Source organism: Gordonia amicalis NBRC 100051 = JCM 11271 (assembly GCF_000332995.1).
Classification (GTDB): Bacteria; Actinomycetota; Actinomycetes; order Mycobacteriales; family Mycobacteriaceae; genus Gordonia; species Gordonia amicalis.
The window spans coordinates 1-41,880 of record NZ_BANS01000012.1 but is presented as its reverse complement, the minus strand read 5'-3'; the positions used below and the strand labels follow the sequence as shown (position 1 = coordinate 41,880).

The 41,880-nt window shown below is 67.7% G+C and carries 40 protein-coding genes, 1 tRNA gene and 2 pseudogenes; 18 read left to right on the top strand and 25 right to left on the bottom strand.

Going from position 1 to position 41,880, the window contains the following annotated elements:
* Positions 1-535: DUF222 domain-containing protein (locus GOAMI_RS05780; RefSeq protein WP_006435476.1), on the bottom strand; the 535-nt coding region annotated here is incomplete at its 3' end.
* Between the two features lie 293 nt (positions 536-828).
* Here GOAMI_RS05780 and GOAMI_RS05775 point away from each other — a divergent pair.
* From GOAMI_RS05775 to GOAMI_RS05760, 4 genes and pseudogenes are all read left to right on the top strand, one after another.
* Positions 829-1,341, top strand: a complete 513-nt coding sequence (locus tag GOAMI_RS05775) for a GbsR/MarR family transcriptional regulator (RefSeq protein WP_006435475.1) — start codon at positions 829-831, stop codon at positions 1,339-1,341.
* A pseudogene (locus GOAMI_RS05770) lies at positions 1,338-2,320 on the top strand (ATP-binding cassette domain-containing protein). Before GOAMI_RS05775 ends, GOAMI_RS05770 begins: the two are co-directional and overlap by 4 nt.
* Complete coding sequence (locus GOAMI_RS05765) at positions 2,320-3,123, top strand: ABC transporter permease (protein ID WP_006435473.1); 804 nt, start codon at positions 2,320-2,322, stop codon at positions 3,121-3,123. Before GOAMI_RS05770 ends, GOAMI_RS05765 begins: the two are co-directional and overlap by 1 nt.
* A 22-nt stretch (positions 3,124-3,145) precedes the next feature.
* Positions 3,146-3,772, top strand: a complete 627-nt coding sequence (locus GOAMI_RS05760; protein WP_006435472.1) for a GyrI-like domain-containing protein — start codon at positions 3,146-3,148, stop codon at positions 3,770-3,772.
* Positions 3,773-3,805: 33 nt separating this feature from the next.
* Here the strand turns inward: GOAMI_RS05760 and GOAMI_RS05755 are convergent, their stop codons facing one another.
* Positions 3,806-4,687, bottom strand: a complete 882-nt coding sequence (locus GOAMI_RS05755; protein ID WP_006435471.1) for a helix-turn-helix domain-containing protein — start codon at positions 4,685-4,687, stop codon at positions 3,806-3,808.
* 166 nt (positions 4,688-4,853) lie between these two features.
* Here GOAMI_RS05755 and GOAMI_RS05750 point away from each other — a divergent pair, with 166 nt between their 5' ends.
* Complete coding sequence (locus GOAMI_RS05750; RefSeq protein WP_006435470.1) at positions 4,854-5,708, top strand: SDR family NAD(P)-dependent oxidoreductase; 855 nt, start codon at positions 4,854-4,856, stop codon at positions 5,706-5,708.
* 84 nt (positions 5,709-5,792) lie between these two features.
* Here the strand turns inward: GOAMI_RS05750 and GOAMI_RS05745 are convergent, their stop codons facing one another.
* On the bottom strand, positions 5,793-6,212 hold the full coding sequence (locus GOAMI_RS05745) for a DUF7715 family protein (RefSeq protein ID WP_006435469.1): 420 nt from the start codon (positions 6,210-6,212) through the stop codon (positions 5,793-5,795).
* Positions 6,213-6,486: 274 nt separating this feature from the next.
* Between GOAMI_RS05745 and poxB the strand changes: the two genes are divergently transcribed.
* On the top strand, positions 6,487-8,223 hold the full coding sequence (poxB, locus tag GOAMI_RS05740) for a ubiquinone-dependent pyruvate dehydrogenase (RefSeq protein ID WP_006435468.1): 1,737 nt from the start codon (positions 6,487-6,489) through the stop codon (positions 8,221-8,223).
* A 5-nt stretch (positions 8,224-8,228) separates the two neighbouring features.
* Here poxB and GOAMI_RS05735 read toward each other — a convergent pair whose 3' ends face one another.
* Complete coding sequence (locus GOAMI_RS05735; protein ID WP_006435467.1) at positions 8,229-8,870, bottom strand: MBL fold metallo-hydrolase; 642 nt, start codon at positions 8,868-8,870, stop codon at positions 8,229-8,231.
* A 139-nt stretch (positions 8,871-9,009) separates the two neighbouring features.
* On the opposite strand from GOAMI_RS05735, the gene GOAMI_RS05730 reads away from it, so the two are divergent.
* The 4 genes from GOAMI_RS05730 (at position 9,010) to GOAMI_RS05715 (ending at position 12,053) form a co-directional block, all read left to right on the top strand.
* Positions 9,010-9,417 (top strand): DEAD/DEAH box helicase family protein, encoded by a 408-nt coding sequence (locus GOAMI_RS05730; RefSeq protein WP_006435466.1) that lies wholly within the window; start codon positions 9,010-9,012, stop codon positions 9,415-9,417.
* Positions 9,418-9,498: 81 nt separating this feature from the next.
* The gene (locus GOAMI_RS05725) at positions 9,499-10,551 is read left to right on the top strand and encodes a fused (3R)-hydroxyacyl-ACP dehydratase subunits HadA/HadB (RefSeq protein WP_006435465.1); all 1,053 of its coding nucleotides are present in this window, start codon (positions 9,499-9,501) and stop codon (positions 10,549-10,551) included.
* A gap of 25 nt (positions 10,552-10,576) precedes the next feature.
* A complete protein-coding gene (locus GOAMI_RS05720) occupies positions 10,577-10,975 on the top strand; it encodes an ArsR/SmtB family transcription factor (protein WP_006435464.1) in 399 nt (132 codons plus the stop codon).
* 199 nt (positions 10,976-11,174) lie between these two features.
* Positions 11,175-12,053, top strand: a complete 879-nt coding sequence (locus GOAMI_RS05715) for a cation diffusion facilitator family transporter (protein WP_006435462.1) — start codon at positions 11,175-11,177, stop codon at positions 12,051-12,053.
* A gap of 116 nt (positions 12,054-12,169) precedes the next feature.
* On the opposite strand, the gene GOAMI_RS05710 is transcribed toward GOAMI_RS05715, so the two are convergent.
* The 3 genes and pseudogenes from GOAMI_RS05710 to GOAMI_RS05700 form a co-directional block, all read right to left on the bottom strand.
* Positions 12,170-12,592, bottom strand: a complete 423-nt coding sequence (locus tag GOAMI_RS05710) for a nitroreductase family deazaflavin-dependent oxidoreductase (RefSeq protein WP_006435460.1) — start codon at positions 12,590-12,592, stop codon at positions 12,170-12,172.
* 28 nt (positions 12,593-12,620) lie between these two features.
* Entirely contained in the window at positions 12,621-14,096 is a 1,476-nt protein-coding gene (locus GOAMI_RS05705; RefSeq protein WP_006435458.1) for a hypothetical protein, read from the bottom strand.
* A gap of 376 nt (positions 14,097-14,472) precedes the next feature.
* Positions 14,473-15,440, bottom strand: a pseudogene (locus tag GOAMI_RS05700) (NtaA/DmoA family FMN-dependent monooxygenase); the annotation flags it as partial.
* A 400-nt stretch (positions 15,441-15,840) separates the two neighbouring features.
* Between GOAMI_RS05700 and GOAMI_RS05695 the strand changes: the two are divergent.
* The 8 genes from GOAMI_RS05695 to GOAMI_RS05660 all read left to right on the top strand — a co-directional run bounded on the left by GOAMI_RS05695 (position 15,841) and on the right by GOAMI_RS05660 (position 23,079).
* Positions 15,841-16,419: a recombinase family protein gene (locus tag GOAMI_RS05695; RefSeq protein ID WP_006435452.1), complete on the top strand. Its 579-nt coding sequence runs from the start codon at positions 15,841-15,843 to the stop codon at positions 16,417-16,419.
* The gene (locus tag GOAMI_RS05690) at positions 16,416-16,718 is read left to right on the top strand and encodes a hypothetical protein (protein ID WP_006435451.1); all 303 of its coding nucleotides are present in this window, start codon (positions 16,416-16,418) and stop codon (positions 16,716-16,718) included. Before GOAMI_RS05695 ends, GOAMI_RS05690 begins: the two co-directional genes overlap by 4 nt.
* A gap of 132 nt (positions 16,719-16,850) precedes the next feature.
* Entirely contained in the window at positions 16,851-17,939 is a 1,089-nt protein-coding gene (locus GOAMI_RS05685) for an ATP-binding protein (RefSeq protein ID WP_006435450.1), read from the top strand.
* A 309-nt stretch (positions 17,940-18,248) separates the two neighbouring features.
* Positions 18,249-18,677 (top strand): chorismate mutase family protein, encoded by a 429-nt coding sequence (locus GOAMI_RS05680; RefSeq protein WP_006435449.1) that lies wholly within the window; start codon positions 18,249-18,251, stop codon positions 18,675-18,677.
* 1 nt (position 18,678) lies between these two features.
* Positions 18,679-20,799 (top strand): aminodeoxychorismate synthase component I, encoded by a 2,121-nt coding sequence (gene pabB / locus GOAMI_RS05675; RefSeq protein ID WP_006435448.1) that lies wholly within the window; start codon positions 18,679-18,681, stop codon positions 20,797-20,799.
* Positions 20,796-21,677: a prephenate dehydrogenase/arogenate dehydrogenase family protein gene (locus tag GOAMI_RS05670; RefSeq protein ID WP_006435447.1), complete on the top strand. Its 882-nt coding sequence runs from the start codon at positions 20,796-20,798 to the stop codon at positions 21,675-21,677. Before pabB ends, GOAMI_RS05670 begins: the two co-directional genes overlap by 4 nt.
* On the top strand, positions 21,674-22,621 hold the full coding sequence (locus GOAMI_RS05665) for a diiron oxygenase (protein ID WP_006435446.1): 948 nt from the start codon (positions 21,674-21,676) through the stop codon (positions 22,619-22,621). Before GOAMI_RS05670 ends, GOAMI_RS05665 begins: the two co-directional genes overlap by 4 nt.
* Positions 22,622-22,695: 74 nt before the next feature.
* Positions 22,696-23,079, top strand: coding sequence for a VOC family protein (locus tag GOAMI_RS05660; protein WP_006435445.1), 384 nt, complete (start codon positions 22,696-22,698; stop codon positions 23,077-23,079).
* 43 nt (positions 23,080-23,122) lie between these two features.
* Here the strand turns inward: GOAMI_RS05660 and GOAMI_RS05655 are convergent.
* From GOAMI_RS05655 to GOAMI_RS05570, 18 genes are all read right to left on the bottom strand, one after another.
* A tRNA-Pro gene (locus tag GOAMI_RS05655) sits at positions 23,123-23,196 on the bottom strand.
* 150 nt (positions 23,197-23,346) lie between these two features.
* Positions 23,347-23,610 carry a GlsB/YeaQ/YmgE family stress response membrane protein gene (locus GOAMI_RS05650; RefSeq protein ID WP_006435444.1) on the bottom strand — a complete coding sequence of 88 codons (264 nt, stop codon included), beginning with the start codon at positions 23,608-23,610 and terminating at the stop codon, positions 23,347-23,349.
* 135 nt (positions 23,611-23,745) lie between these two features.
* Positions 23,746-25,185 (bottom strand): ribosome biogenesis GTPase Der, encoded by a 1,440-nt coding sequence (gene der, locus GOAMI_RS05645; protein ID WP_006435443.1) that lies wholly within the window; start codon positions 25,183-25,185, stop codon positions 23,746-23,748.
* A complete protein-coding gene (gene cmk / locus GOAMI_RS05640) occupies positions 25,182-25,877 on the bottom strand; it encodes a (d)CMP kinase (RefSeq protein WP_006435442.1) in 696 nt (231 codons plus the stop codon). Before cmk ends, der begins: the two co-directional genes overlap by 4 nt.
* Positions 25,874-26,809, bottom strand: a complete 936-nt coding sequence (locus GOAMI_RS05635) for a pseudouridine synthase (RefSeq protein WP_006435441.1) — start codon at positions 26,807-26,809, stop codon at positions 25,874-25,876. Before GOAMI_RS05635 ends, cmk begins: the two co-directional genes overlap by 4 nt.
* A gap of 37 nt (positions 26,810-26,846) precedes the next feature.
* Positions 26,847-27,638 carry an SMC-Scp complex subunit ScpB gene (gene scpB, locus GOAMI_RS05630; RefSeq protein ID WP_006435440.1) on the bottom strand — a complete coding sequence of 264 codons (792 nt, stop codon included), beginning with the start codon at positions 27,636-27,638 and terminating at the stop codon, positions 26,847-26,849.
* Entirely contained in the window at positions 27,635-28,567 is a 933-nt protein-coding gene (locus tag GOAMI_RS05625; RefSeq protein WP_006435439.1) for a segregation and condensation protein A, read from the bottom strand. The genes scpB and GOAMI_RS05625 overlap by 4 nt, the downstream gene beginning before the upstream one ends.
* Complete coding sequence (locus tag GOAMI_RS05620) at positions 28,564-29,505, bottom strand: ParA family protein (protein ID WP_006435438.1); 942 nt, start codon at positions 29,503-29,505, stop codon at positions 28,564-28,566. The genes GOAMI_RS05625 and GOAMI_RS05620 overlap by 4 nt, the downstream gene beginning before the upstream one ends.
* A 170-nt stretch (positions 29,506-29,675) precedes the next feature.
* Entirely contained in the window at positions 29,676-30,593 is a 918-nt protein-coding gene (gene xerD / locus GOAMI_RS05615; RefSeq protein WP_006435437.1) for a site-specific tyrosine recombinase XerD, read from the bottom strand.
* A gap of 22 nt (positions 30,594-30,615) precedes the next feature.
* Positions 30,616-31,239, bottom strand: a complete 624-nt coding sequence (locus GOAMI_RS05610) for an NUDIX domain-containing protein (RefSeq protein WP_006435436.1) — start codon at positions 31,237-31,239, stop codon at positions 30,616-30,618.
* A 5-nt stretch (positions 31,240-31,244) separates the two neighbouring features.
* On the bottom strand, positions 31,245-33,029 hold the full coding sequence (gene pyrG / locus GOAMI_RS05605; RefSeq protein WP_081598195.1) for a CTP synthase: 1,785 nt from the start codon (positions 33,027-33,029) through the stop codon (positions 31,245-31,247).
* 151 nt (positions 33,030-33,180) lie between these two features.
* Complete coding sequence (locus tag GOAMI_RS05600; RefSeq protein ID WP_006435434.1) at positions 33,181-34,116, bottom strand: copper transporter; 936 nt, start codon at positions 34,114-34,116, stop codon at positions 33,181-33,183.
* A gap of 3 nt (positions 34,117-34,119) precedes the next feature.
* Entirely contained in the window at positions 34,120-35,307 is a 1,188-nt protein-coding gene (steA, locus tag GOAMI_RS05595) for a putative cytokinetic ring protein SteA (protein ID WP_040004588.1), read from the bottom strand.
* Positions 35,308-35,408: 101 nt separating this feature from the next.
* Entirely contained in the window at positions 35,409-37,163 is a 1,755-nt protein-coding gene (gene recN / locus GOAMI_RS05590) for a DNA repair protein RecN (RefSeq protein WP_006435432.1), read from the bottom strand.
* 2 nt (positions 37,164-37,165) lie between these two features.
* Positions 37,166-38,185, bottom strand: coding sequence for an NAD kinase (locus GOAMI_RS05585; RefSeq protein ID WP_006435431.1), 1,020 nt, complete (start codon positions 38,183-38,185; stop codon positions 37,166-37,168).
* Between the two features lie 79 nt (positions 38,186-38,264).
* On the bottom strand, positions 38,265-39,125 hold the full coding sequence (locus GOAMI_RS05580) for a TlyA family RNA methyltransferase (RefSeq protein WP_006435430.1): 861 nt from the start codon (positions 39,123-39,125) through the stop codon (positions 38,265-38,267).
* A 25-nt stretch (positions 39,126-39,150) separates the two neighbouring features.
* A complete protein-coding gene (locus GOAMI_RS05575; RefSeq protein ID WP_006435429.1) occupies positions 39,151-39,483 on the bottom strand; it encodes a hypothetical protein in 333 nt (110 codons plus the stop codon).
* Positions 39,484-39,494: 11 nt separating this feature from the next.
* The gene (locus GOAMI_RS05570; protein ID WP_051995371.1) at positions 39,495-41,759 is read right to left on the bottom strand and encodes an HAD-IIA family hydrolase; all 2,265 of its coding nucleotides are present in this window, start codon (positions 41,757-41,759) and stop codon (positions 39,495-39,497) included.
* Positions 41,760-41,880 lie beyond the last annotated feature (121 nt).

Sequence of the window (41,880 nt, the reverse complement as noted above, 5' to 3'; positions counted from 1 at the left end):
GGCGTTCCCGGACCGCGTCGGGGTCGTGACGGAAGACCAGGCGATCAACCATGTCGCGCAGTCGCACCGTGGTCCACGCGCCCTTGCGGCTGCGCAGGATGCGTTCGATCTCGGTGTCGAGGTCGGCCATGATCGTGTCGTCGGAGATCAGGTCGGTGCGGGAGACGACGGTCTGGATCAACTGGCGTGAGAGGATGCCGTCGCGCAGGGTGGTCAACACCTTCGGCAGCCGCTCGCGCAGCGCGAGTGCTTCGCCGACCCACCGATCAGCCTGGTAGCGCGTGATGGCGTCTTCGCGGCACACCCGGGTCACCATCTCGGTGTAACGGTCGATGAAAAACCCACCAGTGCCGTTGACGACGAGCTGGTCGTAGACGATGGCGATCGACTGGTAACGAGACCAGGCCAGGTAGGCCTCGCCGTGGCGGACCGACCGTATCCGTTCCATATGGGTTGCGGTGTCGGATAACTCGGGGTGGGCAGGATCGACCCCGGCGAGAAACTCGGCCGGTAGATCGGTCCACTCACCTGACACGCTGCCCCCACAACGTCTACAGCCCAACCTGGATGGCTGAATCTGTTACCAACCAAGGTAGAACACCCCACCGACAAGAACAGATACTCATCCACAGACGGATGACTAAGGGGTTGTGCAGCAATGGGTTACGCGGGAATCGGTCCTTCCACTCCCAGACCTCATCTCGACGTTGCGACCTCGATCGAAGTCGCAACGTCGAAATGAAGTCTCGACCCAGACCGATTCCTCAGAACAATCCGACCAGATGACACACATTTGTGTTATCTCAGCATGCGCGCATACTGTGACGCATGGCACTCGACGCGCAACTGACTTTCGCCGATCACATGGCGCGATTCTGCGCGCGTCGCTACAGTTACCCGCCGATGGTCGGACGCGTCCTCGGTTATCTGGCGGTGTGCGATTCGCCTGCCCCGACGATCGCCGAGCTGAGCGACGCCCTGCTCGCGAGCCGCTCGGCGATCACCAATGCCATCGCCACGCTGGAATCCGTGGGCCAGGTGATGCGGACGCGAACCGCCGGGGAACGGATGGACCGCATCTCGATCGACATCACCTCGGCACGTGGCCTCGGCATGGACAATGCCGAATACGAAGAACTGGGGGCACTCGCACGAGAGGGACTCGACGTCCTTCGCGACGCACCTCCGGAGCGTCGCGCGGTCCTCAGCGAGATCGCGGCGTTCACCGAGTTCCTCACCAATCGGATCCCGGCGTTGTACGCCGAGTGGCAGAAGGAACGCGAGGTGTTGATCGCGGCCGGCGAGATCCCCGCTCCTCCGTCAGAAAGGCCGAGCGCATGACCCCCAGCCGCACCGCAGGCGCCGAGATCTGCATCCGCGACTCACGAAAAGCTATGGCGAGCAAAAGGTTCTGGATGGTATCGACCTGACCGTCCCGGCCGGGTCGGTGACCGCGCTGCTCGGCCCCAACGGTTCGGGCAAGACGACCACGGTGAGCATCGCCTCGACGCTGTTCCCGGCCGATTCCGGCACCGTGACCATCGACGGCCACGACACCGTGGCAGCGGCCCGCGCAGTCCGCTCGATGATCGGCGTCACCGGCCAGTATGTCGCCATCGACGACCTGTTCAGCGGCCGCGAGAATCTGACCCTGATGGCCGACCTCCGCCACCTCGGACGCGCCGCTGGTCGACGTCGTGCGGACGATCTGCTCGAGCAGTTCGATCTCGTGGGCGCTGCGGACCGTGCGGTGTCGACCTATTCCGGCGGTATGCGTCGCCGCCTCGACCTGGCGATGACGCTCGTCTCCACACCGCGCGTCATCTTCCTCGACGAGCCGACGACCGGACTCGACCCGCGCAGCCGACGGGTGCTGTGGGACATCATCACCGGCCTCGCCGCCGACGGGGTCACGATCTTCCTCACCACCCAGTACCTCGAGGAGGCCGACCAGCTCGCCGACCGCATCGCGGTGCTCGACCACGGTCACATCGTCGCCGAGGGCACCGCGGCCGAACTGAAGAAGCGGGTGCACGATTCCGAGGTGCGCCTCACGTTCGCCGACGACGACGCCTTCGACTCCGCCCGGCGGCTACTCCCCTCCGCCCGTCCGATCGTCGAGTCCCGTCGGCTCGACATCGCCACCGACGACACCGTGTCCACCATCCGCACGACGCTCAACCTCCTCGACGCCGCCGACGTCGAGGTGGCCGACGTCCACGTCCACACCGCAACCCTCGACGACGTGTTCTTCGCCCTCACCGGGTCGGCACCGGCAGAAGCCGTCGAGAACGACAGCAACACCTCGGGAGCCGCGTGATGACCGCGTTGACCTACACCGTGACCGACTCGCGGGTCATGCTGCGCCGCAATCTCCGACGGCTCGTCAAGTACCCGTCGTTGACCATCATGCTGGTCGGCCTGCCGGTCGTGTTCCTGCTGCTGTTCGTCTTCGTCTTCGGCGGCCAGCTCGGTGCCGGGATGACCACATCCACCGGAGCCACCGGCCGCGCCGCGTACCTCGACTACGTCGTCCCCGGCATCATCCTCGTCACAATCGCGTCCGCGGTGCAGGGATCGGCGATCGTGGTCGCGATGGACATGACATCGGGGATCATCAACCGGTTCCGCACCATGGACATCGGACGATCCTCCGTGCTCGTCGGGCATGTCCTCGCCAGCCTCATCCAGGCCTTGTTCAGCATCGCGATCGTACTCGCGGTGGCGATCGCCCTCGGCTTCCGCCCCACCGTGGACCCCCTCGGATGGCTTGGCGCACTGGGTATCACGGTCATGTTCTCGGTCGCCCTGATCTGGCTGGCGATCTACCTGGGCCTCGCCGCGGACACCGTGGAGACCGCCAGCAACTCGCCGATGTTCCTGACGATCATGCCGTTTCTCAGCACCGGTTTCGTTCCCGCCGAGTCCCTGCCCGTCGGGGTCAGGCAATTCGCCGAGTACCAGCCGTTCACCCCGGTCATCGAGGTCCTCCGTGGAGCTCTCACCGCCGCAACGGTTCCCACCGGCAGCGTGATCGCGGCAATTGCCTGGAGCCTGGGCATCGGCGCGGTATCCTACGGACTCGCCCTGCGCACCTATGAACGGCGAGCCATCACCTCCTAGCCGACAACCGGAGCGGAACCCTGTGAGCGACAAGGTCGACTTCAAGAAGACACTCGACTGCTATCAGGCCAGACGCGGCGAGTTCCGCATCCTCGAAGTCCCCTCCATGCGATACCTGATGATCGACGGCCAGGGCGACCCCAACGACTCCTCCGACTTCGCCGCTGCGATCGAGACCCTGTATCCGGTCGCCTACAAGCTCAAGTTCGCCAGCAGCCGCGGACTCGGTCGCGACTATGTGGTGCCGCCCCTGGAAGGCCGGTGGTGGGCCGAGGACATGGAGGTGTTCACCGGGGCGCGCGACAAGACCAGGTGGAGCTGGACACTCATGATCATGGTTCCGCCGTGGCTGCCCGACGACATGATCGCCTCGGTGATCGAGACGGTCGGCACGAAGAAGCCACCGCCCCGGCTCGACGACCTTCGCACCGCGACCCTCGACGAGGGACTCTGCGTGCAGACCCTGCACCTCGGTTCCTTCGACGACGAGGCACCCGTCCTGAACCGCATGCACGAGGAGTTCATCCCCTCCAATGACCTGCGCATGAGTGGGCACCACCATGAGATCTACTTCAGCGACTTCCGCAAGGTGGCACCGACGAAACTCCGCACGATCCTGCGTCAGCCGGTCGAGAGGACTCACCGGTAGGGATGCCGGCCGACGCCGCCGCACGAGTTCCCTTCAGCTGTCCGACGATTCGGACTCAGGTTCCCGAACCGGCTGACTCCAGCTCGCCAGGATCGAGATCGCCTCGCGGGACGCCGATCCCGGCTCCGTCGTGTAGAGATACAGGGCCTGCTCGTTGTCCCCGGGCAGCACGAAGGTCTCGTACTCGACAGTGAGTTCGCCGACGACGGGGTGCACGAGCCGCTTGGACCCGAAGGTCCGCTGGTGGACCTGATGCTCCGACCACCACTGCCGGAACTCCGGACTGGCCACCGACAGCTCCCCGACCAGTTCGATGACGTCGCGGTCCTCCGGGGATCGCCCGGCCTCGAGTCGCAGACTCTCGACGGCGTTGCGGGCCTGCGCTTCCCAGTCGACGAAGAGGTCGCGCGCATCATCGGAGAGCAGCATCCAGCGCGCGTAGTTCCGCTCGCGGCCCGGCATGCGTTCGAAGTCGGCGAACAACGCACGAGTCATCCGGTTCGCGGCCAGGACCTCGGTCCGACGGCCCAGAACCAGCGCGGGATGCGCGTGGAGCGAATCCAGGAGTTGACGCAATCCGGGTCGCACCCGCTGCACCGCCGACCGCGAACGTGCGACCACCCGCGGCGTCCGAGCCGCCGAGACGAGGTCGTGCAGATGGGTGCGTCCCACGTCATCGAGCCCGAGGGCACGCGAGATCGCCTCGATGACCTGTGTCGACGGCACGATGCGCCGACCTTGTTCCAACCGCGTGTAATAGTCGGTGGACACCCCGGCCAGCAGCGCCACCTCTTCGCGTCGCAGGCCCTTGACGCGGCGAACCCGCCCATCGTCGGCGAGTCCGGCCTCCTGCGGATCGCGTGCCGCCCGAGCGCGCCGGAGGAAATCCGCGAGTTCTCGATTCAGATCGGCCATGACCACCATCATGCGCGCCCGACGCGGTCCGTACCTGGGTCTTACAGTCCTAGGTTGCCCGGTCCTGGGTGCGGGACGGTCAGTTATGGCGTCCCGCAGGGCCTTTCGATGCGCGAATCTGGTGTCACCGGTTCGGGAGTCGGGCCGGATCCCACAGGAGGCAATCATGAACCACCCCACCGATCGTCCGGCAACCTGGTTCGTCACCGGCGCTTCGCGCGGTCTCGGCCTGGAACTGGTCATCCAGCTGTTGCGGCGCGGCGACAACGTCGCGGCCACCACCCGATCTGCAGGTCGTCTGACCGAAGCACTGGCCGATGTCGACACGAGTCGCCTGCTCCCACTGGAGGTGTCGCTCGCCGACGAGGCCGACGTCAAGGCCGCGGTCGCGGCGACCGAGGGTCGGTTCGGCGGAATCGACGTGGTGGTCAACAACGCCGGCTACGGCTTCCTCGCCGCGGTCGAGGAGGTCACCGACACCGAGGCCCGCGAGATGTTCGACGTCCAGATCTTCGGGGTCTGGAATGTCCTGCGGGCGGCCCTGCCCCAGATGCGGGCACGCCGCAGCGGTCACATCATCAACGTGTCCTCGATCCTCGGTCTGACGACATTCCCCGGCTGGGGCCTGTACTGCGCCGGCAAGTTCGCGCTCGAAGGCCTGACCGAGTCGCTGGCCGCCGAGGTCGCCGACTTCGGCATCGCCGTCAATCTGATCGAACCCGGCTACATGCGGACCGACTTCCTGCGGCCCACCTCGCTGGGTCTGCCGGAGTCCACGGTCGACGCCTACCCCGCCATCCGCGAGATGACCCAGGCACACCAGGCCATGCCCGGCACCCAGCTCGGCGATCCCGCCCGCGCCGCGTCGGCGATCATCACCGTCGCCGTCGAGGGCGACGCACCGATGCACCAGCTCCTGGGGTCGGATTCGCTCGAGTTCGCCGACGCCCGGCTCGAGGCGCTCCGCGCAGACTTCGACGCGGCGAAGGCACTCGCGGTGACCTCGGATCACCAGGGCTGAGTCCGTGCGGTGCCGCTTCGGTGGTGCGACCTCGATCGAAGTCGCACCACCGAACGCCCTCTGCCGGTGAGGATGCCGGACGATTCAGCCCGCCACGGCGTACTCCCACGCGTCGGCTCTGCGGTTGTACGCGACCCGGATGATGGTCCCGGGATCGAGCTGCGCAGCCAGCACCAGCGTCGGCACCAGTAGCTCGAGGGCGTATGCCGCGGCCGGATCGGTCGAATCGCCGGCGTCTGCGTCAGCCCTCAGCAGTTCCGCCCATCCCGCGGACTCGAGATATCCAAAAGTGGCTGCCGTGAGGTCCTCGACGGTGAGATCCAGATCGCGGACCATGATCGTCGTGGTGGCCTGGTGGGAGTTGAGCCCACCGAACGCGCGGTCGCACCCGCAGGTCCGGGAATCGCACACCACCCACGACGGCAGCACGATCTCGCCTTCGACGGCGTGGCAGAAGTCATCGTGCCGGGTGGCACCGGATGCGGTGGCGGTCAGAACTTTCATGAGCGACTCCGATGTGTCGAACCACCTCGCTGAACGCGAGGCCCACGCCGCCCGGCGTGGTACGACCCACGGTGACGAACGGCCCCGACAATCAGCGCCGTGGTCGACGACGCCATCCACAGCCCGGCCACGCATCCACAAGTCACTGCTTCACCCGCCGGAAGTCAGCCGTCCGTCGCCGAGGACGCCCACGGGCGCGAGAGTCCGACCAAGCCGGTCCCGCCCGTGTCGCGTCTATAGTCGGGTGCACACCGACTCGACCGAACGGATCACCATGCCGACAACAGTCGCCGAGAGGATCGTCGAAGAGCTCGAACGTGCGGGGGTGCAACGCGTATACGGACTCCCGGGTGATTCGCTGAACGGCTTCACCGACGCTCTCCGCACCCGCGAGGCCATCACCTGGCAACACGTCCGGCACGAGGAGGCAGCTGCGTTCGCAGCCTCCGCCGAAGCCGCACTCACCGGCGAACTCGCCGTGTGCGTGGGCAGTTGCGGCCCCGGCAATCTCCACCTGATCAACGGGCTCTTCGACGCTCACCGCAGCCGCGTGCCGGTTCTCGCGATCGCGGCCCACATCCCCGGACCCGAGATCGGCAGCGGCTACTTCCAGGAAACCCATCCCGAACAGCTCTTCCGCGAGTGCAGCGCCTTCTGCGAGATGGTCAGCACCACCGAGCAGATGCCCCGACTGCTCGACGTCGCATTGCGCACGGCGGTCGAACGACGCGACGTGGCCGTTCTGGTGATCCCCGGTGAACTGTTCCTCAAACCGTGCCCCAAACGTCGTGCGGGCGCCCCGATCCGGCAGGTACCGCGGGTGGTCCGTCCCACCGACGCGGAGTTGACCCGCACCGCAGACACTCTGAACGCCGCTCGGCGGGTAACGATCCTCGCGGGCGCCGGTGTCCAGGGCTCGCATGACGAGGTCGTCGGACTCGCCCGCGCGTTGCAGGCACCGATCGTGCATGCGTTGCGCGGCAAGGAGTTCATCGAATACGACAATCCCTACGACGTGGGCATGACCGGGCTGCTCGGCTTTTCGTCGGGGTATCGCGCGATCGAGAAGTGCGACACCCTCCTCATGCTGGGGAGCGACTTCCCGTATCCGCAGTTCTATCCGTCCAAGGCGACCATCATCCAGGTCGACATCCGTGGCGAACAGATCGGTCGACGCTGTCCGGTCGACGTGCCGCTGGTCGGCGATGTCGGCGACACGGTGCGCGCGCTGCTCCCGCTGATCTCGGCCGACCGCGATCCCGAACACCTGACGACCTCACTCGCCCACTACACGAAGGCGCGTCGACGCCTGGACGACCTGGCCGACAACGACCGCAACCGGTCCCCGATCCACCCTCAGTACCTCACCCGGCTCATCAGCGAAAAGGCAAGCGCGGACGCCGTCTTCATCCCCGACGTCGGTTCGCCCGTCGTGTGGGCCGCGCGGTACCTGACCATGAACGGATCCCGCCGACTGATCGGCTCGTTCACCCACGGGTCGATGGCGAATGCGGTCTCGCAGGCGATCGGCGCGCAGACGGCATTCCCTCGGCGACATGTCATCGCACTGGCCGGCGACGGCGGGCTGGCGATGCTGCTCGGGGAGTTGCTCACCATCACCCAGAACGAACTGCCGGTGAAGATCGTCGTCTTCAACAACTCGTCGCTGAACTTCGTCGAGGTGGAGATGAAGGCAGCCGGATTCGTCAACTACGGCACGGATCTGGAGAACCCCGACTTCGCGAAGCTCGCCGAATCCGTCGGCATCCGCGGACGCAAGATCGAGCAGGCCGACGACCTCGCCGGCGCCGTCGACGAATTCCTCGCCCACGACGGCCCGGCGCTGCTCGACGTGACGACGGCCCGCCAGGAACTGTCGATCCCACCGACCATCACCGCCGCCCAGGCCAAGGGCTTCACCCTTTACGCCCTGCGCACCGTGCTGTCCGGTCGTGGGGACGAACTGGTCGATCTGGCGGAGACCAACGTCTTCCGGCGGCTGTTCGACTGACCGCCCTACCGCTGCGCGGCCGAGAGTCCGGTGAGAGCTTGATCGATGTGATTCGGCCATTCCTGGGCGACAACGTGATTCACCGCTGAATCCCCGGCGTACGCACTCGAGATCACCACGTCGGGGGTCAGGGTCGCCAGCAGACGCAGGCTCTCCGCAAGAGTGTGTGCGTTGCTGAAACTCGGCAGGTATCCGGCCGTCCACTCGCCGGATTCGCTCAGGTACAGGGTGTCCCCGGTGAACAGGTACCGGAGGCCGATGGCACCCGGCACGAGGTAGCACGTGCTGCCTGGTGTGTGTCCGGGTGTCGGGATCACCTCGACACCGTTGTCGTCGACGTACCTTTCGGCGAGCGCTATGTCCACGCGCGCATACCGGCCGATCCGGCCGACCTCGGGGGCGGGAGCGTGCAGCGTCGCCCCGAACCGGTCTTCGATGCGGCCGAGCATCGGTCCGGCCTCATCGTGATGGGACAGGTACTGGTCGTCGACGCCACCCAACTTCTCCACGTCGTCGAACTCGGCGTCGGACGCCACCGAGTAGAACAACGCGTTGCGGTGCGACGTCCACAGGTAGGCATGCGTGGTGAGGCCGGGGAATGGATTGTCGGTGGCGGTCTCCCAGAGGTCGGGTAGCACCTGTCGCATCGGGTTCTCCTCGGTGAGGGCGGTCACTTCCACCCACGATGCAACTTCAAGTGGACTCGAGGTCAAGGAGGCGACGTGCACACTCGACACGACGAGTGATACACATGAGGGAATTCGTCTCAGTATTTTGGGGGTTTCCGTGTCCGCAGTGCTGTCGGGTCGCTCGACCGACGACGCTCCCGCCTTCCCGAGCGGTGTCACCTACGACGCCGCGATGTCCAGCCGCCGACTGCAGCGCGCACGCGCCCTTGTCCGGCGAGCGACGGGTAAGGACCTCTACCCCGAGCCCGAGCGCCTGCGCACCTTCGCCGAGGACATGTTCCGCACCGACCCGGTGGCCGAGCGGTTCGTCGACGAGGTCTACTGCACGCTCGGCCTCCTGTTGCGACTGCCCGCCGTGACGCTCGTCGAGACACTGCGCCGGGTCTCCCCGACGTTCCGCCGACTGCACGAGAAGGTGATGTGTCGCCACCGGGAGAATTGGCACCGATGGCAGTCCTCGGGACGCCCGGCGGAGTTCGCGCACGGCAAGGGGCTGCGACGCTGACGTCCACGCGGTGTCGTCGAGCGCGGGACCGGAGGATGCCACGGTTTTGCCTGCGGAACCCGCGCGATTAGCGTTGTCGAAATGACCCAACCCCCCATCACGGAACCGACGGCAGCCGGTGAGGCGCCCGACCTCGAGACGCGCGTCGGCCACTACTACGTCCTCGACGGCTCCTACGAGGTGGGGCGCGAGAAGGTCCGCGAATACGCCCGCGCGGTCCAGGACTACCACCCTGCCCACTGGGAGCCGGAAGCCGCTGCCGGCCTTGGATACTCGGGACTCGTCGCACCGCTGACATTCACCTCCATCCCGGCGATGGCCGCGAACCGGGAGCTGTTCGAGTCCGTGATCGTCGGCTACGACACCTACGTGCAGACCGAGCAGGTCTTCGAGCAGCACCGGCCGATCGTGGCCGGGGACGAGCTCGTCACCGACGTCGAACTGTCGAGCGTGCGCAAGGTCGCCGGCCGCGAGCTGATCACCGTGACCAACACCATGACCGACGCCGCCGGCGAGAAGGTGCACACGATGCACACCACGGTTGTCGGGGTCACCGCCGACGAGGTCGATCCGACTCTCGGCCCCGCGGTGCGCAAGGTGATGATGCACGACGTCAACATCTTCAGCCACGAGGACACCCACCACCTGTACGAGAAGACCGTCCGGCCCGAGGGTGAGATCCGCGTCGCCGACGGCGCGACCCGTCCGTCCGGCGCGCGCTCCTTCGACGAGCTCTCGGTGGGCGACGAACTGCCGATGCACACCGTCCGCATCTCCCGCGGCGACCTGGTCAACTACGGCGGTGTCGCCGGCGACGCCAACCCCATCCACTGGGACGAGTCGGTCGCCAAGCTCGCGGGTCTGCCCGACGTCATCGCCCACGGGATGCTCACAATGGGTCTCGGCGCGGCCTTCGTCGCCTCGTGGTCCGGCGATCCCGGCGCGGTCACCCGCTACTCGGTGCGGCTCTCCCAGACGGTTCCCGTCTCGGCGTCCGACGGCGGCGAGATCGAATTCAGCGGACGCATCAAGTCGCTGGACCCCGAGACCAGGTCCGGTGTCGTCATCATCGTCGCGAAATCGGGTGGCCGGAAGGTGTTCGGTCTCGCGACCATGAACATCCGTTTCGCCTGACCGGCCAGAGCGCTACTATCTGCATATGAATGCAGATAAGCATTCACCGGTCGCGCGCTCTCCCATCGCGGAGGATCAGGTGCGGCTGGTGGTCGAGGTCTTCCGGATGCTTGCCGACCCGACCCGCATCCAACTGCTGTGGGCACTGTCCGACACCGAGATGTCGGTCAGTGAACTCGCGGACGCGGTCGGCAAGCCCGGGCCCTCCGTGTCGCAGCATCTCGCCAAGCTCCGGATGGCGCGGCTCGTCCGCACCCGCCGCGCCGGGACCACGATCTTCTACAGTCTCGAGAACGAGCACGTTCAGCGTCTCGTCACCGATGCGGTGTTCAACGCCGAACACGCCGGCCCGGGTGTACCCCCACACCATCGCGGCGATCCCGCACTTCGCGCCGTCGATCCGGGACCGGCCCGGGAGGCGTGAGCGATGACGCATCTGCCTCGCGCCCCCCCATCGGCACAACCACCCTGACGGTCACGCGCACCGCCATCCGCATCACCACGGCCATACGCACCGGCACGGCTTCCGGGGAATCGTCGCCGAGATCTTCGCGCCGCATTCCCACGACGCGGCCGACATCGTCGACTCCGCACTGGAGTCCTCGAAGGCAGGCATCCGCGCAGTGAAGATCAGCCTGCTGGTCCTCGGCGTCACCGCTGTCGCACAGGCCGGGATCGTCGCCGCATCGGGCTCGATCGCGCTGGCCGCCGACACGATTCACAACTTCTCCGACGCCCTCACCGCGGTACCGCTCTGGATCGCTTTCGCCCTGGGCACCCGGTCGGCCACGCGGCGCTACACCTACGGGTTCGGACGCGTCGAGGACCTGGCCGGACTGTTCGTCGTCGCGATGATCGCCCTGTCCGCGTTCATCGCCGGATACGAGGCCGTGGGACGGCTCCTCGATCCCCGACCCATCGAACACGTCGGGTGGGTGGCGCTGGCCGGTCTCGTCGGCTTCATCGGCAACGAGTGGGTGGCGCTGTACCGCATTCGAGTCGGCAGACGCATCGGTTCGGCCGCCCTCGTCGCCGACGGACTCCACGCGCGCACAGACGGTTTCACGTCCCTCGCGGTGCTGCTCAGCGCGGGCGGCGTGGCTGTCGGGATTCCGCTCGCCGATCCGATCGTCGGGCTGCTGATCACCGTCGCCATCCTCGCGGTTCTGCGCACCGCGGTGCGCGACGTCTTCCGCCGTCTGCTCGACGGCGTGGATCCCGACCTCGTCGAGACCGCCGAGAAGACCCTCGCCGAGCGTCCGGGGGTACTGGCCGTCCGCAGCATTCGCATGCGCTGGATCGGACATCGCCTCCATGCCGACGCCGAACTGGACGTCGATCCGAACCTACTGCTCACCGAGGCGCACACCATCGCGCACGACGCCGAACACGAACTGACCCATGCCGTTCCGAAGCTCGCCAGTGCGCTGATCCACGCTTATCCCGCACACGGGGATCATCCCCACGGGCAGCAGGAACACACGGTCAACAGCCGCGCTTGATGACGAAGCACGGCCGCAGATGACCCGCTGGTGGACATCGGGCGCCACTCGGTGGCCACAACATCAGAGCCCCCGACCGAAGTCGAGGGCTCTGATGCCTGCGGGCTGCAGATGGATCACTCCAGGATGAAGACCGGGATCTCACGGTCGGTCTTGGTCTGGTACTCCCCGTAGGGAGGGAAAGCCGCGACGGCGAGCTCCCACCAGTGAGCGCGCTCGTCGCCGCTGATCTCACGCGCGGTCAGTTCCTTGATCTCGGAACCGTCCTGCACGGTGACCTGCGGATTGGCCTTGACGTTGAAGTACCAGGCCGGATGCTCCGGTGCACCGCCTTTGGAGGCGACCATCGCGTACTTGCCGTTCTCCTCCACGCGCATGAGCGGCACGTAGCGCTTCTTGCCGGACTTCGCGCCGGTGGTGGTGAACAGCACGATCGGACGATCCTGGACCAGCACACCCTCGGTGGTGCCCTGCTCCAGGATCTTCTCGGTCTGCTCGCGGACCCAGCCTTCAGGACTCAATTCTGCGTTGACACTCATGGCCGCAAGAACACTCCGACACCCGTACCTATTCCGCCGTCCGCCGATCGCCACCCTCTTCGGCGACAGTCTCCGTTGCTGCTCCCGCTCCGGACGCCGGTCGCGACCCGTCGGCAGTCGTCACCTTCGTCTCGCCGGTGGACGATCCGTCGTCCACGACCGTCTTCAGGTCCGAACCGGCGGAATCCGGCGCCGGCTCCTTCTCCGTGGTCGAGGAGTCCGACACCGCCGGCACATCCCCGATCGGGTCAGCACCGGGAGTCGTGTCGTCGGACTGTTCTCCGCCGGGACCCGAGGGCGATCCGCCGTGCTCGCCGCTGGGGGCGGGGCCGGGATCGATGGGCTGGGTGTCCTCGATGATTCCCGGGTCGGCACCCGGCTTCGTCGTGGTGCCTTGATCGTTCCCCGAACCACCGCCGGAACCGGGGTCCGTGGGTGTACCCGTGACGGGCGGGACGACGTGGGGTCCGAGCGTCAGGGTCGTCGCCGGAAGTGTGACACCCCATGGCAGGGTGAAGCTTCCGGTTCGAATCGTCGGGGTGAGGTCGGCGCGATCGGTCGGCACACCCAATCGGATCTGCGGCACACTGAGGTAGTTGACGTATGTGTCACCGCCCACGGTCACGACGGGGAAGAGAACGATCGTGCTTCCCAGCCAGTCCAGTGTGATCGCTCCCGGCCCATACACCGGGTCGGCGACATTCGAAGCGCTGCCGCCGACGGTGACGGGTGCGAACCCATAGCTCGAGGTGACCGCGATCCGGTGGGTTCCGGCCGACTGACCGAGGGTGACCCGAACGAAGTCCTTCGTCAACGCTGTCGCGCTGCCTCCCCCGAGCACCACGTCGTCGAGGATGTCCTCCGGCGACCGGTCGCCGGTGAGGAGCGTCCCGGGATTCGTCAGGCCGAACTGGATCTCCTTCTTCAGCCGGTCGTAACGAAAGTCGAATGCGCCCAGAACGTTTGTGCACGCACCAGCCGAGGACGAGGTCGCTATCGCGAGGGCGCCGAAGCAGGTGACCGACCCGGTGTCGTCGGCAGACGCCGTCGCGACGCCCAACCCCAGGACGGCGAGGGCGAAGGCGACGTCACCGGCGCTCGAAGACGAGGCTCCGGCGACAGAGCCCGGGAGGAATGCGAATGACGCCCCGTCACCCTGCGCGTCCGGGTGGTTGAGCACGGTGCCGCCGAGGACTCCCTGCGAAACGATCTGGATGCCCCGGTCATCGATCGTGACGCCGACCTCGTTGAGCGCTCGCAGCATCGCCGTGAGGACGCGGCTCTCATAGGCGAAGGTGATCTCGGACGGGTGAGGAAAGGACACGACCGGAGGATTTGACGGGAACGACACCACCGGAGGGTTGGGTGGGAACGACACCACCGGATTGACCGTCGCCTGCGCACCGCCGAAGGCGACGCCGGCCGTCATGGCCGCCGCTGCCATCACCGACGCCGAACCGGTGGCGATCTTCTTGCGGCGTTTGCTCCGTCTCCGAGCAGTCATGAGACAGCCTTTCTCTGTACAGGAAATGCGCACGAGGGATTCTTCGGCTTCCCGACCAAAGCACTGCCAGAGATATACCGGAACAGAGCGAACCGGACATCAACCACACCGGGCTCGCGACTCAGTTGGCCCGATAGTGACGGTTGGTCCCACGCGCACCACCAGCACCATGCGCGTTCCGGCCCTCGACGGCTGTGCCGCCGGCGCGGTTCCGAACGGCGCGGCCTCGCTTCGATGGGAGCGCGCCGAGGCGTTCAGGCGATGAGCTCACCGCCGTCGACGGCGCCGACGACGTCGTGGCCTTCACGGACCCGGCGTCAACCGCTCCGGTGGCGAACGACGGCCCGTTCCTTCAGCTCTACCTACAGGCACTGATCGTCTGGATCTCACCGACCGGGGTATCGAGGTCGTCGTGACCGAAGTCGATGCCGATGGACCCCGACATGTGCGCGAGATGTCTGTCGTGGTCGATCCACTCGTCGAGTTCCGCGGCGACGCGTGCCGCTTCGGCCTCTGTCGAGGTCGGCACGACGTACAGCCCCTGAAAGAACTTCAGGTCCTCCGCGCGGCGGCCGACCGCCACCGCCCGCTGCCGGATGTCGGTCGTGTCTCTTAGTGCGCCTTGGCGATTCGCACTGGCGAGGAACACCGCCTCGGCATTGCTCGCCGCGAACCCGCGGCCCGCCTCGGACGCGCCGGGCTGGAAGAGAAATGGGGTGCGCTGGGGCTGGGTGACACGAGGTGCGGCCCCTCGACCCGGTACCGCTCCCCCACATAGTTGATGCGGTGGACCTTGTCGTAATCGGCGTGGACACCGCGCTCACGGTCCTGGAGTAGCGCGTCGTCCTCCCAGCTGCCCTCCCACAGCTTGTAGGCGACGTCCACGTACTCGTCGGCCCACGCATAACGAGCGTCGTGCGCCGTGAGACCTTCGAGTCCGAAGTTGCGGCTGGCATTCGGCAGGTAGTTCGTGACGATGTTCCACGCGATGCGGCCCTTCGTCGCGTGATCGAGGGTCGAGATCCGGCGGGCGAAATTGAACGGATGCTCCTGCAGGATGCTCGCGGTGAAGGCGATTCCGAGATGCTCTGTAGCGTAGGCGATCGCACTGGCCAACACACTCGGGTCGTTGCTCGGGACCTGCAGACCGGCTTCGAAGTACTTCCGTTCGTCACCGCGGTACGGCGCATAGAGACCGACGACGTCGGCGAAGAAGATGGCGTCGAACTTCCCGCGCTCGAGCGTCTTCGCGAGGTTCACCCAGTGATCGAGATCGTTGAAGTCGGCCGACCGCGACGACGGGCGACGCCACGTGCCCTGGACGATGTGGCTGGTCGTGTTCATGACGAACGCGGCGAAATGGAGCGGACGGGCGGCTTCTTCAGACACGAGTGCGACTTCTTTCACAGAACGAGGGACGTGAATGGGACTGCTGCACCCTAGGTCTGCCGGGATCAGCGGGACACGATTGCGCGCAGCCTGATCGAAATCCGGTCGTCGACGTGCTGCGCCGAAGATCGTCGACGCACTCCCCCCGGCACACGACCGCGATCACGTTCGGCACCGATCTCGTCTCGAAACTTACGAGACAGTATTTTGCGACACTTTGTCGCGAAAACTCAGACTTGGCCGAGCGTTCCAGACGATCAATCTCGAATCTCCCGCGCGCGTCTCAAATCTGTATCGAGACTTTTGAGATAGAGTCCTCGTCGTGACGGCAGAAGCGAGAGGCGGCGCGCCGGGGATGTCCCTCGGATACGCGCGCGAGACCCCGGGAGCACACGCCCTCGGTCCGCAGATCGATGCATTGACAGAAGCAGGGGTTGATCCGGCACGGATCTATACCGACGTCGCCGACCGGGTTCGGTCCGCGGACCGTCGACCGGGCATGAACGCACTGCTGGACTACGCGCGGGCTGGTGACACCACCGTGGTCGTGGGCATCGACCGTCTCGGACGCAACATCCGCGAGGTCATGGCCATCACGCGTGAACTCGCGAAACGCAGCATCGGCCTCCGCTCGTTGCGCGAGGGCATCGACACCGACGATCCCGCCGGCGCGATGGTCGTCGGACTCCTGGCGTCCCTGGCCGAACTCGACGACCCCTCCCCCGGGCTCAGCTCGTCGAGGCCGCGGACCACGACGACACACCGGCAGCCTGCATCGACGGTCGGACGCCCCCGTGTCCTCGACGACGAGCAGGTGCTGCGTGCCGAACAGATGCGTGCCGCAGGCGAATCCGTGCCGAGGATCGCCCAGGCGCTGGGGGTCAGCCGTGCAACGCTCTACCGCACCCTCGCCGAAAGGCGCACGGTCCGTTGACAAATCACGAGAACGAGCTCCCCGACCTCGACATCGTCACCGAATACGGAGTAGTCACCCGGCTTCCCACGTCGTTCCCGATCTACGACGCCGACCTCGACGAGCATCTCGATCCCGATCTCTTCCAGAAGGGGTTCGACGACGCGGAAGCCGCGCTGTGCGCACTGCCGGCACCGTGGGCACGTCAGCTCGCATCGTCGACCCTCGACTGTCCGCCTGACCCCGACGACGAGGAACCCAGCTACACCCGCGGCCATCGTGCCGCCCTGTACGGCTACCTGCGGCACGCCCGCAAGTGAAGGCCGGGATCGCCACCTGAACATCGCAGCGCTGGCTACAAGTAGCGCTCGCGGCAGGCGGCGATTCTCCGACACCGCGCCACGCGACCGTGCGAGTCGGTGCCGAGGCCTCCGACGCCGTATCGTTCAGGCGTGGTTCAGCTGACAGTGGGAAGCCATCGCGACGACGCGACGTCCGAAGTCGTTCTCTCCGCCCTGAAGTTCAACCGTCACACCTTCTGGTGCGGCCAGAGCGGTTCGGGCAAGACCTACGCGCTCGGTGTGGTGCTGGAGCAGTTGCTCCTGAGCACCCGACTCCCGCTGCTCATCCTCGACCCGAATGCCGACTTCACCCGCTTGCCGGAGACGAGGGACAGCTCCGACCCCGAAGCCGCCGAGACCATCGCCGCATCCGACATCCGGGTGCTGCATTCGACGCGGCGCGACCTCCCCCAGCTGCGGACGCGGTTCACCGACCTGCCGCTCGCCGCGAAGGCCGCGGTCCTGCAGCTGGACCCGATCGCCGACGCCGACGAGTACAACGTCCTGCTCCACGCCGACGCCACTCTCACCGGCACGCCGGACCAGAGCACCTACATCACCGCGCTGCGCGCCTCCGACGACCCCGGCCACCAGCGGCTGGCCAAGCGGATCGAGAATCTCCAGGTCCTCGACTGGGACCTGTGGGCGCGGGGCGAGGTCGCGGCCACCGACATCGTCGACGAGCGCCCCCAGGCAACCGTGCTCGACCTGGGCGGATTCGCCCACTCGGCGGAACCCAAGGTGGCCGCCCTCAGCGTGCTCGAACACCTGTGGGCTCGCCGCGAAGAGCGTCGCCCCGTCCTCATCGTCATCGACGAGGCCCACAACATCTGCCCGCCCGTCGCCACCAGCGCCGTGGAGCAGGCCCTGATCGATCGCGTCGTGCAGATCGCAGCCGAAGGCCGCAAGTTCGGTCTCTGGCTTCTCCTGTCCACGCAACGGCCGACGAAGATCCACCCCAACGTGTTGTCCCAGTGCGACAACCTGTGCCTGATGCGGATGAACGCCCCGCGCGATCTGGCCGAACTCGCCGACACGTTCGGGTTCGTCGGCGAACACTTGCTGGCGGAGTCACCCGAGTTCCGCCAGGGCGAGGCCCTCTTCGCCGGCGGGTTCATCACCACCCCCACCTTCACCCGAATGGGAGCTCGGATCACCGAAGAGGGCGGCGCCGACGTCGGGGTGCCGCTGCCCGCTTGAACGCCCTGTCCGGCCGTCCCACTGACCCGACACGAGTTCGTGCGCCGCGCGGACACAGCCAGACCGACGCGATCGAACCACCCCCCATCTGATCGGACGACAGTGACGTCGCGTTCGTTGGTGAATCGTGACCGGGCGGTGACGCCAACTCCCTCACAGTGCACGCGGTCGGTGCGACTATGGACCGAGTCGGGGGACGCGGTTCGCGAGACCGAACCGGGCGCAGGACCAGTCGAGGTCGGCGTCGCATCTCGGCGGTTCAAGTTGGCGGGCCGCACTTCCCTTCGGACAGCGCAAGGTGGTCGTGGCGTGAACAAATCGATGGGCGACAAGGGACAGATGCTGGGTGGGAGCGACGTCGGCGAACGCGAGCTCGCGGACCTCCGTGCGGAGTTGGACGGTATCGACGACCGACTGCTCGAGGACGTGCGCGCCCGGATAGAGGTGTGCACCCGCATCGCGCACCTCAAGCAGCGATACACCATTCCGGTGATGCAGCCGCGCCGTGTCGGAGCGGTGCACGAGCATGCCCACCGGTACGCCCTCGATCACGACCTCTCCCCGCAGTTCCTGCACGACCTCTACGACCTGCTCATCTCGGAGACCTGCCGGGTGGAGGACCTGATCGTGGTGACCGAGGAACTGCGGACCAACGGCGTCCCGGCCGAGAACGCAGGACCGGATCGTGCCCTCACCGAACGGATTGCCGCGGACGTCGGCGGCCCGAGCACGGACTGAGGTGGCCGCCGTGCGGACACTGCTCATCGACAACTACGACTCGTTCACGTACAACCTGTACACGTTGTTGACGGAGGTCAACGGCCGGGAGCCGACGGTCGTCGCCAACGACATGCCGTGGCCGTCGGTGGACCTGACGGCGTTCGACAACGTGGTGGTCTCCCCCGGCCCGGGCCGGCCGGACTGCGCGCGCGACTTCGGGATCAGCGCGCGGGCCCTGACCGACAGCGGGCTTCCCGTGCTCGGCGTGTGTCTGGGCCACCAGGGACTGTGTCACGTGTTCGGCAGCCCGGTGGTACCGGCGCCCGAACCTCGACACGGACGGATCAGCGCGGTGCACCACGACGGCAGAGGCCTGTTCGCGGGACTGCCGTCCCCGTTCCGGGCGGTGAGGTACCACTCCTTGGCGGTCGTGGATGTCCCCGACGCGTTGGAAGTCCAGGCGTGGTCGGACGACGGTGTCCTGATGGCGGTACGTCATCGGGAACTGCCGTTGTGGGGGGTGCAGTTTCACCCGGAGTCGATCTGCTCCGAGTACGGCCGGGAACTCCTGGCGAACTTCGCGGCAGCGACGCCGGTGCGGGCGCCCCGGCCGACCCGGGCGGCAAGGACTCCCCCGACGGCAGCGGAGACCGAGGCGCCGGCAACGAAGCCGAGAGACCGTTACCGGATCCGGTCGGTGAAGGTGGACCGGGTCGTGGACCCCGGGGCGGTGTACGAGCGGCTGTTCGCCGGTGGACCGAACAGCTACTGGCTGGACGGGTCGGCGGCCGACGAAGCAGACGGCCGGTTCTCCGTGATGGGTGACTGCTCGGGTCCGCGCGCCGAATACGTGACCTACAGCGTCCCGGAAATGACCGTGCGAGTAGAACATTCGGACGGGACGGTGGAGAAGATCCGCAGCACCTTCTTCGACTATCTCGGCGCACAACTACGGGAGCGGTCGGTGGCGCCGCGCACGGATCCACCGTTCGGGTTCTGCCTCGGCTACGTCGGCTATCTCGGCTACGAACTCAAGGCGGACACCGGCGGGCAGCTGGCACACGCGTCCGAGCAGGCCGATGCGGCGCTCGTGTTCGCGGACCGGGCCGTCGTGATCGACCACGAGCGGGGATGTGCGTACGCGCTGGCACTCGAATCGGTGGACGGCCCGGACCCCGACACCGCCGACCCCGATACCGCGCGGTGGTTACACGAGACGGCGTCGACCATCGGTGCGATGCAGGACACGCTCCCCGAGCCACCAGTGACGGCTCCCCCACTGGTCCCGGCGGCGGAAGAGGTGCCGATCGTGTTCCGGCACAACCACCCGACGTACTTGAGGCTCGTCGAACAATGCCTGGCGGAGATCCGCTCCGGGGAGTCCTACGAGGTGTGCCTGACGAACACGGCCACAGTGCACCGCAGTCTCGATCCCGTGTCCGGGTACTCGTGTCTGCGCGAGATCAGCCCGATGCCCTACAACGCGTTGCTCCAGTTCTCGGGACTGTCGGTGCTCAGCGCGTCCCCGGAACGATTCCTGAAGGTGGGTGCGGACCGGACGGTGGAATCGAAACCGATCAAGGGCACCCGGCCGCGGTCGGCGGACCCCGTCGAGGACCAGGGGTTTCGGTGCGACCTGCGAGCCAGCGAGAAGGACCGGTCGGAGAACCTGATGATCGTCGACCTCGTCCGCAACGACCTGTCGCGGGTCTGCGTGCCGGGATCGGTGCACGTGCCCTCCCTGTTCGATATCGAGACGTACGCGCCCGTGCACCAGATGGTGTCGACGGTGCGTGGGACGCTGCGCGAGGGGCTGTCAGCGGTCGACTGTGTGCGGGCGGCGTTCCCCGGCGGATCGATGACCGGGGCGCCGAAGATCCGCACGATGGAGATCATCGACAAACTCGAAGCCGGTCCGAGAGGGGTGTACTCGGGCGCGATCGGCTACTTCTCGCTGACCGGAACCGCCGACCTGTCGATCGTGATCCGCACCATGGTCGCGACCGGTTCCGAGGTGACGTTCGGGGTGGGCGGCGCGATCGTCGCGCTGTCGGATCCGGACGAGGAGTTCGAGGAGACGATGGTCAAGGCGCTGACGATGCGCCGCTGCCTGTCTGTCGCCGAAGAGAGCGACCCGTGACCGCACCACCCGTCCCAGGTGCACGGTCGGTGGTCGTCGCCGGCGGCGCCGGGGCGGTCGGGACGATGCTCGCCGACCGGTGGCGCGGTGACGGGAACACCGTGCACGTGCTCGATGCCTGCTCCGGCGATGACATCCGGTCTCCCGGTCCGGAGGCGATAGCGCAATTGCGCGAGGCGGACGTCGTGGTTTTCGCGGTCCCGGAGGATGTGGCGCTCGCCGCGGTCGCGGAGGTGGGGCCACTGCTGCGCCCGACCGCGCTGTTGGTGGAGACGCTGTCGGTCAAGACGCGGTTCTCGTCGGCCGTAGCCCGTCTCGACGCCGCCGATCGCGACCGGGGCGGGTCGATCGTCGGGATCAATCCCATGTTCGCGCCGTCCCTCGGCCTGCCCGGGCGCACGGTCGCGGTGGTCGTCCATCGGCGCGGCGCGGGCGCAGACCGTCTGCTCGAGGACCTCGCACGGTGGGGCGCGCGGGTGGAGGTCACGACCGCGGACCGGCACGACCGGTTGTGCGCGGCGGTGCAGGCCCTCACCCATGCGACGATCCTGTCGTTCGGATGCGCGCTCGCCGACCTCGGAGTCGGCGCCGACGAGGCGACGGCGCTGGCCACCCCGCCGTTCACGACGATGTCGGCGTTGCTGGCGCGGATCACCGGCGGGACACCGGAGGTGTATCGAGACGTGCAGGAATCCAACCCGTGTGCGCCCGCCGCGCGGGAGGCGTTGGCGCGGGCCGTATCCCGGGTGTCGGCCGCGTCCGAGGGCGACGCCGACGACTTCACGGCGCTCCTCGCGCGGGCCGGTGTCCCGCTGGGCGACCGCGCAGACGGGTACGCGCGAGTGTGTGCGCGGATCTTCGAAGGACTGCCGTCGTGAGCGGCCACGTGCCCGAGCACGACGCCTCCGATCCGGTGGAGACGGCGGTCATCCGCGGGCTGGTCCGCAGCTGGCCGCGGCGGGCGACGGTGCGGCGCACCGAACCCGAACTCGACGCGCCCACGATGGACGACCTCTACGACGACAACTGCGTCGACTACCCAGAGGTGCTGCTCCCCTTCGCCGGGCATCCGGTCTGGGAGCGGCTCGACGAGGGTGTACGGTCCCGCATCCTGGCGTGGGCGTGGATCGCCTACAACAAGAATGTCGTCGACATCGAACAGGACGTGGTGACACCTGGTTTCGGACTGCTCTTCCGGGACGCGTTCGGCACCGGCTTCTCCGACGCGGGCCGGGCGGCGGTGGTGCAGTCGATGGTCGACGAGGAGTACCACACGCTGATGCACCTGAACGCGTCCGCGCTGACCCGGCGTCGACGCGGCTGGGCGCTGCCGGACGCAGCCTTGCCGGAGACGTCGACCGTGCGGCGGCATCGGGAGGCGCTCTCGCGGGCCGAGTCGGCCCGTGCCGCGGCCTTGACGACCCTCGCGTACGCGACCGTCGCGGAGACCTCCATCGCGGACTACCTGACCTTGATCGCCGACGACCGGACGATCCAACCGGTGCACCAGGCCACCATCGCGTTGCACCGCCGAGACGAGCGCGCACACGCCTCGGTTGCGTCCGAGATGATCGCCATGGTCCACGATCGGCTCGACCGACACGACCGGAACATCCTGGCCCGGGCCCTGCGTGATGGCGTCGACGCGTTCACCGCCACCGATGGGACGACGTGGTCGGCGATCCTCTCCGTCGAACAGGTCCCGGACGGCGACGCGATGCTGCGCGAGGTCGCCGAGGACCCCGATCGCCCCCGATTTCTGCAGGACTGCAGCACGGCCGACCTGTTGCTCGCCCGGTTCGGTGCACTCGACCGGTGCTGACCACGATTCTGCGTATACCCCGCCGACCCCGAACCTCCTCAGCGGACGGCCTGTTCGTGCAGGAAGGTGTACCCATGGCCAACACACTGATCGGCATCACGATCGACTGTGCGGATCCGGCGCGCCTGGCAGCCTTCTGGAGCGCGATGCTCGGCACCGCGATCACCGAAGAGCACAGTGACGACAGCGGCTGGGCGACCGTCGGATCTCGGCACGGCGACCGACCGCGATTGACCTTCCAGCGAGTCCCTGAACCCAAGAATGGAAAGGTCCGCATTCACCTCGACATCGAGGTCGAGGACATCGAGGCAGGCCGCCGCGAGGTGAAGAGTCTGGGCGGCTCCTGGACGGGAACCCGGAACGACTACGACGAGGGGGTTGTCATGGTGATGCGCGATCCCGAAGGCCATGAGTTCTGCATCGTCGAGTATTTCGATCGCGTCGACCAGAGTCCGTGACAAGACGAAGGCCCCGTCCGCACTGCGGACGGGGCCTGCTCTGTCGGGCTGACAGGATTTGAACCTGCGACCACTTGACCCCCAGTCAAGTGCGCTACCAAACTGCGCCACAGCCCGTTGCTCCCTGCTCAAGCGGAGCGAGATAAAGCCTAGCCGACGACTGCCGTTCGGAACCAATCGCCTGGTCAGGCGGGGTTTCCGGCCGGTCGTCAGATGTCGCGAAACGTGGCGTCGAGCGCAACGATCGACGACATCTGCTACCGGAACCTAGACCGCGGACCGCTTCTTGAACCAGATCCAACCGCCGGTCACGATCAGCGCGCCGAGGAGCGAACCGATGATGCCGCTGGGGTGGATCTCGATGCCGTGACCGGTGATCAGACTGATCAGCAACCCGCCGATGAAGGAGCCGACGACGCCGGCGACGATCGCCAGACCCCAGTCGATGCTCCACATGTTCTTGCCACCGATGATGAGCTGAGCCAGGGCACCGATGACCATTCCGAAGACGATGATTGCCAAGATGAGCACGAGAGGCAGTATGTCACAGCGCCTCCCACAATCGTCACAGCCGCACCAGTAACCGACAAACCCACCAGTTTTCGGCAGAAACGCCACCCGACGAAGGGGTGGGTTTGCCGAAAAAGGGTGGGTTTGCGGTGGCCGTCAGCGTTTGCGACGCTGCTCCCGCTTGTCTCGCACACGCACGTTGATGCGCACCGGCGAGCCGTCGAAGTTGAACTCCTCGCGCAGGCGACGCTCCAGGAAGCGGCGGTAGCCGGCCTCGAGGAAGCCGGTGGTGAAGAGCACGAAGGTCGGCGGTCGTACCGACGCCTGGGTCGCGAACATCACGCGCGGCTGTCGACCGCCGCGCAGCGGCGGCGGGTTGGCCGCGATGACGTCCTTGAGCCAGCTGTTCAGCGGTCCGGTCGAGATGCGCTTGTCCCACGAGTCGAGCGCGCTCTCCATCGCGGGTACCAGCTTCTGGACCGCACGACCGGTCGACGCCGAGATGTTCACCCGGCGCGCCCACGGCACGCGGGCGAGCTCGCGATCGATCTCCTTGTCGAGCTGGTAACGACGATCCTCGTCGACCAGGTCCCACTTGTTGAACGCGATGACCAGCGCACGACCGCTCTCGATGATGAGCGACAGCACGCGAAGGTCCTGCTCGGTGATCGGCTCCGACGCGTCGATCAGCAGGATCGCCACCTCGGCGGCGTCGAGTGCCGACCGCGTCCGCAACGACGCGTAGTACTCGTGACCACTCGCCGTGCGCACCTTGCGCCGCAGGCCGGCGGTGTCGACGAAATGCCACGGCTTGCCGTCCAGTTCGACGAGCTCGTCGACGGGGTCGACGGTGGTCCCGGCGACGTTGTCGACGACGGAACGCTCGGTGCCGGAAAGCTTGTTCAACAGCGAGCTCTTGCCCACGTTCGGCTTGCCGACGAGTGCCACACGACGCGGGCCGCCCAGCACCGGCGCCTCGCGCGGGGTCGCGGGCAGCTTCTCCAGGATGACGTCGAGCAGGTCACCGGCGCCACGACCGTGCGCCGCCGACACCGGGTGCGGCTCGCCGAGTCCCAGCGACCACAGGGCGGCCGTGTCGGCCTCCATGCGCTCGCTGTCGACCTTGTTGGCGCACAGGATCACCGGGGTCTTCGACCGTCGCAGGACACGCGCCACGGCCTCGTCGGTGGCGGTGGCGCCCACGGTCGCGTCGACGACCACGACGATGGCGTCGGCGGTCCGCATCGCGAGCTCGGCCTGGGCCGCGACTGCCTGCTGCAGACCCTTGGCGTCGGGTTCCCAGCCGCCCGTGTCGACGACCGTGAAGCTTCGTCCCGACCAGCTCGCCGAGTAGGACACACGGTCACGCGTGACGCCCGGGATGTCCTCGACCACGGCCTCGCGGCGACCGAGGATGCGGTTGACGAGAGTGGACTTGCCCACGTTGGGTCGTCCGACGATCGCCAGCACCGGCATGTGCTCGAACTCGGCGGCACCGTCGGCACCCTCGATATCGGCTAGCTGCCAATCGGATTCGTCCGCCCACGTGCCGTCACCCGGCAACGCCGCCACATCGGTCTCGAAGTTGTCGCTCACCGTTCTGATGCTCCGATCCGGGTCTCCACGAGGCCGCTCAGTTCGTCGAGCACCTCCATCAGGGTCTTGTCGCTGGTGTCGACGACGACGGCATCGTCGGCGGCACGCAACGGCGACACCGCGCGCGTCGAATCGAGATGATCGCGGCGGTTCACGCTGTCGAGAACGGCTGCGTAGTCGCTGTCGCGACCCGCGGCCAGGTTCTGCTTGTGCCGCCGGTCAGCGCGTGCCTCCGGCGTCGCGGTGAGGAAGATCTTGACGTCGGCGGCCGGGAACACCACGGTCCCGATGTCGCGTCCCTCGACCACCACGAAACGGTCCTGCGCGTTCTGCCGCTGCAGCGCAACGAGTTTGGTTCGCACCTCGGGAACGGCGGACACCGCCGAGACCGCGCTGGTCACATGGTCGGTCCGGATCGGCCCGGATACGTCGCGACCGTCGAGCAACACCGTCGACGACCCGTCTCCGGTGGGGATCAACTCGATGTCGACCGCGTCCGCGATCCGGGCGATACCGGCCGGATCATCAAGTGCCACACCGGCATCGAGGACCGCCAGGGTCACCGCGCGGTACATCGCACCGGTGTCGAGGTAGCTGGCACCGACCTTCTCGGCGAGCAGCTTCGACACCGACGACTTGCCCGTACCGGCCGGCCCGTCGATGGCGACGACGCGCGTGGTGCCAGCGGTCACAGCCCGACCGCCTTGTACAGCGCGCCGACCTCGTCGTTGCCGAGGACACGCAGGCTGCCCGGCCGCTGCTCTCCGAGCGCGACCGTACCCACATGCGTGCGAACGAGTTTCGTGACCGGAAAGCCGACCTCGTCCATCATGCGGCGCACGATGCGGTTGCGGCCCTCGTGCAGGGTGATCCGCACCAGCGACTGTCCCTCGTGGACCTCGATGACGGTGAACCTGTCGACCTTGACCGGGCCGTCCTCGAGTTCGATCCCCTCACGGAGTTGACGAGCGACCCCGCGGGGCACCTCACCCTTCAGGGTCGCGAGGTAGGTCTTGGGCACCTCGAACGACGGGTGCATCAGCCGGTGCGCCAGCTCGCCGTCGTTGGTGAGCAGCAGCAGACCTTCGGTGTCGGCGTCGAGCCGGCCGACGTGGAAGAGACGCTGTCCGGCCATCACGCGCTCGGCGACCACGTCACCGACGCACGGGCGACCCTGATCGTCGGCCATGGTCGACTGCCAGCCCTTGGGCTTGTTGAATGCGAGGTACTGACGCGTCTCGTCCATGATCACGCGCGCATCGTCGACGTGGATGATCGCGGTGTCGGGGTTGATGCGCAGGCCCTGCTCGGTGACGACGACGCCGTCGACCTTCACACGTCCGGCGGCGATCATCTCCTCGGCGCCGCGGCGCGAGGCGACGCCGGCCTGGGCGAGCACCTTCTGGAGCCGCACACCGTCCTCGACGAAGGCCGGGCCCGTGCCGCTCACCTGCTCCGGCGCCACCTGATGGCGTGCGGGCCGGGCGTTGTTGAGCCGGATCTTCCCGACATCGGCGTTCGGTTTCGACGACCCCTTGCGGTGCGTCTTCTTGGTTCGCGGTTGCTGTGCGGGGGCGCCCTTGCGGCGTTTTCCCGGTGAGCCATCTCGGCCAGCGGAAGCCATTGTTCTCAATCCTGTGTGTGGGTGGATCTATGCGGTTCTAGTCATCATTCAGGTCACCGTCGGTGACCAGTACCTTCGAGTCTGACGGCTGAGGGGACAGTTTGGCGAATCGGGGATCCGACAGCAGCTCGTCGTCGAGGTCATCGATGAGGTCGACGTCGGGCAGCAGCGGCGCCAGATCGGGCAGTTCGGTCAGCGAGGCCAGACCGAGACGCTCGAGGAACAACTCGGTGGTCGCGTAGGTCGTGGCGTTGGTCTGCGGGTCCTGGCCGACCTCGTTGATCAGGCCGCGCGCGACGAGGGTGCGGATCACGCCGTCGACGTTCACACCACGGATCGCGCTGACCCGTGCACGGGTCACCGGCTGCCGGTAGGCGATCACGGCCAGTGTCTCCAACGCGGCGCGCGTCAGCTTCGACCGCGCCCCGTCGAGCAGCAACCTCTCCACGTACGGTGCGTAGTCCGCCCGGGTGTACAACCGCCAGCCGTCGCCCGCGAAACGCAGGTCGATGCCGCTGCGCGCCGCGGTGAGCTCGGCGGCCATCGCGTTGAGCATCTCGCGCACGCGTGTCCGGTCCTGGTCGACGGCATTGGCCAACTCCTCGGTGGTCACCGGGGTGTCGACGACGAGCAGCACGGCCTCGAGTGCCGCCCGCAGGGTCGCGTCGTCGAGGACCTCGACCTCGTCCTCCCCCGTCAGCGCCGTCTGCTCGGGGTCGGCGGGGCCGTGGTCGGTCGCCCTCTCCGCCGACGCCGGGGCGTCGGTTGCCGATTCGGCGAGAGCCTCGTCGTTCACGTCGTCGGCGTCCTCGATCGGTCCGTCGGTCATCCGTAATCCTCTGCCTTGTCGATGCGCAGGTCGTCGATCTCGCGTTCGCCGGTCCACATCACCGCGAGATCGCCGAGAGCCTCGGGTTGTTCGAAGGTGATGGCCTGATCGCGGTAGAGCTCCAGCAATCCGAGGAAGCTGCCGACGATCTCGAGTCCGCTCCCGCAGTCGGCGGTGAGAGCGCGGAACGTGAGCCATTCGCCGGTCGACGCGCTGAGCAGTGCCGCCATCCGCCGGGCCTGACCCGGTACCGACACCGACTGCACGTCGTGGAGATGGTCGAGTCCGACCGTCGGCACGGGTCGCGGGGTCATCGCCGCCGCGGCCACCTGCACGAAACCGGCGGCGTCGACGCCGAGCGTGACCTCCGGCAACAGGTCCTCGAACCGTTGCTCCAGCGAGACGGCGCGCGGATATCGTTGCAGCGCGGCGGCTTCCAGTTCGCCGAACAACTGTGCCACCTGCTTGTACGCCCGGTACTGGAGCAGCCGGGCGAACAGCAGGTCGCGGGCTTCGAGCAGCGCCAGGTCCTCGGGGTCGTCGACCTCGCCGGACGGCAACAGCCGGGCCGCCTTGAGATCGAGCAGCGTGGCCGCCACGACGAGGAACTCGGTGGTCTGGTCGAGCCCGACCTCCGGACCGAGTTCGCGGGTGTAGGCGATGAAGTCGTCGGTCACCTCGTGCAGCGCGACCTCGGTGACATCGAGCCGATGCTGCGAGATCAGGTTCAGCAGCAGGTCGAAGGGTCCCTCGAAGTTGCGGAGCTTGACCCGGAAACCGGATTCGGCGGACTCGTCACTCCCATCAGGGGTGTCCCCGACCGGCTCCGACGCCTCGACCGGCGCCTCGACCTCGGACCCGTCGGTCTCGGTCACGGCGGACCCGGACCCGTCGGACTCGGTCACGGCGTGGTCGGTGTCGACGGTCATGCGCCCTTCACGTTGCGCGCGATCACCTCACGCGCCAGCGCCCGGTAGGCCTTCGCGCCGGCCGACCGCGGTGCCCACGAGGTGATCGGTTCACCGGCGACGCTCGTCTCCGGGAAACGGACGGTCCGGGAGATCACGGTGTCGTAGACGGCGTCGCCGAACACCTCGACCACACGCGCCATCACCTCGCGGGAATGCAGCGTGCGGGCGTCGAACATGGTGACGAGGATGCCACCGAGGTCCAGGCGCGGGTTGAGACGGTCGCGCACCTTGTTGATCGTGTCGGTGAGCAGCGCCAGGCCACGCAGCGAGAAGTATTCGCACTCCATCGGGATCAGCACGGTGTCCGCGCAGGCGAGGGCGTTCACGGTGAGCAGGCCGAGCGAGGGCTGGCAGTCGATCAGCACCACGTCGTAGCGGTCGAGAACCGGGTGCAGCGCACGGGCCAGGGACTGTTCGCGTCCCACCTCCGTGACGAGCTGGATCTCCGCGGCCGACAGGTCGATGTTGCTCGGCAGCAGGTCGAGTCCGTCGACGCGGGTGCGCATCAGCACCTCGTCGGTGGCCACCTGCGGCGGGACGAGGAGGTTGTAGACCGTCTGCTCGAGTTCGTGGTGCGGCACACCCAGTCCCGCGGACAACGCGCCCTGCGGATCGAGGTCGACGAGCAACACACGGCGGCCGTACTCGGCGAGCGCGGCCCCGAGGTTGATGGTCGAGGTGGTCTTGCCGACCCCGCCCTTCTGGTTGCACACGGCGATGACGGTGGCCGGACCGTGACGGTCGAGTGGTCTCGGGTCCGGGACCTCTCGATAGGGCCGTCCGGTGGGACCGATCTCGCCGGTGCCGTGGTGGTCGACCTCGTCGGCGTCATGTCCCGGCGACACCTGGATGCTGTACTGATCGCCCGCGGAGGTCACGATCGCGTCCCCGAACACTCGAGTCGGGTGCCAGACCGCAGTGTGCTCGGAGTGGTCACGTGCCCGCCGCTCCCTTCACTCTTCGGTACCCGATGCGCGTCGGCCTGCCGGGCGGAAATGCCGGTCCGTGGACGACGACTCGTATCAGCCTAGGACATCGCGGGCGTCGACCCGCCGTCGGCGCGCGGTCAGCGGGCACGCGGATGTGCGACGGCATACACCTCGCGCATCGTGTTCACCGTCACGAGTGTGTACACCTGCGTGGTGGTCACCGAGGCGTGTCCGAGCAGCTCCTGGACGACGCGGACGTCGGCGCCGCCGTCGAGGAGATGGGTCGCGAAGCTGTGCCGCAGGGTGTGCGGGGAGACGGCCTTGTCCAACCCGGCACGTTCGGCGGCGGTGACCAGTACCTGCCACGCCGACTGACGCGAGAGTCGCCCGCCCCGGGCATTGAGGAACAGCGCCGGCGTCGCCCGCGACACCAGCGCGGGACGGCCGCGGACGAGATAGGCATCGATGGCGTCGATCGCCGGTCCGCCCAGCGGGACGAGACGCTCCTTGCCGCCCTTGCCCCGTAGGCGTACCGCCCGGGTGTCGAGGTCGAGGTCGTCGATGTCGAGCGAGGTGGCCTCGGAGATGCGGGCGCCGCAGCTGTAGAGGAATTCCAGCAGGGCGCGATCGCGCAGGGCGCGGGGATGGTCTTCGGCACCGGCGGCCTCGAGGATGGCCAGCACCTCGTCGACGGGCAGCGACTTCGGGAGACGGCGCGCCGGCCTCGGCGGACGGACCGCCTGCGCGACGTCCGTCGCAACCATCCCCTCGTCGACCGCGAACTTGTGAAAGCGCCTGGTCGCCACCACTGTTCGCGCGATCGAGCTGTCCGCGAGGGGCGGGAACCCGGCGTCCGGGTCCCCTCGACGCAGGTCGACGAGGAATTCGCGCACGTCCTCCTCGGTCACCGCGTCGATCGACGCGATGTCGCGCGATTCGAGATATCGCCGGTACCGCTCGAGATCACGACGGTAGGACGACACGGTGTTGGCCGCCGCACCTCGTTCGACGGTGAGGTGATCGAGGAAGCGCGAGATGGCGGCGGCGATCGTCACGGGCGACTCACGACTGACGTGTTCACGAGCGACGCCGGCGGTCCCGGAGCGCGGTCGGTTCGTCCGCCCACGGGGCGTCGACCCGGCGCAGCCCGATCCCCGACCGTTCCGCCGCCGAGGCGGCCAGGATGCCCGCGACGCTGGTGGCGTTCACGATCTCGCCGGCCAGCACCATCGCGACGGCGTCGTCGAGCGACACCCACTCGACCTCCATGTCGGCTTCCTCGTCGACGCGCTCGGCCTCGTCGAGGTCGTGCAGGTCCTCGGCCAGGTAGAGGCGGAGTGCTTCGTCGGTGAAACCCGGTGAGAGCGCCAGATCGACGAGGACGTGCCAGGTGTCGGCGGCCAGGTCGGCCTCCTCGGCCAGTTCGCGCTGCGCCGCCGTCAGCGGTGCCTCGCCGTCCTGGTCGAGAAGGCCGGCCGGCAGCTCGAGGAGGCGACGGCCGATCGGATGCCGGTACTGGCGCACCATGGCGATCCGGCGGTTCTCGTCACGCGCGAGGATCGCGACCGCACCGAAGTGTTCGACGACCTCCCGCTCCGCGATTCGCCCACCGGGCATGGCCACGTCGTCGACGCGCAACGTGATGATCGCACCGTCGTAGACGGTGCGGGTGCCGTTGACGTCGAACTCGTGGCCGCCCAACCCGGTCAGCCCTCGACGCCGATCTCGTCGATCCCGGCGACCGGTTCGACGGTGACGTCGTTGACCGCCGCGACCGTACCGGCCGGGGCGTCGTTCGACTCGTACTCGTCACCGAGATCCACCGGAAGGCGTTCGGCCGCCTTGTATTTCAGAGCGGCCTCGATGAACGAGCGGAACAGCGGGTGCGGACGCGTCGGACGGCTCTTGAGCTCCGGGTGCGCCTGGGTGGCGACGAAGAACGGATGCACCGACTTGGGGTACTCGACGAATTCGACGAGGTGCCCGTCGGGCGAGGTCCCCGAGAAGACCAGACCCGAAGCGGCGATCTTGTCGCGGTAGGCGTTGTTGACCTCGAAACGGTGGCGGTGACGCTCGGACACCTCGCGGGTGCCGTACGACTCCGCGACGACCGAACCGGCCTTCAGGACTGCGTCGTAGGCACCGAGGCGCATGGTGCCGCCCAGATCCGCCTCGCCGGCCACCGCGTCCGCCTGGTCGGCCATCGTCGAGATCACCGGATGCGGGGTGTCGGGATCGAATTCGGTCGAACTGGCCTCGTCGAGCCCCACCGAACGGGCGGCCTCGATGACCACGCACTGGAGCCCCAGGCAGAGGCCGAGGAGCGGGATGCCGCGGCGCCGCGCGTACGAGATGGCGCCGACCTTGCCCTCGATGCCGCGGATGCCGAAGCCGCCGGGGATCAGGATCGCGTCGACGTCGCCGAGAGCGGCCTGCGCACCCGCCGGGGTGTCGCAGTCATCCGACGGCACCCACTTGATCTCGGTGCGCGCCTTCCAGGCGAAACCACCGGCACGGATGGCCTCGGTGACCGACAGGTAGGCGTCGGGCAGGTCGACGTACTTCCCGACCAGCGCCACCCGCACGGTTTCGCGCGGCTCGTGGACGCGGTGGAGCAGTTCGCCCCAGACCGTCCAGTCGACATCGCGGAAGGGCAGCCCCAGCTTGCGGACCACGTACGCGTCGAGATGCTCGTTGTGCAGCACCTTGGGGATGTCGTAGATCGACGGCGCGTCGGGGGTCGAGATCACGCCGTCGAGTTCGACGTCGCACATCAGCGCGATCTTCTTCTTGAGTCCCTCGGGCACGTCGCGGTCGCAGCGCAGGATCAACGCGTCGGGCTGGATACCGACGTTGCGCAGCGCGGCGACCGAGTGCTGGGTCGGCTTGGTCTTGAGCTCCCCCGACGGCGCGAGGTAGGGCACCAGCGACACGTGCAGGAAGAACACGTTGTCGCGGCCGACGTCATGGCGCACCTGGCGGGCGGCCTCGATGAACGGTAGCGACTCGATGTCGCCGACCGTGCCGCCGATCTCGGTGATGACGACGTCGGGCACCTCGCCGTCGGCGTCGGGCTCACCCATGGCCAGCACCCGGGACTTGAGTTCATCGGTGATGTGCGGGATCACCTGCACGGTCTCACCGAGGTACTCGCCGCGCCGCTCCTTGGCGATGACCGTCGAATACACCTGTCCCGTGGTCACATTCGCCGACTGCGAGAGGTTGCGGTCCAGGAAGCGCTCGTAGTGTCCGACGTCGAGGTCGGTCTCCGCGCCGTCCTCGGTCACGAAGACCTCTCCGTGTTGGAAAGGATTCATCGTGCCGGGATCGACATTCAGATAGGGATCGAGCTTCTGCATCGTGACCCGCAGGCCCCGAGAGGTGAGAAGTTGACCCAGGCTCGAGGCCGTGAGGCCCTTACCCAGTGAAGAGGCGACGCCACCAGTGACAAAGATGTGCTTGGTGTCGTGAACGTGTCGCAAAGGTCGCAAAAGCGTGTCTCCCGTCGGCCGAATCGGGGCCGATGCCCTGATTACCTACGGGACTCCAGGGTAACACCACTGGGCCGCCACGCCGTACCGCCACACCGGCGCGTGGCGTGGCGGTACTCACTCCGAACCCGAAATCAGCTCGGCGGCGGGGTCAGGCGGCCGGCTTGCCGTCGGCCCCGACGGTGACCGCGGTGGCGCCGGCCCCGGTGCCGTAGGCCCCGGTCGCACCCTTGCCCTCGGCGGCGAGCGCCAGGACCGTCGTGATGAGACCGGTCGGCTGGTCGACGTTGTCGACCGTGGAGACCGCGTTGGCCAGCGACGGGTCGGCACGGACCACGGCGATCGGCGAGCTTCCGTTGGCCGATCCGGTCCGACCCACGAGCACCCCTCCCACGCCACGTACGGACGCCGCCGCGGCAAGGCGGGCCACGAGCGCACCCTGTGCACCCGAGTCGGGGCCGAACTCGTCACCGGTCACCACGACCATCAGATCGGCCGGTGTCACCGCGTTGTTGACGTAGTCGATGAACCCGCCGTCGCGAAGGGTCGCGAGACCGGTCCGACGGTCGGCGGACGATGCCGGGCGGGTGGATTTGCCGGAGAGCACCAGGGTTCCGAGCAGGTCACCGGCCCGGCTGCCCGAGTCGGTCAGCTCGGCTCGCAACATCGCACCCGGCGGGATCGTCTGGTCGACGATGGTGCGCAGCTGTTCGGCGTTCTGGTCGCCGAGGAGCGACTCGGTCAGCGCGATCTGACCGGCGAAGCGCGCGCCGGCGCCGGAGATGTTCTCCTTCACGGCGTCGACGTCGGCCGCGGCCGCGTTCGGCGCGGTGACCACCAGAACCGACTGGCCGCGCAGGGTGTTGGCGATGAGCCGGGGCCCGATCGCCAGATCGAAACTGTTGGACGCGTTGAGCTTCGCGTTCAGGTCGTCGCGCTGGTCTTCGAGATCACCGATCCGGTCCCTACTGGTCCCGGTCATCGAGTTCACCCGATCCCCGACGAACCCCGAACCGAGGAAGAGTCCGAGCGCCAATGCCAGAAAGATCGCGACCAGTGAGATCGCATGCTGTCGTAGCGAGATCATCGCCTATCGATTCCAGACCTCTCGTGCCCAGTCGAGCAGCGCATTCCACTGCGTGACAATCCAATCGGTGACGTCGGTGCCGGTGTTGGACAGCAGGAGGGCCGCGATCACCGCGACCAGTGCGGCCAGGACGACACACGCGATGGCTGCGCCGGACACGCGACTGCGGTACAGCGTCGCAACCGCTTTCGCGTCGACGAGCTTCTGCCCCACCTTCAGGCGGGTCAGGAACATCGACGGGTTGCTCTCGCGACGCGAACGATCGAAGAAGTCGTCGAGGGAGCCGGGGTACCCGACGGTGACGATCAGGTCGGCGCCGTGGTAGTCGGTCAGCAGCAGGGCGAGGTCTTCCGCGGAGCCCGCCGCGGGGAAGGTGGTGGCACCGATGCCGAGGTCCTGGATGCGTTCGAGACCCGCGGCATGTCCGTCGGTGTCGGCCGGCAGCACCAGTTGCGCACCGGATTTCAGCGTCGGGGTCTTGATGTGCTCGGGGTCGCCGACGATGATCGCGGGCTTGTAGCCGGCTTTCGTCAGGGTGTCCGCGCCGGTGCCCACACCGACCATCACCGGCTGGTACTCCTTGATGAACGGCTTGAGCGCACGCAGATCCGCGGCGCGGTCGGCGCCCTCACCGACGATGACCACATGCCGGCCGGCAAGGTCCACGTCGATCTCCGGCACACCGACGCCGTCGATCAGCAGCGGGGATTCGCTGCGGATGAATTCGATCGTGTTGCCGGAGAAGGCTTCCAGGTGATCGACGAGGCCTGCCTTGGCGCCGATCATGATGTCGGCGATGTCGCGCTCGTCGAGTTCGGTGCCCAGGGCCAGGCGACGTTCCCCGACGAAGAGCCGGTCGTCGTGGACGCGCACCTTGGCTCCGTCCTTGACGCGCTTGAAGATCTCCGGGCCCACATCGTCGAGAAGGACGATGCCCGACGCGACGAGAACCTCCGGACCGAGGTTCGGGTAGCGGCCGGTGATGGAGCGGGAGACGTTCACCACCGCGACGACGTTGGCCTCGACGAGGGCGTCGGCGGTGACGCGGTCCAGGTCGACCTCGTCGAGGATGGCGATGTCACCCGGGCCGACCCGGTTGAGCAGCCGCTTGGTGCTCTTGTCGATCCTGGCGATACCGGTCACGCCAGGCAGTTCTTCGGTGTTACGCGCGAGCAGTGCAGGCATCTTCATGACCGCAATGATTGACCGAAGACACGACGGAGCCCGGGAGGCGCGCCGTAACACGAGAAACTTTTGTCACACGAGCAACAGGGGTCCCAGCCCGTGCGAGGTCAGTGAGCCGCCCGTTCCGCTTCCGCGGTGGCCAGCAATTCCTCGGCGTGCGCACGTCCGGTGTCGGACTCCCCCAGCCCGGCGAGCATGCGTGCCAGTTCGGCGACGCGCTCGTCGCGGTCGAGGGTCCGCACACTGCTGGTGACCAGCGCACCCTTCTTGGACTTGCCGATGACCAGGTGGTTGTCGGCGAAGGCCGCGACCTGTGGCAGGTGGGTGACGACGATGACCTGGTGGGCCCGGGCCAGACGGGACAGTCGCTTGCCGATCTCCACGGCGGCTCGCCCGCCGACACCGGCGTCGACCTCGTCGAACACCATGACCGAACCGGAGGTCGGCGCAGCGAGCACCACCTCGAGCGCGAGCATCACGCGCGACAGTTCGCCGCCGGATGCCGACTTCGCGATCGGCAGTGGCGTGGCTCCGGGGTGCGCCACGAGCGCGAATTCGACCTTGTCGGCGCCGTCGGCCCCCGCATGAGCCCGGCTGCCGCCGAGCGTGATCGCGAGCCGATCCTCCGGCGAGGCCGGTTCGGGGCTGACGGAGACCGCAAGCGTCGAGTCGCCCATTGCGAGCCCCTTCAGCTCCTTGGACACCTTGCCGGCCATCGACGACGCCGCCTTGACGCGCAGGTCGTGCAGCTTGGTCGCAGCGGCCTCGACCGTTTCCAGCGCCGTCGCGGCCGCGGTCTCGAGTTCCTCGATCGACGACCGCGGGTCCTCGATCTCGGCCAGGCGGGCCTGCGCCTTGTGCCGCCAGTCGATGACCCCGTCGACATCGGGCGCGTACTTGCGCAGGAGTGACTTGAGTTCGGCCTGACGTGCGAGGAGTTTGTCGAGCTCTTCGGCATCGGCCGGGAGGCTCGACGTGAACGCCGTCAGTTCGGCGCCGACATCGGTGATCACGGTGAGCGCTTCGGAGACCCGCGGGACCAGTCCGCGCAGCGTGTCGTCGGCGGCACCCTCCAGAAGGGTCCGCACCGTACCCAGTCCCTCGATCACCGATGCTCCCGAATCGCCGGCGACGATGTCGTGTGCCTGGTCGGCGGCGCCGCGGATGGATTCGAGGTCCGACAGACGCCGGATCGTCGCGGTGAGTTCCTCGTCCTCACCCGGGACCGGGTCGACCGCGGCGATCTCATCGATGCCGAAACGAAGTCGGTCGGCTTCCTGCGCGAGCTCACGGTAGTTCGCGCGACGGACGTCGAGTTCGTCGAGGATGTCGACCCAGGCGGTCCGGGCCTTCCGGTACGCCTCCAGCGCAGCCGTCGCCTTCGAGCCCCCGAAGGTGTCGAGCGCGGCTCGTTGATGCTCCGGACGCAGGAGACGGAGCTGATCGTTCTGGCCGTGGATGGCCAGAACCGCGGTGGTGAGTTGCCCCATCACCCCGACCGGCACCGATCGGCCACCCAGATGTGCCCGCGACCGACCGTCGGCGCTCACCGACCGGACCGCGATCACGGTGTCGTCGTCGTCGAGTTCGGCGCCGGTGGAGTCGAGGATGTCGGCGACCACCGGATCCTTCTGCACACCCTCGGCGTTCGCCAGCCGGAACCGGCCCTCGACGATGGCCTTGGCGCTACCGGTTCGGACACGCGTCGCGTCGGCGCGCGCCCCGGACAGCAGGTGCAGGCTGGTGACGATCATCGTCTTGCCCGCGCCCGTCTCACCGGTCAGCACCGTGAAGCCCGGGTGGAAACGTGCCTGCGCGTCCTCGATGACACCGAGTCCGGTGATCGACAGTTCTTCGAGCACCCCTATGCCTGCCTCCCTCGCCATCCCGTGACCGGGAGGGCGAACTTGGTCACGAGCCGGTCGGCGAACGGATCGGAATCGATCCGGATCCAGTTCACCGGACGCTCGCTGCGTACGACCTCGACGCGAGCACCGGCCGGCACGTCAAGTGCTCGACGGCCGTCGCACAGCGCGACCGCCGAACGTCCGTTCTTGTCCACCTCGACGGCGATCCGCGACCTCGGGCTGGTCACCATGGGCCGCGCGAACAGCGCGTGCGCGTTGTTCGGGACCACGAGGATGGCCTCGAGGTCCGGCCACATGACCGGACCGCCCGCCGAGAACGCGTAGGCCGTCGACCCGGTCGGGGTCGCGACCAGCACGCCGTCGGCGCCGAACGCGGACACCGGGCGACCGTCGACCTCGGTGACGAGTTCGAGTACGCCGTTCTTGCTGGTGTTGAGGATCGCCACCTCGTTGAGGGCCCAGCTGCTGGCCGTCGGTGGGTCGGGATCGGCCGGGTCGACGATGTCGATCTCCAGGGTCATCCGCGGTTCGATGCGGTAGTCGCGGGCGATGAGCTGCGCCATCACCTCGTCGATCCGGTGCGCCTCGGATTCGGCGAGGAAGCCGATGTGCCCGAGATTGATGCCCAGGACGGGCACTCCGGCCGGGCAGGCCAGCTCGGCGGCGCGCAGGAAGGTTCCGTCACCGCCCAGGACGATGACCAGCTCGCAGCCCTCGGCCGACGCGGACTCGGCCGTGGTGACCTCGACGACGGCACCCAGGGAACGGAGGTACTCCGGATCCACCGGGATGTTGCCGGGTCGCGAGGCTTCGCCCTCCCGGTTGCGGTACAGCACGTCGTGGTCCGGGGCGTCCCGATCGAGCGTGTCATGGTCGACGACACGCAGCGCGACGCCGGCGGCGGCACAGTGGCGGGCGATCGCCTCGATCGTCTCGATGACGTTCTCGCGTCCGGTGTGGGCGACCACCAAGAACTCGCGGGCACCGGCGGACTCGGCTACCGACTCGTCGGTCACTGATGTTCCCTCCCGGAGAAGTGTGGTCGGACGTGTGGTCGAGCAGGGACGAGCCGAACGGGCGCCGGTCGGTTTGCGCTCAGCGCGGTCCCTCCGCGACCGCACGTTCGATCATGGAGCGGAGCTCGTCGGACGATCCCGCCCGGTCGACCCTATCGCTCTCCCCCGACTCCTCGCCCGTCCGGCCATCGGGTTCGTTGCGCAGCCAGAGGAAGTACTCGACGTTGCCCGACGGGCCGGGCAGTGGGCTGGCCACGACGCCACGGGTCTCGAGCCCGAGCGCAGCGGCCTCGGTCGCCACTCCGAGCACCGCCTCGGCACGCAACTCGGGATCGCGCACGACCCCGCCGGCGCCGACACGGTCCTTGCCCACCTCGAACTGGGGTTTGACCATCGGCAGCAGGTCGGCTCCCGGAACCGCGCAACGGGCGAATGCGGGTAGGACGAGTCCCAGCGAGATGAAGGACAGGTCGGCGACCACGACGTCGACCTGACCACCGATCTGCTCGGGTTCGAGGTGCCGGACGTTGGTGCGGTCGTAGACGTGAACCCGATCGTCGTTCTGCAGACGCCAGATCAGTTGTCCGTAGCCGACATCCACGGCGACGACCTCCCGGACCTCGCGACGCAGAAGCACATCGGTGAATCCGCCGGTCGACGCGCCGGCATCGAGACACCGACGGCCGGCGAGGGTCAGACCCTGGGGTTCGAACGCCTCGAGCGCACCGAGGAGCTTGTGGGCGCCGCGCGACGCCCAGTCGTCTTTCGGTGCCTCGACGACGACGATCGGGGTGTCACGGGTGACGCCGGTCGCGGCCTTGGCCGCCACCGTTCCGTTGACCTTCACGACGCCGGCGTCGACGAGTTCGCGCGCCTGCTCCCGGGACCGGGCCAAGCCACGCCGGACGAGTTCTGCGTCGAGTCGTGCTCGGGTCGCCATCGTCAGTGCCGCGTCCGGGATCGACTCATCGGCGGTCCACCGCATCGAGCGCTGCGGTCAGCGCATCGTGTGCCTGCTCGAGGAGGTTCGCCTGGCGCTCGAGTGCGGCCAGCGAGAAAGTGTCCCCGACGGACTCACGCAGCTCGTCGACCTCGGCGAGAAGCTCAGAGACCGTGGCCTCGACGTCCGGCAGGTCGAGATCGGCGTCCGGCCCCGACGATGGGTCGTCGGTCAGGGCTGCCATCGGGTCGTACTGGCGACGCGGCATGGCGCCCGGACCGGGTCGGGGCGCCATGTTGTTCGGCGTCGGACCGCTGCTCAGGTCCGAACGACTGCTCTCGTCACTCGGATAAGTCATCGTCAACCACGCTAGCCGACGAGGGTGACACCCAGCGACGCCAGCTTCTCCCGCGCCGTGCCCTCGGCCCGGATCCGTAGCTCCTCGGGATCCGCGGTGCCGGCGTCCACCGCGGCCCAGGTGGCAGCGGCGAGCGCCGGCACGAGACCTATCTCGTCGCCCGAGCCGGAGACGCTCACCGTCGAGGCCTCCACGCTCACGGTCCAGCCCGGCTGGTCGGCCACGCGCACCGCGTCGACGACGTCGAACATGCCCGCGAGGTCGTCGATGACATAGGTGGGTCGCTGCTCTGGGGGCGCGGCCAGCAGGTCGGTGACCGTGCTGACGCCCGTGAGGACCAGTGCGCTCTCGATGCCGACGGCGTGTGCACCCTCGATGTCGGTGTCGAGACGATCGCCGACGACGAGCGGAGCGTTGGCCGCGGCCCGCGTGATCGCGTCCGCCATCAGCGGGGCGGCAGGCTTGCCGGCGACGAGCGGCTCCTTGCCGGTCGCGCTGCGCAGTGCTGCGACCATCGACCCGTTGCCCACGAGCAGACCGCGCTCGGACGGGAGCGTGGCGTCGACGTTGGTGGCCACCCACAGCGCACCGGCTCGGATGGCCAGAGCGGCCTCGGACAGCTGCGCCCAGCCGGTGTCGGTCGAATGCCCCTGGATCACGGCCGCGGGACGGTCGTCGGCGCTCCGTGTCACGCCGATACCGACTTCGCGAACCTCCTGCGCGAGTCCATCGGTACCGATCACCAGCGCCCGCGATCCCGGTGCGAGATGCTCGGACAGCAATCGCGCTCCCGACTGCGCACTGGTGACGACGAGATCATCGGTGGCGTCGAAACCGAGGTCACGGAGATGCGCGGCGACCTCGGCGGGCCGTCGACTCGCGTTGTTCGTCACGAAGAGGCGGGGGATGTCGAGCCGGTCGAGGGTGTCGACCGCATTCGGCAGCGCCTTGTTGCCCGCGAAGACAGTGCCGTCCAGATCGAGCAGGAGTGCATCGTAACGATCGGCGAGTGTCTGCGAGACCGAGTCCGAAAGCCCGATCAGCTCGGATACATCATCGTCGACGTAACTCGACGTCTCGGACAGGTCCGCGGTCCCCTGCACGCCTTCGATCGTCTCGGTGTCGTCGGCCTCCTGCTCGCCGGCGAGTTCCGGTGCGACGACCGGCTCTGGTGCAACAACCGGCTCCGGTGCGACGACCGGTTCGGCAGCTACCTTTGCCGAGGGCAACTCAGGGGATTCACCAGCAGTCGACTCAGCAGCGGCCGGTTCAGCAGCGGCCGGTTCAGCAGCGGCGGGCTCGACGCTCACGGCTTCAGCACTCGACGACTCGGCCGCCAGTGCCTCAGAGACTGCGCTGTCGGCGAGGACGTCCACCCCGTCGACGGCCTGCTCGTCATCGCCGACCGGTGCGTCGTCGTTCGCGAGTTCGGTCAGTCGGAACTCGGCGTCGGTCACGTCCTCGACGTCGGCTGCGGCCGCGTTCATGAACCAGGTGATCGATTCGTCACGGCGGCCCGATGCGTACAGCGCCGACGCGTACGCGTAGAACAGCCGCGCGGGTCCGGTTCCCACCTGACCCGGCTTGAGGTTCTCGGCCTGAAGCGTGACGACGGCTTTCTCGGGTTCACCCAGGTCGATTCGTGCGCCGGCTTCGACGATGCGCATTTCGGTGGCTTCCTCGCCGCGCAGCGCACGGCCCTCGTCGCCACGCGCGATCTCGACAGCACGCTCCGGACGGCCCAGACCACGCTCACAGTCGGCGATGAGAGGCAACAACGCATTGTTGCCGGTGATACGACGCGCAGCACGCAGCTCGGTTGCGGACTCCTGCCACTCGCCGGCGTTGTAGGCCGCGATACCGGCGGTTTCCCGAACGACGCCGACCCTCGACGCGCGGCCTCGCGCGGCACGAGCGTGTTCGAGCGCGAGCGCGGGCTCTTCGAGGAGCAGACGCGAGACCATCACCAGGTGTTTGGCGACGATCTCGGCGTTGGCCTTGTCGAGTGTCAGGAGGTCGCGACGGACTTCCGGATCAAGGTCTGACGCAGCGACATCGTCGGGCAGCGGAGGACCCGGCTGCCGGCGACCACCGTCGCCGCGCTCACGACCCGGACGATCCGGACGACGTCCCCGGCTCGAATCTCCTCGACTCGAATCGCTCTGACCGCGGGCTCCCCGCTGACCACGCGGACCGCCCTGGCCCCGCGACTCCCGCTGATCTCGCGTATCACGCTCACCGCGTCCCTCACGACGCGGACGATCACGATCATTCATAGCTGCCAATCTATGCCCTTGAACCTTGATGGGAAGCATCGCCGCCCTCGTCCAGACGACGTGGGCGAACGAGAAAAGCCCCGTATCCGACGAATGAATTCATCGAATACGGGGCCCTTCT

What these genes read in the sequence shown, in the direction of transcription:
- GOAMI_RS05775 (WP_006435475.1), top strand. Translation starts at nt 829, where the DNA reads ATGGCACTCGACGCGCAACTGACTTTCGCCGATCACATGGCGCGATTC.
- GOAMI_RS05735 (WP_006435467.1), bottom strand. Translation starts at nt 8,870, where the DNA reads ATGCGACAGGTGCTACCCGACCTCTGGGAGACCGCCACCGACAATCCA.
- GOAMI_RS05625 (WP_006435439.1), bottom strand. Translation starts at nt 28,567, where the DNA reads ATGACCGTCGACACCGACCACGCCGTGACCGAGTCCGACGGGTCCGGG.
- GOAMI_RS05635 (WP_006435441.1), bottom strand. Translation starts at nt 26,809, where the DNA reads ATGGCTTCCGCTGGCCGAGATGGCTCACCGGGAAAACGCCGCAAGGGC.
- GOAMI_RS05705 (WP_006435458.1), bottom strand. Translation starts at nt 14,096, where the DNA reads ATGACTGCTCGGAGACGGAGCAAACGCCGCAAGAAGATCGCCACCGGT.
- GOAMI_RS05750 (WP_006435470.1), top strand. Translation starts at nt 4,854, where the DNA reads ATGAACCACCCCACCGATCGTCCGGCAACCTGGTTCGTCACCGGCGCT.
- GOAMI_RS05710 (WP_006435460.1), bottom strand. Translation starts at nt 12,592, where the DNA reads ATGAGTGTCAACGCAGAATTGAGTCCTGAAGGCTGGGTCCGCGAGCAG.
- GOAMI_RS05600 (WP_006435434.1), bottom strand. Translation starts at nt 34,116, where the DNA reads ATGATCTCGCTACGACAGCATGCGATCTCACTGGTCGCGATCTTTCTG.
- GOAMI_RS05720 (WP_006435464.1), top strand. Translation starts at nt 10,577, where the DNA reads ATGAATGCAGATAAGCATTCACCGGTCGCGCGCTCTCCCATCGCGGAG.
- steA (WP_040004588.1), bottom strand. Translation starts at nt 35,307, where the DNA reads ATGAAGATGCCTGCACTGCTCGCGCGTAACACCGAAGAACTGCCTGGC.
- GOAMI_RS05580 (WP_006435430.1), bottom strand. Translation starts at nt 39,125, where the DNA reads ATGGCGACCCGAGCACGACTCGACGCAGAACTCGTCCGGCGTGGCTTG.
- GOAMI_RS05660 (WP_006435445.1), top strand. Translation starts at nt 22,696, where the DNA reads ATGGCCAACACACTGATCGGCATCACGATCGACTGTGCGGATCCGGCG.
- GOAMI_RS05725 (WP_006435465.1), top strand. Translation starts at nt 9,499, where the DNA reads ATGACCCAACCCCCCATCACGGAACCGACGGCAGCCGGTGAGGCGCCC.
- GOAMI_RS05745 (WP_006435469.1), bottom strand. Translation starts at nt 6,212, where the DNA reads ATGAAAGTTCTGACCGCCACCGCATCCGGTGCCACCCGGCACGATGAC.
- scpB (WP_006435440.1), bottom strand. Translation starts at nt 27,638, where the DNA reads ATGACCGACGGACCGATCGAGGACGCCGACGACGTGAACGACGAGGCT.
- GOAMI_RS05765 (WP_006435473.1), top strand. Translation starts at nt 2,320, where the DNA reads ATGACCGCGTTGACCTACACCGTGACCGACTCGCGGGTCATGCTGCGC.
- GOAMI_RS05570 (WP_051995371.1), bottom strand. Translation starts at nt 41,759, where the DNA reads ATGAATGATCGTGATCGTCCGCGTCGTGAGGGACGCGGTGAGCGTGAT.
- poxB (WP_006435468.1), top strand. Translation starts at nt 6,487, where the DNA reads ATGCCGACAACAGTCGCCGAGAGGATCGTCGAAGAGCTCGAACGTGCG.
- GOAMI_RS05755 (WP_006435471.1), bottom strand. Translation starts at nt 4,687, where the DNA reads ATGGCCGATCTGAATCGAGAACTCGCGGATTTCCTCCGGCGCGCTCGG.
- GOAMI_RS05575 (WP_006435429.1), bottom strand. Translation starts at nt 39,483, where the DNA reads ATGACTTATCCGAGTGACGAGAGCAGTCGTTCGGACCTGAGCAGCGGT.
- GOAMI_RS05695 (WP_006435452.1), top strand. Translation starts at nt 15,841, where the DNA reads ATGTCCCTCGGATACGCGCGCGAGACCCCGGGAGCACACGCCCTCGGT.